51 protein-coding genes, 1 tRNA gene and 1 riboswitch are annotated in these 49,191 nt (G+C 64.5%); of the genes, 32 read left to right on the top strand and 20 right to left on the bottom strand.

Annotated elements, in window-relative coordinates; genetic code table 11:
- Positions 1 to 183 precede the first annotated feature (183 nt).
- Complete coding sequence (locus GSQ89_RS19405) at positions 184 to 813, bottom strand: hypothetical protein (RefSeq protein ID WP_158928224.1); 630 nt, start codon at positions 811 to 813, stop codon at positions 184 to 186.
- 127 nt (positions 814 to 940) lie between these two features.
- The gene (locus tag GSQ89_RS19400) at positions 941 to 1,534 is read right to left on the bottom strand and encodes a hypothetical protein (RefSeq protein WP_158928222.1); all 594 of its coding nucleotides are present in this window, start codon (positions 1,532 to 1,534) and stop codon (positions 941 to 943) included.
- Between the two features lie 286 nt (positions 1,535 to 1,820).
- Between GSQ89_RS19400 and GSQ89_RS19395 the strand changes: the two genes are divergently transcribed.
- The 3 genes from GSQ89_RS19395 to GSQ89_RS19385 all read left to right on the top strand — a co-directional run bounded on the left by GSQ89_RS19395 (position 1,821) and on the right by GSQ89_RS19385 (position 4,618).
- Positions 1,821 to 2,435 carry a TetR/AcrR family transcriptional regulator gene (locus GSQ89_RS19395; RefSeq protein WP_158928220.1) on the top strand — a complete coding sequence of 205 codons (615 nt, stop codon included), beginning with the start codon at positions 1,821 to 1,823 and terminating at the stop codon, positions 2,433 to 2,435.
- On the top strand, positions 2,435 to 3,673 hold the full coding sequence (locus GSQ89_RS19390) for an MFS transporter (protein ID WP_158928218.1): 1,239 nt from the start codon (positions 2,435 to 2,437) through the stop codon (positions 3,671 to 3,673). Before GSQ89_RS19395 ends, GSQ89_RS19390 begins: the two co-directional genes overlap by 1 nt.
- A 99-nt stretch (positions 3,674 to 3,772) precedes the next feature.
- Positions 3,773 to 4,618: a TauD/TfdA family dioxygenase gene (locus GSQ89_RS19385; RefSeq protein WP_158928216.1), complete on the top strand. Its 846-nt coding sequence runs from the start codon at positions 3,773 to 3,775 to the stop codon at positions 4,616 to 4,618.
- A gap of 374 nt (positions 4,619 to 4,992) precedes the next feature.
- Here GSQ89_RS19385 and GSQ89_RS19380 read toward each other — a convergent pair whose 3' ends face one another.
- Complete coding sequence (locus GSQ89_RS19380; protein ID WP_158928214.1) at positions 4,993 to 5,862, bottom strand: SDR family NAD(P)-dependent oxidoreductase; 870 nt, start codon at positions 5,860 to 5,862, stop codon at positions 4,993 to 4,995.
- 212 nt (positions 5,863 to 6,074) lie between these two features.
- Between GSQ89_RS19380 and GSQ89_RS19375 the strand changes: the two genes are divergently transcribed.
- The 3 genes from GSQ89_RS19375 (at position 6,075) to GSQ89_RS19365 (ending at position 8,031) form a co-directional block, all read left to right on the top strand.
- Positions 6,075 to 7,292: a hypothetical protein gene (locus tag GSQ89_RS19375; RefSeq protein ID WP_158928213.1), complete on the top strand. Its 1,218-nt coding sequence runs from the start codon at positions 6,075 to 6,077 to the stop codon at positions 7,290 to 7,292.
- A gap of 113 nt (positions 7,293 to 7,405) precedes the next feature.
- A complete protein-coding gene (locus GSQ89_RS19370; RefSeq protein ID WP_158928212.1) occupies positions 7,406 to 7,573 on the top strand; it encodes a peptide chain release factor 1 in 168 nt (55 codons plus the stop codon).
- Positions 7,574 to 7,761: 188 nt separating this feature from the next.
- Positions 7,762 to 8,031 (top strand): HU family DNA-binding protein, encoded by a 270-nt coding sequence (locus tag GSQ89_RS19365; RefSeq protein WP_158928211.1) that lies wholly within the window; start codon positions 7,762 to 7,764, stop codon positions 8,029 to 8,031.
- 227 nt (positions 8,032 to 8,258) lie between these two features.
- On the opposite strand, the gene GSQ89_RS19360 is transcribed toward GSQ89_RS19365, so the two are convergent.
- The 4 genes from GSQ89_RS19360 to GSQ89_RS19345 form a co-directional block, all read right to left on the bottom strand.
- A complete protein-coding gene (locus GSQ89_RS19360; protein WP_158928724.1) occupies positions 8,259 to 9,011 on the bottom strand; it encodes a TlyA family RNA methyltransferase in 753 nt (250 codons plus the stop codon).
- On the bottom strand, positions 9,008 to 9,241 hold the full coding sequence (gene xseB, locus GSQ89_RS19355; RefSeq protein WP_158928210.1) for an exodeoxyribonuclease VII small subunit: 234 nt from the start codon (positions 9,239 to 9,241) through the stop codon (positions 9,008 to 9,010). Before xseB ends, GSQ89_RS19360 begins: the two co-directional genes overlap by 4 nt.
- Before the next feature lie 250 nt (positions 9,242 to 9,491).
- Complete coding sequence (locus tag GSQ89_RS19350; protein WP_158928209.1) at positions 9,492 to 10,424, bottom strand: histone deacetylase family protein; 933 nt, start codon at positions 10,422 to 10,424, stop codon at positions 9,492 to 9,494.
- Between the two features lies 1 nt (position 10,425).
- Positions 10,426 to 10,677: a sulfurtransferase TusA family protein gene (locus tag GSQ89_RS19345; protein ID WP_158928208.1), complete on the bottom strand. Its 252-nt coding sequence runs from the start codon at positions 10,675 to 10,677 to the stop codon at positions 10,426 to 10,428.
- A gap of 263 nt (positions 10,678 to 10,940) precedes the next feature.
- Here GSQ89_RS19345 and GSQ89_RS19340 point away from each other — a divergent pair, with 263 nt between their 5' ends.
- The 5 genes from GSQ89_RS19340 (at position 10,941) to GSQ89_RS19320 (ending at position 15,099) form a co-directional block, all read left to right on the top strand.
- Complete coding sequence (locus GSQ89_RS19340; RefSeq protein ID WP_158928206.1) at positions 10,941 to 11,840, top strand: ROK family protein; 900 nt, start codon at positions 10,941 to 10,943, stop codon at positions 11,838 to 11,840.
- A gap of 1 nt (position 11,841) precedes the next feature.
- Positions 11,842 to 13,143, top strand: coding sequence for a DNA polymerase IV (locus GSQ89_RS19335; RefSeq protein WP_158928722.1), 1,302 nt, complete (start codon positions 11,842 to 11,844; stop codon positions 13,141 to 13,143).
- Positions 13,144 to 13,721: 578 nt separating this feature from the next.
- Entirely contained in the window at positions 13,722 to 14,129 is a 408-nt protein-coding gene (locus GSQ89_RS19330; RefSeq protein ID WP_158928204.1) for a MarR family transcriptional regulator, read from the top strand.
- Between the two features lie 109 nt (positions 14,130 to 14,238).
- Complete coding sequence (locus GSQ89_RS19325; protein WP_158928202.1) at positions 14,239 to 14,733, top strand: GAF domain-containing protein; 495 nt, start codon at positions 14,239 to 14,241, stop codon at positions 14,731 to 14,733.
- 42 nt (positions 14,734 to 14,775) lie between these two features.
- The gene (locus tag GSQ89_RS19320) at positions 14,776 to 15,099 is read left to right on the top strand and encodes an NIPSNAP family protein (RefSeq protein WP_158928200.1); all 324 of its coding nucleotides are present in this window, start codon (positions 14,776 to 14,778) and stop codon (positions 15,097 to 15,099) included.
- Between the two features lie 50 nt (positions 15,100 to 15,149).
- Here GSQ89_RS19320 and GSQ89_RS19315 read toward each other — a convergent pair whose 3' ends face one another.
- Together GSQ89_RS19315 and GSQ89_RS19310 are read right to left on the bottom strand one after the other, a co-directional pair.
- The gene (locus GSQ89_RS19315) at positions 15,150 to 15,530 is read right to left on the bottom strand and encodes a hypothetical protein (RefSeq protein WP_158928198.1); all 381 of its coding nucleotides are present in this window, start codon (positions 15,528 to 15,530) and stop codon (positions 15,150 to 15,152) included.
- 1 nt (position 15,531) lies between these two features.
- A complete protein-coding gene (locus GSQ89_RS19310; protein WP_158928196.1) occupies positions 15,532 to 16,347 on the bottom strand; it encodes an SDR family oxidoreductase in 816 nt (271 codons plus the stop codon).
- Positions 16,348 to 16,462: 115 nt separating this feature from the next.
- On the opposite strand from GSQ89_RS19310, the gene GSQ89_RS19305 reads away from it, so the two are divergent.
- Together GSQ89_RS19305 and GSQ89_RS19300 are read left to right on the top strand one after the other, a co-directional pair.
- The gene (locus tag GSQ89_RS19305; RefSeq protein WP_158928720.1) at positions 16,463 to 17,407 is read left to right on the top strand and encodes a GlxA family transcriptional regulator; all 945 of its coding nucleotides are present in this window, start codon (positions 16,463 to 16,465) and stop codon (positions 17,405 to 17,407) included.
- A gap of 264 nt (positions 17,408 to 17,671) precedes the next feature.
- Complete coding sequence (locus tag GSQ89_RS19300) at positions 17,672 to 18,910, top strand: DDE-type integrase/transposase/recombinase (protein WP_158928194.1); 1,239 nt, start codon at positions 17,672 to 17,674, stop codon at positions 18,908 to 18,910.
- 345 nt (positions 18,911 to 19,255) lie between these two features.
- On the opposite strand, the gene hemW is transcribed toward GSQ89_RS19300, so the two are convergent.
- Complete coding sequence (gene hemW / locus GSQ89_RS19295; RefSeq protein WP_158928192.1) at positions 19,256 to 20,407, bottom strand: radical SAM family heme chaperone HemW; 1,152 nt, start codon at positions 20,405 to 20,407, stop codon at positions 19,256 to 19,258.
- Positions 20,404 to 20,961, bottom strand: coding sequence for a GNAT family N-acetyltransferase (locus GSQ89_RS19290; protein ID WP_158928190.1), 558 nt, complete (start codon positions 20,959 to 20,961; stop codon positions 20,404 to 20,406). Before GSQ89_RS19290 ends, hemW begins: the two co-directional genes overlap by 4 nt.
- 333 nt (positions 20,962 to 21,294) lie before the next feature.
- On the opposite strand from GSQ89_RS19290, the gene GSQ89_RS19285 reads away from it, so the two are divergent.
- Positions 21,295 to 21,843 (top strand): HdeD family acid-resistance protein, encoded by a 549-nt coding sequence (locus GSQ89_RS19285; RefSeq protein ID WP_216856277.1) that lies wholly within the window; start codon positions 21,295 to 21,297, stop codon positions 21,841 to 21,843.
- A 118-nt stretch (positions 21,844 to 21,961) separates the two neighbouring features.
- On the opposite strand, the gene dksA is transcribed toward GSQ89_RS19285, so the two are convergent.
- On the bottom strand, positions 21,962 to 22,375 hold the full coding sequence (gene dksA, locus GSQ89_RS19280) for an RNA polymerase-binding protein DksA (RefSeq protein ID WP_158928718.1): 414 nt from the start codon (positions 22,373 to 22,375) through the stop codon (positions 21,962 to 21,964).
- A gap of 328 nt (positions 22,376 to 22,703) precedes the next feature.
- Here dksA and GSQ89_RS19275 point away from each other — a divergent pair, with 328 nt between their 5' ends.
- From GSQ89_RS19275 to GSQ89_RS40185, 10 genes are all read left to right on the top strand, one after another.
- Positions 22,704 to 23,795, top strand: coding sequence for a flagellar basal body P-ring protein FlgI (locus GSQ89_RS19275; protein WP_158928716.1), 1,092 nt, complete (start codon positions 22,704 to 22,706; stop codon positions 23,793 to 23,795).
- Positions 23,795 to 24,121: a rod-binding protein gene (locus GSQ89_RS19270; RefSeq protein WP_158928186.1), complete on the top strand. Its 327-nt coding sequence runs from the start codon at positions 23,795 to 23,797 to the stop codon at positions 24,119 to 24,121. The genes GSQ89_RS19275 and GSQ89_RS19270 overlap by 1 nt, the downstream gene beginning before the upstream one ends.
- On the top strand, positions 24,118 to 24,492 hold the full coding sequence (locus GSQ89_RS19265) for a hypothetical protein (RefSeq protein WP_158928184.1): 375 nt from the start codon (positions 24,118 to 24,120) through the stop codon (positions 24,490 to 24,492). The genes GSQ89_RS19270 and GSQ89_RS19265 overlap by 4 nt, the downstream gene beginning before the upstream one ends.
- A 323-nt stretch (positions 24,493 to 24,815) precedes the next feature.
- Positions 24,816 to 25,802, top strand: coding sequence for a flagellar motor switch protein FliG (gene fliG / locus GSQ89_RS19260; protein WP_254073282.1), 987 nt, complete (start codon positions 24,816 to 24,818; stop codon positions 25,800 to 25,802).
- A gap of 36 nt (positions 25,803 to 25,838) precedes the next feature.
- Positions 25,839 to 26,447 carry a hypothetical protein gene (locus GSQ89_RS19255; protein ID WP_158928180.1) on the top strand — a complete coding sequence of 203 codons (609 nt, stop codon included), beginning with the start codon at positions 25,839 to 25,841 and terminating at the stop codon, positions 26,445 to 26,447.
- Positions 26,444 to 26,755 (top strand): flagellar motor switch protein FliN, encoded by a 312-nt coding sequence (gene fliN, locus GSQ89_RS19250; RefSeq protein WP_158928178.1) that lies wholly within the window; start codon positions 26,444 to 26,446, stop codon positions 26,753 to 26,755. Before GSQ89_RS19255 ends, fliN begins: the two co-directional genes overlap by 4 nt.
- Positions 26,752 to 27,858 carry a sigma-54-dependent Fis family transcriptional regulator gene (locus GSQ89_RS19245; RefSeq protein WP_158928176.1) on the top strand — a complete coding sequence of 369 codons (1,107 nt, stop codon included), beginning with the start codon at positions 26,752 to 26,754 and terminating at the stop codon, positions 27,856 to 27,858. The genes fliN and GSQ89_RS19245 overlap by 4 nt, the downstream gene beginning before the upstream one ends.
- Positions 27,859 to 27,870: 12 nt before the next feature.
- The gene (gene flhA, locus GSQ89_RS19240; RefSeq protein ID WP_254073281.1) at positions 27,871 to 29,946 is read left to right on the top strand and encodes a flagellar biosynthesis protein FlhA; all 2,076 of its coding nucleotides are present in this window, start codon (positions 27,871 to 27,873) and stop codon (positions 29,944 to 29,946) included.
- A 37-nt stretch (positions 29,947 to 29,983) separates the two neighbouring features.
- Positions 29,984 to 30,163: a GxxExxY protein gene (locus GSQ89_RS40190; protein ID WP_216856276.1), complete on the top strand. Its 180-nt coding sequence runs from the start codon at positions 29,984 to 29,986 to the stop codon at positions 30,161 to 30,163.
- Entirely contained in the window at positions 30,160 to 30,426 is a 267-nt protein-coding gene (locus GSQ89_RS40185; protein ID WP_216856275.1) for a GxxExxY protein, read from the top strand. Before GSQ89_RS40190 ends, GSQ89_RS40185 begins: the two co-directional genes overlap by 4 nt.
- An 81-nt stretch (positions 30,427 to 30,507) precedes the next feature.
- On the opposite strand, the gene GSQ89_RS19230 is transcribed toward GSQ89_RS40185, so the two are convergent.
- From GSQ89_RS19230 to GSQ89_RS19220, 3 genes are all read right to left on the bottom strand, one after another.
- Positions 30,508 to 31,335 (bottom strand): SirB1 family protein, encoded by an 828-nt coding sequence (locus GSQ89_RS19230; RefSeq protein ID WP_158928174.1) that lies wholly within the window; start codon positions 31,333 to 31,335, stop codon positions 30,508 to 30,510.
- Positions 31,336 to 31,345: 10 nt separating this feature from the next.
- Positions 31,346 to 33,178 carry a phosphomethylpyrimidine synthase ThiC gene (gene thiC / locus GSQ89_RS19225; protein WP_158928172.1) on the bottom strand — a complete coding sequence of 611 codons (1,833 nt, stop codon included), beginning with the start codon at positions 33,176 to 33,178 and terminating at the stop codon, positions 31,346 to 31,348.
- Positions 33,179 to 33,230: 52 nt separating this feature from the next.
- Positions 33,231 to 33,357, bottom strand: a riboswitch (TPP riboswitch).
- Positions 33,358 to 33,396: 39 nt separating this feature from the next.
- Complete coding sequence (locus GSQ89_RS19220; RefSeq protein ID WP_158928170.1) at positions 33,397 to 34,341, bottom strand: SMP-30/gluconolactonase/LRE family protein; 945 nt, start codon at positions 34,339 to 34,341, stop codon at positions 33,397 to 33,399.
- A 184-nt stretch (positions 34,342 to 34,525) separates the two neighbouring features.
- On the opposite strand from GSQ89_RS19220, the gene GSQ89_RS19215 reads away from it, so the two are divergent.
- Positions 34,526 to 35,440 carry an aldo/keto reductase gene (locus tag GSQ89_RS19215; protein ID WP_158928168.1) on the top strand — a complete coding sequence of 305 codons (915 nt, stop codon included), beginning with the start codon at positions 34,526 to 34,528 and terminating at the stop codon, positions 35,438 to 35,440.
- Between the two features lie 7 nt (positions 35,441 to 35,447).
- Here GSQ89_RS19215 and GSQ89_RS19210 read toward each other — a convergent pair.
- Together GSQ89_RS19210 and GSQ89_RS19205 are read right to left on the bottom strand one after the other, a co-directional pair.
- Positions 35,448 to 35,521, bottom strand: a tRNA-Gly gene (locus GSQ89_RS19210).
- 48 nt (positions 35,522 to 35,569) lie between these two features.
- Positions 35,570 to 37,276, bottom strand: coding sequence for a thiamine pyrophosphate-requiring protein (locus GSQ89_RS19205; protein WP_158928166.1), 1,707 nt, complete (start codon positions 37,274 to 37,276; stop codon positions 35,570 to 35,572).
- 104 nt (positions 37,277 to 37,380) lie between these two features.
- Between GSQ89_RS19205 and GSQ89_RS19200 the strand changes: the two genes are divergently transcribed.
- The gene (locus tag GSQ89_RS19200; protein ID WP_158928164.1) at positions 37,381 to 38,316 is read left to right on the top strand and encodes a ketopantoate reductase family protein; all 936 of its coding nucleotides are present in this window, start codon (positions 37,381 to 37,383) and stop codon (positions 38,314 to 38,316) included.
- Between the two features lie 297 nt (positions 38,317 to 38,613).
- Here GSQ89_RS19200 and GSQ89_RS19195 read toward each other — a convergent pair whose 3' ends face one another.
- Both GSQ89_RS19195 and GSQ89_RS19190 read right to left on the bottom strand, forming a co-directional pair.
- Complete coding sequence (locus tag GSQ89_RS19195; protein WP_158928162.1) at positions 38,614 to 39,495, bottom strand: alpha/beta fold hydrolase; 882 nt, start codon at positions 39,493 to 39,495, stop codon at positions 38,614 to 38,616.
- A gap of 402 nt (positions 39,496 to 39,897) precedes the next feature.
- The gene (locus GSQ89_RS19190; protein WP_158928160.1) at positions 39,898 to 41,541 is read right to left on the bottom strand and encodes a hydantoinase B/oxoprolinase family protein; all 1,644 of its coding nucleotides are present in this window, start codon (positions 41,539 to 41,541) and stop codon (positions 39,898 to 39,900) included.
- A gap of 78 nt (positions 41,542 to 41,619) precedes the next feature.
- Here GSQ89_RS19190 and GSQ89_RS19185 point away from each other — a divergent pair, with 78 nt between their 5' ends.
- The 5 genes from GSQ89_RS19185 (at position 41,620) to GSQ89_RS19165 (ending at position 46,326) form a co-directional block, all read left to right on the top strand.
- Positions 41,620 to 42,927, top strand: coding sequence for an FAD-binding oxidoreductase (locus tag GSQ89_RS19185; RefSeq protein WP_158928158.1), 1,308 nt, complete (start codon positions 41,620 to 41,622; stop codon positions 42,925 to 42,927).
- An 88-nt stretch (positions 42,928 to 43,015) separates the two neighbouring features.
- Entirely contained in the window at positions 43,016 to 43,981 is a 966-nt protein-coding gene (locus GSQ89_RS19180) for a DMT family transporter (protein WP_216856274.1), read from the top strand.
- A gap of 29 nt (positions 43,982 to 44,010) precedes the next feature.
- Positions 44,011 to 44,223, top strand: coding sequence for a ribbon-helix-helix domain-containing protein (locus tag GSQ89_RS19175; RefSeq protein WP_158928154.1), 213 nt, complete (start codon positions 44,011 to 44,013; stop codon positions 44,221 to 44,223).
- A gap of 88 nt (positions 44,224 to 44,311) precedes the next feature.
- Positions 44,312 to 45,739 carry an MFS transporter gene (locus GSQ89_RS19170; RefSeq protein ID WP_158928152.1) on the top strand — a complete coding sequence of 476 codons (1,428 nt, stop codon included), beginning with the start codon at positions 44,312 to 44,314 and terminating at the stop codon, positions 45,737 to 45,739.
- Positions 45,685 to 46,326 carry a flavin reductase family protein gene (locus tag GSQ89_RS19165; RefSeq protein WP_158928150.1) on the top strand — a complete coding sequence of 214 codons (642 nt, stop codon included), beginning with the start codon at positions 45,685 to 45,687 and terminating at the stop codon, positions 46,324 to 46,326. Before GSQ89_RS19170 ends, GSQ89_RS19165 begins: the two co-directional genes overlap by 55 nt.
- A 13-nt stretch (positions 46,327 to 46,339) precedes the next feature.
- Here GSQ89_RS19165 and GSQ89_RS19160 read toward each other — a convergent pair whose 3' ends face one another.
- A complete protein-coding gene (locus tag GSQ89_RS19160; RefSeq protein WP_216856273.1) occupies positions 46,340 to 47,659 on the bottom strand; it encodes an MFS transporter in 1,320 nt (439 codons plus the stop codon).
- 265 nt (positions 47,660 to 47,924) lie between these two features.
- Here GSQ89_RS19160 and hisD point away from each other — a divergent pair.
- The coding region (hisD, locus tag GSQ89_RS19155) for a histidinol dehydrogenase (RefSeq protein WP_158928146.1) at positions 47,925 to 49,191 on the top strand (1,267 nt) is incomplete at its 3' end.

Raw genomic sequence — 49,191 nt, 5'->3', positions numbered from 1 at the left:
GGGCCATTTCGACGGTGCCGCGTTCCACCCCGCCGGTGACGAGAGACGGCAGGACCTGTAGCACGATCGGCGAATCGGGGGATGATGGCATCCCCCCATGGTATCATGCCTGGTGGCCCCGCGAACGGGCCGGCGTTCCGTGTCGTGTGCTTCGGTTTGGACCGAAGCAGTGCTTCTGGTGGGTCAGCCGGATTTGGGGCGCGTGTTGGTCGCGAACAGCCGGCCGATGGCGGAGCGAATGCGGTTCGCCGGCGGGGCCGGAGGCGGCGGGCGATGGTAGGTCCAGTGGTCCCGGCCGAGCGCTTGCACCAGGCGGGCATGGATGATCCGCAGGCGTGCCAGCGCGGCGCCTGCCTGCCGTGCCAGTTCCGCCGCTTCGACGGCGTAGCCCCCGGTGCTTGGAGGCGGCCCTTCGGCATCCCACTCGATGAAGCAGGTGACGGCATCCGTGGCGGCGATCAGGATGCGCCAGCCCTGGTCCTGGTCGTCATGCAGCAGGCGGGGCGGGCCGTTTCCGGATTCGGCCAGGATTTCGAGGACCGTTCGGGTTTCGTGGATGTCGTCGTTCCAGGCGAATTCGGTCAGGACCTGATTGCCGGCGACGATCGCGGGTTCGGTGCGGAAATACGGGAACGGTTGCAGCGATGCCGCCTTGCCGTGCTGTTGGGCGGTCTCGACGATCCGGCGGTAGTGGGCGATCAGGGCGTCCTCGTGATCGAGTAACTCCGCCGTGGTCACCTGGTTGGCAAACTGGCGGGGTAGGTCGGGTTGCGGCAGCCTGACGTTCGCCGTTTGCCACTCGTCCGAGGTCATGCCGTTGTCCGGCCCGATATAAAAGCTTGGTTCAATCCGGAACACCGCATCGCAGGTGAATGCGTGAAGATGGCGCGCCTGGGCGATCCAGGCGCAGTACGGGTCGCTGGGGAGTGGGTTTGTGTTGTCAGGCGTCAAGAGCCAGCAGCCCTCTTCGCAGGTTGGCGCGTGCCGCGGCGTCGAGGCGATGGTGGAAGCGTTCGGTGTGAAACAGCCGTTCGCGGATCAGCATGGCGCGCAGGAATGTGGCTCGGCCGGTGCGAAAATTGTCAGGGCCGTGGACCGGGATGTATTCGGCGGCGATCCCCATTTCATAGGCGTCGTAATCGGCGGGGGCAGCACCGAGCACGGCCATGTCGAGATCGAGGAAGGTGGCGGTGTCGTTGCGGAGGGTGTCGGACAGGTCTGGCGGCAGTTCGTGGCTGGCGGTCGCCAGGATCATGTGCCGCGTCGCGCTGATGAGCGAGGGGCAGGCCAGGCCGTGCATCTCGGTGGTCAGAAGGGTGGCGCTGCGGGCTTCGTTGTCGGTGGCGGCGGGGTCGTAGATCGCGTCGTGGTACCAGATGGCGAGTTCGGTGGCGGCCTTGTTCGCGATGTGGCCGCCTTGGTCGGCTAGACCCGCCAGCAGAGCGTCGATGTGAGCCTGGCCGTGATACGCCCGGTGCGGTTCGGCGTAGCGTCGGCGTAGGCCTGCCAGTCGTTCGCTCAGGATCGAGAACATGGGCGAACCCTAGCATCGGCGCGATCCCGGCCAAAGGAACGTGGGTTGCTGGAGGGTGATTTTTCTTGCTTGACACTAGACCGACCAGTTGGTCTAGTGTCGATCGACCGGTAATATCAGCCGCCGTTGACGTTGACACATCAGGCTCGTCTTGGGTCAGCGGCGTCCGGGGTGTCCGACCCAGCATCTTACTGGGGCGGATGCCCGGACTGACGCCGGGCCATGACGAATTCAGGGGCGGCCTCAACGGCGGCCGGTAAGGGGTGATCCGTTGGTCCTGCAAACGATGCCAGACACGAAGACACGACTTCTGGAGGCGGCGGTGCGTGTTATCCGAACGAAGGGTTACGCGGCAACGACGGTGGACGATCTGTGTGCGACGGCCGGTGTCTCCAAGGGTAGCTTCTTTCATTACTTCAAGAGCAAGGATGGTCTCGCGCTGGCGGCGGTCGGGCATTTTTCGACCATGGCCGCCGGACTGTTTGCTGCGGCGCCTTATCACCAGGCCGCGGACCCGCTTGAACGGGTGCTGGGATATGTGGATTTTCGCGTTTCCATCCTGTCCGGCGCGTTGTGGGACTATACTTGTCTGCTGGGCACGTTGGTGCAGGAAACCTATGACACGCACCCGGATATTCGAAACGCCTGCGAGCGTGGCCTGTCCAGCCATATCGGCGAACTGACGCGCGACCTGGCGCTCGCCAGGCAGCTTTATTGCCCGACTGCCGAATGGACCGCCGAGAGTGTCGGCACCTTTATGCAGTCTGTCCTGCAAGGCTCGTTCATTTTTGCGAAGGCGACACAAAGTGCGGCGGTCGCCCGCGACTGCCTGGCGCATTTGCGGCGCTATCTTGAGATGCTGTTCGGTCAATCAAGCACTGTGGAACGGAAGGAAACGTGATGACAACCGCTCCGGAAAAATCCGATGGATACCGTTGGGTCATTGTCGCTGCCGGCGCGTTCATGGGTTGTATCGCGATCGGCTCGATTTTCTCGCTGCCGGTGTTCCTGCAGCCGATGTCCGCCGCGACGGGTTGGTCGCGCACCGCGATTTCGTTGGCGATGACGTTTAATTTCCTCGCGATGGGCGTTGCCAGTTTCGGCTGGGGCATGATGATGGACCGGTTCGGGCCGCGTATCGTTCTGCTGACCGGAAGCTGTGTCCTGGGCCTGGGCCTGGTGCTGGCAAGCCGATCGTCGAGCGTGGAGGAATTCCAGTTTTGCTATGGGGTTCTGGTGGGGGTGGGCGGAGGCGCCATTTTCGCGCCGCTGATGGCGACGGTCACCGGATGGTTCGACCGCCATCGCAGCCTGGCGGTCTCACTGGTGTCGGCCGGTATGGGTGTGGCGCCCATGACGGTGGCGCCGATCGCGGCCATGTTGGTTTCGACGTACGATTGGCGTTTCGCGCAACTGCTGATCGGTATCGCGGTCTGGGTGGCGTTGCTGCCGGCAGCTTTCCTGGTGCGCCGCGCCCCTGCCCTGTCGGGCGCCACGGCACGTCGTGCGGCCGAGTCACCCATGACCGTGCGGGCCGCGTTGACGTCGCCGCAATTCGCCGTGCTTGCCGGGACGTTTTTCCTGTGTTGCGCGACTCACTCCGGTCCTCTGTTCCACACTGTCAGTTATGCGATCACCTGCGGCCTGTCGGTCACCGCGGCGGTGTCTATCTACAGCGTCGAGGGGCTTTCCGGTTTGGCCGGGCGGATCGCGTTCGGTTTGCTGGGCGATCGGTTCGGGGCAAAGCGGACATTCGTCTCCGGGTTGCTGCTGCAAGCGGCGGCGGTCGGCTGCTATTTCTTCGCGCGTGAGCAGCTTGAATTCTATTCGGTCGCGATGGTCTTCGGGTTCGCCTATGCGGGCGTGATGCCGCTGTACGCGGTGCTGATGCGCGAGAATTTCCCGCTGTCGATCATCGGCACCGTCGTCGGCGCGGCGTCCATGGCGTCGAGCCTGGGCATGGCTTTGGGGCCGCTGGCCGGCGGCCTGATTTTCGATCGCTATGGCAGTTACGGACGGCTGTATATTGTTTCCGTCCTGCTCGGGCTTGGGGCCGCGGTGATCATGTTGACGTTCAAGCCCGCGGCACCGCGGGAAATTTCGGGGGGGCCGGATCTTGGTCGCCTCGCCGCGAAGTGAGGGTGCGACGCGGGTTGCCGGAGGGACGTGTCCTCCGGGCCGGGCCGCTTGACCCACCTGTCTGTCAGGGTCAACGTCTCCGCATAGAGGAGATCGCGGATGAGAAACAGTCATATAGAGGTCATGCCGATCGCCGGGGCGCTGGGCGCCGAGATTGGCGGCGTCGATGTCGCGCAGGACCTGGACGATGCGGTGATCGGCGACATTCGCCAGGCCCTGCTGGATTACGGCGTGATCTTCTTTCGCGACCAGACGTTGGACGTCGCGCGGCACAAGGCGTTTACCCGGCGGTTTGGCGAGATTTTCGTCCATCCCAACTACAAGGGGGTCAGCGCCGATCCGGAGATCGTGGATATCAAGCGCGAGCCCGGCGACAAGAAGATCGTTGGGGAGGACTGGCATACCGATACGACGATGTCGGCGGAGCCGCCGATGGGTGCTATTCTGTATGCCATCGAAGTGCCGCCTTATGGCGGGGATACGATGTTCGCCAATCAGTATCTCGCGTATGATACGCTGTCGGACGGATTGAAGCGGACGTTGGACGGTATGCGGGCGGTGCATAGCGACCGCATGGTTGCCGGTCCGCAGGCCGGAATGAATGCTCAACGATCGACCAAGGTGCGGGAGGATGCTGACTGGCGCGAAACGATCAGTGTCCATCCCGTTGTGCGTACGCATCCGGAAACCGGGCGGAAGCTGCTGTTCGTCAACCGTTCCTATACTGTTGGTTTCGAGGGCTGGACGGAGGCGGAGAGCAAACCGCTGCTGGATTATCTGCTGGAACATGGGCATCGGCCGGAACTGACATGCCGGTTCCGCTGGGCGAACGGTTCGATCGCGTTCTGGGACAATCGCTGCACCAAGCATCTGGCGGTGCATGATGCCGGCCCGTTCCGCCGGATCATGCGGCGGACGCAGATTTGCGGTGACGCGGTTGCCTGATGGGGTGGTGTACGTCCACGACTGCATGCGACCCTGTTTTCAGGCGGTGGCCGTCTTCGGTCCGTATGGGACGTCCGGGCTGTCTGACCCAGTAAGGTGTTGGATCGGATGGCCCGGACTTCGCCGGGCCATGACGAATTAACGGACGCCGGGCCATGACGAAGCAAGATACGCCGGGTCATGACGAAGCAAGAGGCGCCGGGTCGTGACGAAGCAAGAGGCGTCGGGTCGTGGCGAAGCAAGAGGCGTCGGGTCGTGACGAAGCAAGAGGCGCCGGGTCGTGGCGAAGCAAAATACGCCGGGTCGTGGCGAAGCAAGAGGCGTCGGGTCGTGATGAAGCAAAAGCTGGTTGCTGACTTCGGGGGCTGTTTCGTTTAGGGCGTGTCGTCGCCGATGCGGTTGATGCCCTCGTCGCGGCGGAATGTTGGGAGGCCGACGCCTACCGCGTCGAAGCCGCCGTCGTTTGCCAGGGACTGGCCGTTCACGTAGCTCGCTTCCTTGCTGCACAGGAAGCCGACCACGTTGGCCATTTCCTCTGGGGTGCCGTAACGACCGAGCGGGATGGCGTCGTAGTAGTCGGAGCGGATGGCGGGGGTGTGGACCAGTTTGGCCATCTCGGTTTCCACCGGGCCGGGGCAGACCGCGTTCACCCGGACGCCGTAATTGCCGAGCTCCGCGGCATATTGTTTCGTCAGGTGGATGATCGCGGCTTTGCTGGTGCCGTAGGCCACGCGCAGGGTGCTGGCGCGCAGGCCGGAGATCGAGGCGATGTTCACGATCGCGCCGCTGCGCTGCGTCTTCATGATCGCGCCAAAGGCCTGGGTGCAGAGGAAGGTGCCGTCGAGGTTGGTGCCGAGGACGTGGCGCCATTCCTCGAACGAGGTTTCCAGGGCCGGCTTGAACACGGCCACACCGGCGTTGTTCACCAGGGCGTCGACCCGGCCCCATTTCGCTATGACCGTTGCGGCGGTGGATTCGACCTCGGCGGGGTTGGACACGTCGCACGGCAGGGTCAGAAGCCGCTCGCGCGGCGTCAGTGCGGACTGGGTGGCGGCAAGCGTGGTTCGGTCGATGTCGAGCAGGGCAACGTTGTAGCCGTGGGCCAGGAACCACTGGACGATGGCGAGGCCGATGCCGCGCGCGGCGCCGGTCACGACGGCAACGCGCGCACCTTCGGTGGCGATCGCAGCGCGCGCACCTTCGGTGGCGACGGCAATCTGATTGAGTTCGCTCGCGTTCGCCATGTCCTGTCCCATAAACCGAATTCTGCCGGGGAACGGCGGTTCCCCGCGTTCCTGGCGGCTGGCAACCGCCGGGCCAGGACGGTGACTCGTGGCCGGCCCGGCAGGGTTCCGAACCTCACGCACCCGTGATGCCGCATTGCGCAATAACCTAGCTTGACGGTCGGGAATAATGAGGCATCAATGCGGGTCTCGTTATCGTGATGCAATCCACAATGTCTCCCCAATCCTCGAACCAGGGTTTTCCCGGACTGGGCCCGTTTCTCGGCCTGGTCGGTGTGCGGCGGTGGCTGGCACGGCTGACGGAAATCCGTGACCTCGCCGCGTCCGGTCCGCGCGCCGGCCAGGCGGTCCGCCAGCGTCATGGCGTGGAACTCAGCCTGGAGAAGCTGCGCAACAACCCCGGTGTCAAACCATCCGCCGCGGAACGGCTGCTGGGGCGCATTGCCGTGGAAATCGCGCGGGTCGGCGCGGACCTGTCGCCCAGAGGGCGTGACCGGTTGGTCGAGCAGCTTCGGTCCGGACTCAGCGGGCAGAACACCCTGATCCCGGTCTTTCACCTGGTGCGCACCGCCTCGCTGCAGCGGTCTCGCGGTTTCACCGTTACGTTTTCCGGGCTGGAGGACGGCACGCCGCACGATCTGCTGTTGCACCGCGATCGGATCGAGGCCGAGGTGGCGTGCGATGTCGTGACCGCCGAGGAAGGCCGTGGGGTGCATCGCGGGGCCTGGTTCCGCCTCGCCGACCGGATCGATCCGGACCTGCAGACCTGGCTTGCCGCCCACCCCGGCCGTTATTTGCTGAAGATGACCTTGCCGCTGGGTTTGCGGGGGGGATTGCATGCCTCCGACCCTGACAGCGAGACCTTGTCCCAACTGCATCTGCGCATCAGGGCGATGCTGAAAACCAGCGCTCGGCATGATCACGACGAGGCGATCGTGTTGCGGCTGGATCCGTTGCTGCTGGCGGGTGCGCAGGCCGAGGACATGGGCCTGATTTCCTCGCTGCGGCGGGAATTCGGGCCGGAGGCGCATTTGTCGGTGACGACGGCCGGCCATGGCATCTTCGTGATGGCCGCCCGAGCGGGCCAGGAGAACGAGGTCGCGGTCGCCATCCGCCGGCGCCTGGCCACGCTGGCCCCGACGCGGTTGACCGGTGAGCGGCCTGGTATCCTGTCGGTTTTCGTCGAGGACACCGACCGGCTGGAGTGGCGCGGCTTGCGGGAGCGTTTGGAGCTGGAGGGCGAGGCTCGCCAGTTCATGACCGACCCCGCGGGCCAGCCGGTGGTGGCGATCAGCTTCGTCTCCCGGCTGGAACTGTTCGGCGTGGCTGAGCCCGATGCCGCCCCCGGCGGTGAGCTGCGCTTCCGCAATCCGAGGCATCCCGCGGCCGGGTTTGCCGCGCTGGCGCCGGCGGTGATGTCGTCAGTGTGATCGGCCGGGCAATACGAAACGCCGAGGTGCCAACTCATATCCACGATCAGGCCACGGCATCGCCATTTTTGCGGGCGAGATGCTGTCGTCGTGTGTTTTGAGGGGATGCGTATATGTCTACCGCGGAATATTGCCATAAACTTGACGAACTTGAGCGGCTGTTGAACGACCCTGACGTGCCGATGCAGCCGGATCGGATATGGTCTTTGCTGGCGGATGTTGCCCGTCAACCGATGCCGGCGGGCGACCGGTCGGCGATGACCGGAGGCGTGAAGCGGTAGGCCGAGCCGTCATTTGTCCCAGCGCTCAGCAGTGGAAATGGTGTGTCCGGATAAAATCCCTTGCGGCCACGCCAACAGATTCATTTCGTGACGTCCAAATTTGTTGACGAACTGTGCGAATCGGTAGCACAAGGCGGTCCTTGGTGGGGTCAACGCATCGATTGATCTCGGAACTCTAAGGAACGTAGATGTCAAAAGCGTTTATTTCAAAGGTCTTGCAGGGCTCGACCGAGGTGACCGGTGCGGCGGCGAATCGCGCGACGAATGATCTGATCGATGCGATCGTCAAGGAGATGAAGAAGTCCGGGAAATTCACGCTTCCCAGCTTTGGCACGTTCACGGTGCGCAAGACGAAGGCCCGCAAGGCGCTTAACCCGCGGACGGGCGAGTCGATCAAGGTTAAGGCGGGGAAGACCGTTCGTTTCAAGGCGTCGCCGGTTCTGAAGAAATCGGTCTGACACCAACGACCGTTGGCATTGGCAGCCTCGCCATGGTTCGGCACTAGTCCGGGCCATCCGTTGCGGTCATGTGCGGGGTCAGATGGCCCGGACTGGCGCCGGGCCATGACGAACAACGAGTGCCGGCGATGACGAATAATGAGTGCCGGCTAGGACGAATAATGAGTGCCGGCTATGACGAATCGAGAGCGTGACAAATCAAGAGGCGGCCGGTACGCCAACTGGTATCAACCGGTATTCTGTGAAGTAAAAGTCGCGCCCAGCAAGAATTCCTTGTTTCCTTCGGGTCCGGTAATGGGGCTTTCGGCTATGCCGGTTACTGTCCAGCCGGGTAGGCTGGACCACCATTGCGTTACTCGGTCGCACACAGCCTGATGCACGGCGGGATCGCGCACCACGCCCTTGCCGCCGACGAAAGCGGCCCCGGCCTCGAACTGCGGCTTGATCAGCACGATCGCCCAGGCGCCGGCGACACATAACGCCAGCGGCGCGGGCAGCACCGTCGCCAATCCGATGAAGCTGGCATCGCAGACCAGCGCGCCGATCGGATCGGGCACCGCCGCGCGGTCCAGATAGCGGGCATTGGTTTTCTCGTGCACCGTGACCCGTTCGTCGCAGCGCAGCTTCCAGGCGAGCTGGCCGTGACCGACATCCACCGCGTGGACTTTTGCCGCGCCGTTCGCCAGCAGCACATCGGTAAAGCCGCCCGTCGAGGCCCCGACATCAAGGCAAATCCGTCCCGCCGGGGAAAACCCGAAATGCGCCAGGCCGTGCGCCAGCTTCAAACCGCCGCGCGAGACCCAGGGATGGTCCTGACCACGCACCTCCAACGGTACACCCTCGGCCAGCATGTCACCGGCCTTGCCAACCCGCCGTTCGCCGGAGAACACCTTCCCAGCCAGAATCAGCGCCTGCGCACGGGTCCGGCTTTCCACCAGTCCCCGCAGCACCAGCATCTGGTCGGCACGCTGCTTCACTATTCCAGCGGCCTGGTTCCCAGCGAGCCGTCGGTGCGCTGCACCAGCGCCTCTACCCTCGCCTCGACCTCGGCCAGCTTGGCCTCGCAGTGGCGGCGCAGCTTGACGCCGCGCTCGAAGGCCTGCACTGCGGCATCCAGCTTCAGCGTGCCGCCCTCTAGCCCCCGCACGATCTGGTCGAGCTCCGCCAACGCATCCTCGAACGACAACTGGGCTACATCGTCTTCCGGCATGGGCACGGGCCTTTGCAGTGTGGGAGAGGAAGGCGAGGGGCGCTGCCCCTCGACCCGGCCAAGGGCCGGCGGCCCTTGGAACCGCTTATAAGGGATTTGGGGGAAAGGGGGCTACTTGGGCGTTGCAATCGGCACGGTCGCCCCCTTTCCCCCAAATCCCTTCCATGAATGGGATCGAAGGGCCAATGGCCCGTCGTGCGCATGCACGCTTCGCATGACGCGGGTCGAGGGCAGAGCCCTCGCCTTCTTCTCACACCCGCATAAGCCCGCGCACGTGCACGGCGGCGGAGGCGGCCAGGGCTTGCAGGTCGTAGCCGCCTTCCAGGACGGAAACCACGCGGCCGCCGCAGTGTTTGTCGGCGACGGCGATCAGTTCGTTGGTGATCCAGGCGAAATCCGTCGTTTCCAGCCGTAGTTGCGCCAGCGGATCGGCGATGTGGGCGTCGAAGCCGGCGGAGATAATCAGCAGGTTCGGCGCGAATGTGTCCAGAGCGGGCAGGATGACGTTCGACCAGGCGGCGCGGAAGGCGGCGCTGCCGTCGCGGGGGTGCAGCGGGGCGTTGACGATGTTGTCGGCCACGCCGTGTTCCCACGATTCGCCGGTGCCGGGGTAGCACGGGCTTTGGTGGGACGATGCGTAGAACAGGTCGGGGTCGTCGGTGAACATCGCCTGCGTGCCGTTGCCGTGGTGGACATCGAAATCGACCACGGCGATGCGCTTGATGCCCCAGCGGACTCGGGCGTGCAGGGCCGCGACGGCCACGTTGTTGAACAGGCAGAAGCCCATCGGGCGGTTCGGTTCGGCGTGGTGGCCGGGCGGCCGGACGGCGGCGAAGGCGGCGCGGGCCCAGCCCTCCATCACCGCGTCCACCGCCATGCAGGCGGCGCCGGCGGCGCGGGCGGCGGCTTCGGCGCTGCCGTTGCTCATGACGGTGTCGCCATCGAGTTGGACCGGCTCCCCCTCCTCCGGACGGATCGCCAGGATCGCGTCGACGTAGGCGCGGGGGTGTACGCGGCTGAGTTGCTCGACGGTGGCCATGGGTGCGGATTCACGCAGCAGGTCGGCGAATTCCGGCGCCTCCAGCGCGGCCAGCACGGCGCGGAGGCGTTCGGAGGTCTCGGGGTGATAGGGGCCGGTGTCGTGCTCCAGGCACGCCGGATGGGTGATCAACGCGGTGGTCACGTCAGCTACCCTTCTTGTCAGGATCGTCGATGCGTCGGCGGATCACGAAGCTGAATACGCCGGCTTCCTCACTCCACGCCAGCAGGGCGTGACCGGTTTCGCGACAGAACGCCTGAAAATCGGCGACCGCGGCGCGATCCGTCGCCAGGACACGCAGGCGCTGGCCGCCCGTCATGCCGCGTAGCGTGCGGTTGGCTTTCAGCACCGGCAGCGGGCAGTTCATGCCTTTGACGTCAAGCAGGGTCTCGCTCATGCCGGCAACATGCGTACGACGGGGCGATTGGGCAAGTGAGGCCGATCCGTGTCGAGGTCGGCACCCACACCGCTTGCCGTTCCAACCAAAGGCATGGATGGCGGGCCTTCGCCCACCATGACGGTGAAAGGCCGGCGTCAACGTGTCAGTCGTTCGGCGGACTGGTATGAGGCTTGAGTCCGGCCCGTGGGCGGCGGCATGATGTCGCCCCGTGATGGTTCGGGCAGGCCCGGCGTGACGGGTGACAGCGTCAGATGGACATCATGAGCCAACACCGAATCGGCATCGACCTGGGTGGCACCAAGATCGAGATAATGGTCCTCGGTCCCGATGGTGCCGCGGTCTTGCGCCAGCGGATTTCGACCCCGTCCGGCTATCAGGAAACCGTGGCAGCGATCGCGGGCCTGGTGCGCGCGTGCGAATCGCGGCTGGGTGTCAGCGCCTCGGTCGGGATTGGCATTCCGGGGGTGATCAGCCCCGCCACCGGACTGGTCAAGAACGCCAATTCCATCGCGCTGAACGGACACCGGTTCGACCATGACATGGGCGTGGCCCTGGACCGTGAGGTGCGGGTCGAAAACGATGCGAACTGTTTCGCCCTCAGCGAGGCCACCGATGGCGCCGGCGCGGGACTCGGGGTGGTGTTCGGGGTGATCCTGGGCACCGGCTGCGGCGGGGGCATCGTGATGCATGGCAAGGTGCATCAGGGACCGCACCGGGTCGCCGGCGAATGGGGCCATACCCCCCTGCCCTGGCCGCGTGGGCTGGAGGTGCCGGGGCATTTGTGCTGGTGCGGCAAGCATGGCTGCCTGGAATCCTATGTCGCGGGGCCGGCGCTGGCGCGCGACTGCGACGGGCCCGGGGCGCATGACGCCAGTGGGTTGCCGGATCGCGCCGCCGGGGGGGACCGAGCGGCGATGGATGCGCTGGAGCGGCATGCCGACCGGCTGGCGCGTGGGCTGGCTGTGGTGATCAACCTGCTCGATCCCGATGCCATCGTCCTGGGCGGCGGACTGTCCAACATGGATCATCTGTATGTGGCGTTGCCGCGGCTGATTCCGGTGCATGCGTTCAGCGACGTGATCGCGACTCCGGTGCTGCGGAACAAGCATGGCGACTCGTCCGGCGTGCGCGGTGCCGCCTGGCTGTGGCCCGCCGCCTGACATGTCCGCCCTGTGCCGCGACTGCTGCCTGGTTGCGGACACGATTTTGCCGCGCGTCGCGGACACGACATCGCCGCGTGTCGCCGACACGACTTCATCCCGCTGTCCGAACTGCGGTGGCGGGCGGCTGGTCCGTCATCCCGCGCTGTTCAGCCTGACCATCGCCCATGTCGATTGCGATGCGTTCTATGCCAGCGTCGAGAAGCGCGACCGGCCGGAGCTTCGGGCACGCCCGGTGATCGTCGGCGGTGGCGTGCGGGGCGTGGTCACCGCCGCCTGCTATGTCGCCCGCATCTACGGCGTGAAAAGCGCCATGCCGATGTTCAAGGCGCTGAAAGCCTGCCCCGATGCGGTCGTCATCAAGCCGGATTTCGCCAAATACAGTGCTGCCTCCCGCCAGGTGCGGGCGTTGATGAATGAACTGACTCCGCTGGTACAGCCTTTGTCGATCGATGAAGCCGTGTTGGACCTGGCGGGTACCCAGGCGCTGCATGGCGCGGCGCCCGCCGTCGTGCTGGCACGCTTCGCCAACGCGGTGGAACAGCAGGTCGGCATCAGTGTTTCGATCGGCCTGGCGGCGAATAGGTTGATGGCGAAGATCGCCGCCGGCCGGGGCAAGCCGCGCGGATTCACGGTGATCGGTTCGGAGGAAGCCGCCGCGCTGCTGGCGCCGGAATCCGTTCGCCTGCTGCCCGGCGTTGGGGCCGCCCTGGCGCGGAAACTGGAAACGCTGGGGATCACCCGTCTGGGGCAGTTGCAGGCACTGCCGGACCGCGATGCGTTACGAAAGCTCGGGGATGACGGACCTGGCCTGGTCCGGCGGGCGCGGGGGGAAGACGCGCGCGTGGTCGATCCGTCGCGGGAAACCAAGTCGATCAGCGCGGAGACCACTTTCGACCGCGATTTGTCGGCCGTCATGGACCTGGAACGCCCCCTGTGGCGGATGTGCGAGAAGCTGGCGCGGCGCCTGAAAGACCACGAACTGGCCGCGGGCGGCGTGGTGCTGAAGCTGAAGACGTCGCGGTTTGCCGTGCGTACGCGCGCGGCCCGGCTGCCCAGCCCCACGGTCCTGCCCGACCGGCTGTTCGATCTGGCCCGCTCCCTGTTGGTGAAGGAGGCCACGGGCGCTGAATTTCGCCTGATCGGGATCGGCGCGAACCCGCTTGTCCCCGCTTCGACCGCGGATCTTGGCGACCTGGCCGATCCCGGCACGCCCAGGCGGGCGGCGGCGCAGGCGGCGATCGATGTGCTGCGCGGGCGTTTCGGCGAAAGTGCGATCGCCCGCGGCCGTTCGCTGCGTTAACTGACCGTTCCGGCTGGCGGATCGGAGTCGCCGAAACGACTCGTGTCATGGGCATTTCAGGCGTGTTTTTACCGGGTCGTGTTCGTGAATACTAAGCCATGATTGCCCGAGCGGCCGCATGGCGTGTCTTAATTGATGAAATTTTCTTCATATCGGCGACACTGGATTACAATTGTAATTTTCCGCTCCCATCACCGCCGGGTTGAACGTGTGTCACGCCATCGGCGATCCGCGTGTCGAGAGACCGATCCCCAGCCGGGTTGGCGTGCGTCAAAATCATCAAAAACACACGGTAAAATCGCCAAAATCGGCACGAGCGACCGCGATCGGGGCCGGCCTCGCGCCGATGCGGGCCACCACGCGGCGCGCGGCCGGCGCGACAGTTACAAAGGTCGATACGAAGTTACATCGCGTCATATATCAGTATTGTTACGGAAATATAATCGACGAAACGGAACAAATCTCGGCGGTACACTACCTCGTTACGCGACACGAACTCGATGACGTGACATCTATCATATGACGGTCATCGCTTCGATCCGGGGTTGGCCGCCTATTGACAGGAAAGGTATAGGATTATGATCACAAACGAAGTTAGCGACGGTCTGGCCGGAATCCTGCGAACCGCGATCGTGGAGCTCGTCCGCCGCGACGGTCCTGATCTGTCCGCCCGACAGCTTGGTGTTTTCCTGACGTGCTATCTGGAAACCGAGGCGCAGACCGTCCGTGGGCTAGCCGGAAAACTGGGCGTGTCGAAGCCGGCGATCACGCGGGCGTTGGATCGCCTGTCGGAGTTCGACCTGGTGCGCCGGAAGACCGATCCGCTGGATCGCCGCAGTGTCCTGGTGCAACGCACCGCGACCGGCATGGCGTTCCTGCGGGAGATGCGGACGATCCTGCGCGACGCCGCGACGACCATGCGGATTTCCGCCGAACCGGCACCAGGCCGGGCACGCGCCGGCGAACCGGCTCGGGCGACGCACTGACATTCGGGCCGCGTCGATTCGCGGCCCGGCCGCCTCTTGCCACGGTGCTTCGGTCCGGGATTATCGTTCCGGTGCGGCGTGCCGGCGACCGTGACAGAGGGGGGCGAGGATGAACGATTTTCCATCACATGATGGCAAGGCTGGGTTGTACGACGACCTGGCCAGTCAGATCGACGGATTGCTGGCGGGTGAGAGCGATTTCACCGCCAATTTGGCCAATGCCGCGGCGGCGATCTATCATGGCCTGCCCTCGCTGAACTGGGCGGGTTTTTATCTGTTGCGCGGGCGGGAACTGGTCCTGGGGCCGTTCCAGGGCAAGCCGGCGTGTGTTCGCATTGCCATGGGCAAAGGCGTCTGCGGCACATCCGCAGAACGGCGCCAGTCAGTGCTGGTGCCCGATGTGCATGAATTTCCCGGTCATATTGCCTGCGATTCGGTCTCGCGTTCCGAACTGGTGGTGCCGCTGATGCGCGGCGACACCCTGATTGGCGTACTGGACCTGGACAGCCCGCTGCCGGCGCGCTTCGATGCGCTCGATCAGGCCGGTTGCGAGGCATTGGTGGCGATCATCGTTCGTCACCTGGGCTCCGTTCGGCCTGTTTGATCGCGTCGCGAGTCCGCGGCGCGCCCACAGGGGAGAGAACCTATGCTCATCGATCATCGCACCTACACCGTGAAGCCGGGCACCATGGCCAAGCAGGCGGCGCTGTATCAGGAATTCGGCCTGAAGGCGCAGACCCGGCACCTGGGCCAACCGCTGGCCTGGCTGATCACGGAGTCGGGTGAAGTAAACACCTATGTCCACATCTGGGTTTACAAGGATGCCGCCGACCGGGCCACCAAGCGGGCCGCGATGGCCGCCGATCCGGAGTGGCAGGCGTACGTGCAGAAGAACGGCGAGGCTGGGTATCTGATCGCCCAGAAGAACAGCCTGATGACACCGGCGGCGTTCGCGCCGATCAACCGGTAGTTTCCGGAGGGAGGAGATCGGGACACGATCTCCTCCTCACCGGATAGCGGTCAACTCGAGGGGTTGGGGACCAGCGCTGCCTCGACCTTGTCACCGCGGCGGCGGATACGCAGCACCTGTTGCTGCTGGCCGACGGCAAAGGGGACCGAGACGAATTGCGATTGGCCTGGCAGCAGCAGTGAGGCGAAACGCACCACGGCATGCTTTTCCGTATCGCCCCCCTGCCCTGTCACCGAGTCCACCGTGGTCACCACGTGCCAACCATCGGCCTGACTGACCCAATAGGTGACGGCCGAGGTGGTGGCGCTCAGTTCAGTCACCACGGCCTGGCCTTCGCGCACCGTCCGGTCGGGCTGCGTGGCGGATGCAGCCGGGGCAACGGCCGCCAGGACCGCTGCCAGGATGCCGGCTGCCGTCGTAGCGTTCGTCATGTCACGCCTCGGCTGGTTGGCGAACGTTGTACCGGGCGGCCGGGGCGGCGTTCGATAGCCGGCCGGACATTGCCCGCCGAGCGGCCTCGAACGTGTCCCATTCGGTTTGGTCGGGCAGCGCCGGGATTGTAACGACCTCACCCTGTTCCAGCCCGGCCAGGGCGGCGTCGACCATGTCTTCGGCGGACATCACCCAGGCGGTGGGAAGGTTGTGGACCGGCAGGCCGGCGATGTCCCAGAACTCGGTGGCGGTCGCCCCGGGCAGGACCGCCTGGATGCGCACACCCTTGTCGGCGAGCTCATGTTGCAGCGACTGGCTGAGGGCGAGCACGAAGGCTTTGCTGGCACCATAGACGCCGTTGAGTATTTCAGGCGCGATCGCGACGACGGAGGCGATGTTGATGATCGTCCCGCGGCCGCGGGCGACGAACGCGGGGGCCACGGCGTAGGTCAGACGGGTCAGCGCACCGACGTTGAGCGCGATCATCTCATCCATCTTGTCGATGTCCGACTGCAGCAGCGGCGCGGTGGCGCCGACGCCGGCGTTGTTGACCAGCATGGTGATGCTGGCGTCGGTGCGCAGGACGGTCTCGACGCGGGCGACGTCGGCTTTGTTGTTCAGGTCCGCGGTGACGATTTCGATGGAGCGGCCGGTTTCGGTGGTCAGCCGGTCGGCCAGTTGACGCAGCCGATCCCGGTTGCGGGCGACCAGGATCAGGTCGTAGCCCTGATGCGCGAGGCGGTTGGCGTAGACGGCGCCGATGCCCGATGAGGCGCCGGTGACCAGGGCGGTGCCCTTGTTTTCGATGGAAGCCATGATGCTGTCTCCTGGCGGACGGGATGCCCGCGGTGTTGGGGAGACAATTAGTCAGCCTCGACATTGACCGAAATGTCGTATAAGCGACGTTTTAGGACATCGTAGGGGGATGACCATGCAGCGGGTCGGATTTCTCATTTCGCCCGGCTTCCAGATCATGGACTTTGCCGCGGTCTCGGTTTTCGAGTTTGCCAACCTGGAGGCGGATGACACGGTTTACGACGTGCATCTGCTGTCCGAAGCGGGCGGTCCGGTGCGTTCCTCGGTGGGGATTGTGGTCGAAACGACGGTGCCTGATGAGGCGGCGTTCGACACGTTGATCGTGTTCGGCAGCACGATGGTCGCGCCATCGACGCCCGGTCTTCTTGCTTTCCTGCGCGAGACGGCGCCGGTATCCCGACGGGTCGGGTCGATCTGCACCGGTGCGTTCATTCTCGCCGAGGCTGGCCTGCTCGACGACCGGCGCGCGACCACACATTGGTTCCACGCGCGGGACCTGCAGGCGCGTTTCCCCGATGTCAGGGTGGAGGAAGACCGGATTTTCATCATCGACGGCCCGGTCTGGACGTCGGCGGGGATGAGCGCGGGCATCGACCTGGCGCTGGCGATGGTCGAGAAGGATCTGGGTTCGGACGTGGCTCGGTCCGTCGCGAAGAAGCTGGTGGTCTACCATCGGCGCGCGGGTGGGCAGTCGCAGTATTCGGCGCTGCTGGAACTGGAACCCAAATCCGATCGGATTCAGAGCGCGCTGGCTTATGCGAAGAAGAACCTGCGGACGCCGCTTTCCGTCGAGGAACTGGCGAAGGCCGCGCATCTGAGTCCGCGGCAGTTCAGCCGGGCGTTCCATGCTGAAACCGGGCAGTCGCCCGCCAAGGCGGTGGAGAACCTGCGCGTCGAGGCCGCGCGGCTGATGATGGAACAGGGGCGTCATCCGATCGACGTCGTTGCGCGTGAAACCGGGTTTGCCGATCGGGATCGCATGCGTCGTGCGTTCCTGCGTGCGTTCGGTCAACCGCCGCAGGTGATTCGCCGCAACGCGCGTGCCGAGGCGATGGTCTGAGGGGCTGTGGTTGGTGGGGTGATTGGGCGTTCTATCGCGGCGGTGGTCCGGCGTAGGGTTGAGGGGCTTCGTTGACCAGCGTTGTCTTGGGCCAGCGGCGTCCGAGCCGTTTGGGCTGGCGCCCTTACTGGGGCAGATGGCCCGGACTGACACCGGGCCATGACGGGTCAAGAGGCAGCCTCAACGGTTTTTACGTGCGAAAACAAAGGCGTAGATGGTGGGTGGTACAGACCGGCTACATTGGTAACACTTTAGACCGGGCACATGGGTAACACTCTGGATTTTGGTCTGGAGGAGCGAGCCATGGGGTGGGCGGTGGAGAGTGTGATGAACCAGCGTCTGTGCTTTATTGCGGCGTGCCTGCGTGCCGAAGAACCCATGAGCGCGCTGTGCCTGCGGTTCGCGATCAGCCGCAAGACCGGCTACAAATGGCTTCACCGCTACGGCGCGCTGGGGGTGGCTGGGCTGGCGGACCGAAGTTCTGCACGTCACACCATGTCGCCGATGATGGAGGTGGATGTCTCTGACGCACTGCTGGCGTTGCGTCAGGTGCGCCCGACCTGGGGCCCTCGTAAGCTTTTGGCGCGTCTGGAACGGGATAAACCGGGGATCAAGTGGCCGGCTGCCAGCACAGTGGGCGACCTTCTCAAACGTGAGGGACTTTCGGAGCTGCGGCTTCGACGATCACACGAACCTTCGCGAGCCCGGCCGCAGATCGAGCCGACGGCGCCCAACGAGAGCTGGGCGGCGGATTTCAAGGGTTGGTTCCGCACCGGCAATGGGGTGCGCTGTGAGCCTTTCACCGTGACTGATGGCTACAGCCGCTATCTTCTGGCGTGCCGGGCCGTGCCAAGAACCACGGCGGCGGAAGTAAAAGCCATCCTGACGGAGTTGTTCATCAGCCATGGTTTGCCGCGCGCGCTGCGCACCGACAATGGCTCACCGTTTGCCAGTCGCACTGGGCTGGGTGGGCTGACGGGTTTCTCGGTCTGGCTGTTGAAGCTGGACATCTGGCCCGACCGGATCGCGCCAGGGCGACCGGACCAGAACGGACGGCACGAGCGGATGCACCGCACGCTGGGTGAGGATACGGCGCACCCGCCAGCCAAGACGGTTGTGGCGCAGCAGGCGAAATTCGATATTTGGCGGAATGACTTCAACGCCAACCGGCCGCATGAGGCGTTGGCACAGCGGTGCCCGGCGGAGCTGTATCAGTCTTCGGCCCGGCGCTATCCTGAGACGATCCGGGTGTGGGACTATCCGGCGGACCATCATGTCCGGCCGGTTGGCAGTTCTGGCAACATCAGGTGGCGGGACGAAGCCGTTTATGTTTCGGAGGCCTTGCGTGGGGAGATGATTGGTTTGGCCCGGCGCGATGACGGCCATTGGGCGATCCGGTTCCGTAACTTCGATCTTGCGACGCTGGATGCCGAGACGAACAAGATCAGACGGTCCGGATTGATCCGGCTGACGCCGGTCGCGAGCACCGAAACCGCGGCGTGAGGCAGAACCCAACCTGGCCGAGCCTGGCACAGGGTTCGCCGCCCTCAAGGACGCTACGCGCCGCCGAGGCGGTGGCTTGAAAGCCATCCTTGACCGCGGTGAACCCTGTGCCGGCGGGACATTAGGCCGGGACGAAGAAACGGCCCGCTTCAGCCGAACCAAGAAACCGGATGCGCGACAATTGGTGCAAACAAATCAGGAAACCTGTTACCCATGTGCCCGGTCTGAAGTGTTACCAAGGTGCCCGGTTGTAGAGGCCTGCGCCCACCATGACGGTGGCACGGCAATGGCCGAAGGGTCAACATCAACAGCCGCCGGTATTAGTTCGCCCTCAGAGATCCCCCCTTAAGCCACCAGCGCCGCCAGCAGCGAATCCAGCCGTATCCGCCCTTCCCGGGTCGCCACCAGCCGCTCCGGCGTCAGCGTCAGATAGCCTTCCTCGATGCACCGGCCCAGCACCCCAACATCCACCGATTGCGCCAGCGTCCGGCCCGTTCGCGTCTCGAACCGGCCCAGTTCGATCCCCTCCGCCAGCCGCAACCCCATCAGCAGACCCTCCCGCGCGCGCTCCTCGGCTGGGACCGGCTCATCCGTCGTCAGTCCGGTCCCGGTCCGCTCCACCCGTTCGGCCCAAGGCTCCGGCGCCCGGTGCCGCCGGGTCGCGAGCAACACCCCGCCCACCGTAACCCGCCCATGCGCCCCCGGTCCGATGCCCGCGTAATCGAGATACCGCCAGTACGCCAGATTATGCCGGCTCTCCTGCCCCGGCCGGGCGTAGTTGGAGATTTCATACGCCAGCAATCCAGCCCGAACGCATTCCTCCTCGGTGGCGTCATACAGCGCCGCGGCGGTATCCTCATCCGGCAACACGATCTTCCCCTGCCGGTGCAACGCCTCGAACGGCGTCGCCGGCTCGATCGTCAGTTGGTACAGCGACAGGTGATCCGCCGCGATCGTCAGCGCCGCCCGCAATTCAGCCCGCCAACTCGCCATATCCTGGCCCGGCCGAGCATAGATCAGGTCGAACGACACACGCGGAAACAGCCGCCGGGCCAGCGCCAGCGCCGCGACCGCTTCCCCGGCCGAGTGCTGCCGCCCGAGCGTGCGCAAAGCGGTCTCGTCAAGGCTTTGGATGCCGATCGACACCCGATTGACCCCAGCCGAACGATAATCCACCAGTCGCCCGGCCTCGATGCTGGTCGGGTTCGCCTCCAGCGTGATCTCCAGGTCATCCACAGGATCGAAATACCGAACCGCGTCGTCCAGCAGCGTCGCGACCGTGGACGGGTCCATCAGACTGGGCGTGCCCCCGCCGAAGAACACCGACGTCAGCCGCCGCCGCCCCAGCCGTTCCGCCTCGGTGGCCAGTTCCCGCCGCAGCGCCGCCGCGAAGCGGGTCTGGTCAATCCGCTCCCGCACATGGGAGTTAAAGTCGCAATACGGGCATTTGGCCAAACAGAATGGCCAATGGACGTACAGCGCGAGGTCTTCGGTCAAAGCTTCAGTCGGGTTGGAATGCGCATATTCAGATAGTTGGGTACCGCCCACGTCTCCCGCACCTGCCGCACGACATGGAATCCCGCTCGGATATAATTCGGCAACGCCCGAGGATGATCCGCCGTGCAGGTGTTGACCGTCATGCCCCGGGCGCCATGCCGCCAAACCTCATCCACCGCGGCGCGCAGGAAGGCGAATCCCGTGCCATGACCGATCGCACCGGGCATCAGGCCGAAATAGCTCAGGTTCACATCCGGCCAGGGACGCGCATCCAGCTCGAAAAACCCGGCCGGCTCCCCCTTCGCGTATAATGTATAGATCGCCACCGCCTTGTCGCGCAGCAGGGCCGCGAGTTCGTCGTCCGGCGTCGTGCGGCGCAGCCACCACAAATAATCCGCGCCCACGGTATTGTAGAGATAGCGATAGAACGGCACCGAAGGTTCCAGGGCGCGGACGATCTGAAATCCCGCCGCCAAACCCGGTGCCTTGTCCCGAGGCGCCTGATCCATCCGCAGGAATGTCACCGTGACGCCGACCCGCGTGACCGGACCCATCTGCCTTCCCTTATGACCGCAGTACGAAATCTTTATCCCCAAAATCCCAACCATGCCACCTCGGGCAAGGCTTTTTCGCACATATCCTATCCTGCCAATGACACGAACGGGAAAAATCCCGCCGTTTACAGGTGCGATCGACCTGTCACGTGCCGGTATTCCCGGACGAACTGCTCGACAACTGCCTGCATGCGGTTACACTGCCGGAACCGATGGACCGTTCAGCCGCCTTGTGCCGCGCCGGTCCCTGATCCACTCACGCGGGAGGACAGCATGGCTGGCGACACATCATTCGGGACCGGACCCCTCTCATCGTGGCCGAACCGGGATGCGATGAGCGCCACGCTGGCCCGTCATTGGTGGGCGATCATGCTGCGCGGCGTGATCGCGGTGCTGTTCGGCATCATCGCCTTGGCCGCACCCGGCGCGGTGCTGCTGTCCCTCGCTTTCCTGTTCGGCATCTATTTGATGATCGACGGCATCATCGGCCTGATCGGGTCGATACGCGCGGTCGCCGCCCACGGCCATTGGGGCCCGCTGCTGGCGGAGGCAGTGCTGAACATGCTGATGGGACTGATCGCGTTGTTCATGCCGGCGGCCGCGGTCCTTGCATTCGTGCTGCTGATGGCGGCATGGGCGTTGATCAGTGGCGGGTTGATGCTGGCCGCCGCGATGAAGCTGCATACCAGCCACGGACGCTGGTGGCTTGGGCTGGGCGGCATGGCATCGCTGATCTGGGGCGTATTGCTGGTGATCGCGCCGCTGGAGGGCGCGGTAGTGCTGACCTGGTGGCTGGGCCTCTACGCGATCGTCTTCGGCGTCGCCCTGCTCGGGTGCGGCTGGCGGCTGCGCGGTCGGCACCAGGGCTACCAAGGGGCGTAGGTCATGTCTGATCGCGAGGTTCACGCCTTCCGGCCCCCGGCCTCAGGCGATCACGGCCTTTGTCTGATCGCGTGATTCGCGCCTTCCGGCCTTCCGGCCTCAGGCGATCACGCTCAAGTCAGTCGTCCCGGTGAACCCGCTCCATCTTCTCGTGCCGCTCCTGCGCCTCGATCGACATCGTGGCGATGGGACGAGCCTGAAGACGCTTGATGCCGATCGGCTCATCGGTCTCCTCGCAGTAGCCGTAGGTGCCGACCTCGATCCGCACCAGCGCCTGGTCGATCTTGGCGATCAGCTTGCGGGCCCGGTCACGGGTTCGCAATTCCAGCGCCCGATCCGTCTCCACGCTGGCTCGGTCGGTGATGTCGGCCTCGTGGATACCGCCTTCAGACAGGCTGGCCAGGGTGCCATCGGCTTCCCGCAGCAGATCGGCCCGCCAGCGCAGCAGCTTCTGGCGGAAATACTCGACCTGCAGCGGATTCATGAACTCTTCGTCCTCGGAGGGGCGATAATCGGGCGGCAAACTCACCATCATGCGCATTCGATCCTGCCTATCCGCCCGCCCGCTGCCACCGGCTGGAAGCCGAGGTCTCAGGCGCCCGGCCCATTCCGGGTAGGGAACGCGCGGACGTATAGCCGCCTGTCCGGCGGACGCCAAGAGCGTGTTCCAAAACGTCACGGCGGTGCCATGGCGCCGGAGGTCAATCGGCATTTGCCGCCGCCCCGATGTGCCGATCGGCAGGATTTGCCGCCCTTTTGCCCCCGCGAGACCGCCCGATTGCCGACTTTTCGGTCCGGCACGGAAGTTGCTGTGACGGAGGTGTAGCCTTCTTCAGGATGAACCCTTGGGCAAATTGCGTATGGTCGCCGCCCTGCTGCTTGGCCTGATCCCGTATACGGGGATATCGGCCTGGGCAGACGTGCGGATCAAGGACATCGTCGACGTCGAGGGCGTGCGTGAGAACCAGTTGATCGGCTACGGGCTGGTCGTCGGCCTGAACGGCACCGGCGACAAGCTCAACAACAACGTCTTTACCCGTGAATCGCTGGTCGGGATGCTCGAACGCCTCGGCGTCAACACCAGGGACCAGGTCTCGGTCCTGTCCACCAAGGATGTCGCTGCCGTCATGGTGACAGCCGAACTGCCCGCCTTCGCCCGCGGCGGCAGCCGGATCGACATCTCGGTCTCCGCCCTGGGCGATGCCACCAACCTGACCGGGGGCACCTTGCTGGTGACGCCGCTGCTCGGTGCCGACGGGGAGGTGTATGCGGTCGGCCAAGGCACCCTGACCACCGGCGCGATTGCCGCCCGTGGCGCCGCCGCATCGGTCACCAAGGGCGTGCCCACATCCGCGCGGATGATCAACGGCGCGACGGTCGAAAAGGACATCCCGTACGACCTCGATAAAAACAACGGCCTGTGGCTGGGCCTGCGCAACCCGGACCTGACCACGGCCGAACGCATCGCCGCCGTCATCAACAGGACCCTCGGCATCATCGCCAAGGTCACCGACCCGCGGACGGTGCGCATCGACCTGACCGGCCGCGATGCGGTCGACACGCTGGCCCGGATCGAGGATCTGCGGGTCGAACCGGACAATGCCGCCATCGTGGTGATCGATGAAGCCAGCGGCACCATCGTGATGGGCGCGAACGTACGCATCAGCACCGTGGCGATCGCGCAGGGCAACCTGACCATCCGGGTGACGGAGACACCACAGGTCAGCCAGCCCGGTCCACGCTCCAACGGTACCACCGTGACGGTCCCGCGGACCCGGATCGACATCGACGACCAGCATGACAAGAAGCTGGGCATCCTGACTTCCGGCGTGACTTTGCGCGACCTGGTGGCCAGCCTGAACGCGCTGGGCGTCGGACCGCGCGACCTGATCAGCATCCTGCAATCGATCAAGGCAGCCGGTGCTCTGCAAGCGGATTTGGAGGTACGCTGATGACAACGCCGTCGTCCATGCCGTCGCTGGTGCTTCCGGTCGCGAGCCAGCCTACCGCCGTGCGTCCGACGCAAAGCCCCGATCCGGCGAAAATCGCCAAATCGGCGCATGAATTCGAGGCCATGGCGATCGGCCAGCTTCTGGAGCCGATGTTCGACACCGTGGACAGCGCCCACGACGCGTTCGGCGGCGGTGCGGGCGAGGAAGCCTGGAAGCCGATGCTGGTGCAGGCGTTCGCCAAGCAGATCGAGGCGCATGGCGGCTTGGGACTGGCCAAGCCGATCTATGACGCGATGTTGCGCGCGCAGGAAGCAGGGTCGAAATGAGCACCGGCCTTCTGGACGCCGCCCAACGGCTGGTGGACCTGCTGACGCAGGAGAACGACGCGCTCAAGCGCATGGATTTCCCCGCCGCCGTCGCACTGGTGGCCGCCAAGGAAGAGGCCCTCGCCGATCTGACGAAACACCCGGCGATGCGCCCGATCCCGCCATCGCTGGCTACGCTGGGGCAACGCCTGGGCACCCTGGCGGCCGAGAACCAGACGCTTCTGGAACGTGCCATCGCGGTGCAGACGCGTATCGTGCGGATCGTCGCCCGTGCCGGGGCGCCGCCGCCCGCGGCCACGCGGTATGGCGGCCATAGCAACCGGATTCCATCGAACCGGGCGGCCGCGCTCGCGCTTTCCACCAGCGCCTGATCGCGACGGGCTCCGCACCGACCGCGTCATGGCGCGGCGACAGTCTGTACACGCCAGTCCGGGCCATTTGCTACGATCATGTGCCGGATCGGATGGCTGCACCGACGCCGGCCATGTCGAACCGAGAATCGGCCTCAACACGCGCTGGTATTACCCGGCATACGCTGGTCTGTGCGGTGGAATAACGTCGCAGGCACCTTGCGCCCATTAACGGATTGGTAAGTTTTACCGTTTAGCCCTGTGTCCCGAACCTTCCGGTACCATGATGACCAGGGCGTCCAGACACGATGGCTAAGGCAGCGCGCAACACCTCGGACGGGGAGATGTCCGGCCTTCACAAAGCATCGATCCTGATGCTCGCGCTGGGTGAGGAGCACGCCGGCAAGCTGTTCGCCATGATGCATGAGGATGAGATCAAGGCGATCTCCGCCACCATGGCGCAATTGGGCGTCATCCACGCCGACACCGTCGAATCCTTGTGTGGCGACTTCGTGGAGAACTTCGGTGCCACCGGCGGCATCATGGGCAGCTACGAAAGCACCGAAAACCTGCTGATGAAGGCCCTGCCCAAGGACCGCGTCACCCAGATCATGGAAGAAATCCGTGGTCCTGCCGGCCGCACCATGTGGGACAAGCTGGGCAACGTCAGTGAGGAGATCCTGGCCAGCTACCTCAAGAACGAGTACCCGCAGACCGTCGCCGTGGTGCTGTCGATGGTCAAGGCCGACCATTCCGCCCGCGTCCTGACACTGCTGCCCGACTCCTTCGCGATGGAGGTCGTCATGCGCATGCTGCGCATGGAATCCATCCAGAAGGACGTCCTGGAACGGGTGGAACGCATCCTGCGGGCCGAATTCATGTCCAACCTGGCCCGGGCATCGCGGCAGGATTCGCACCAGTTGATCGCGGAAATATTCAACAACTTCGACCGCAAGGCGGAAACCCGGTTCCTCGCCGGGCTGGAGGAAAGAAACCGGGAATCGGCGGAAAAGGTGAAGTCGCAGATGTTCACCTTCGCCGATCTGGTCCGCATCACCTCCGCCGGCCTGCAGGTGCTGCTGCGTCAGATCGACAAGGAAAAACTGCCGATCGCGCTGAAGGGCGCCAGCGAAACGATCCGCACCCTGTTTCTGTCGCAACTATCCGAACGCGCGGCGAAAATGTTGCGTGAGGATATCGCTGCCCTCGGCCCGGTCAAATTGAAGGATGTCGAGGATGCCCAGGCCAACATCGCAAACCTGGCCAAGGAACTGGCGGCCAGCGGCGAAATCGAAATCAGCACCGGCAGCGACGACAGGATGATCGAATAGACCGAGATCGCCTCCATCCACCAAGGGGTTGGCAAAATGACGACCGATACGACATTCGCCGTTTTCGAAGACTTCAACGAGCCAAGGGAAACGCCTGACCCGCCACCGGTCGAAGACACACCTTCTCCGTTCGACGAACTGGGTGAGATCCGCGAAGAAGCATGGACCGACGGCTACCTGACCGGACGTCAGGAACGCGACGCCCACGCCAACGACCGAAACCATGCGGCTCGGCTGCTGACATCGGTGCATGAACTGGACGCCAAAGCCGCGGAGGCCGTGGAGGCGGCGTCCCTCGTGGTGGCGGACCTGCTGGTCAACACCGTTATCGCCGTCACGGCCGACAACTGGTCCGCCCGGTTGCTGGATCGGGTGCGCGCGGTCGCCGACCGGATCAAGCCCGCGTTGACCGTCGCCCCCGAGTTCGTGCTGCGCGACGACAACGGGACCGCACAGTGCTTCGGCGACATATCCGCCTTATCGCACGCGCTGGATGCCGGCAACACCGGTGAGGCCGTAACGATCCGCTGGCACCGTGGCGAGGCCATCATCAGCCGCACCGCCTTGCTGGCGGATCTGCGAGACGCGATCATTCCGCTGTCAGCAAGCCAGCCAAACGGCCAAACCGCTAGGAATCCACTATGAGCGACCAGAATCCCACACCGGCTCCTGACCTGCGTGAGACGGCCGAGGTTGGTACCGCCAAAGACCTGGAGGCTGTCTACGACATCTCGGTCACCGTCAGCGCCGTTCTCGGCAAGGCGACCATGCAGGTTTCTCAGTTGCTCAAACTCGGCCGTGGCGCGGTCGTCGAACTCGATCGCCGGCTCGGCGAGGCAATCGACATCTACGTCAACAACCGCCTGATCGCGCGCGGGGAGGTCGTGATGGTCGACAACACCCGCCTCGGCGTGACCATGACGGAAATCGTCAAATCGGACCGTTCCCAATGACCGTCTATTCGGCGCCCGGCTTCCTGGTTCCCGACGACCTGGAAAGCGTCTTCCCGCCGGATCAGGATAGCCCCGATCGGATCGCCGCCTTCCCGCCGTCCCGTCAAAGGCCGCCGGCGGGCGACGGGCTGGTCTATCGCGATCCCACCATGTTCGCGGTGGTGCAACGCGCGCAGCGCATCGCCCGATCGGATGCCTCGGTGCTGGTCGGCGGTGAATCCGGCACCGGCAAGGAGGTCATCGCCCGTTACATCCATCGGAACTCGCCGCGCGCCGCGGGCCCGTTCGTCGCCGTCAACTGTGCCGCGATCCCGGAGCAACTGCTGGAATCGGAGTTGTTCGGCCACGAGCGTGGCGCGTTTTCCGGCGCCCTCGGGCAGCGGATCGGCAAGCTTGAAGCGGCGCAGAACGGCACAATCCTGCTGGACGAAATCAGCGAGATGGATCGCCGCCTGCAAGCCAAGCTGCTGCGCGCGCTGCAGGAGCGGGAGATCGACCGCATCGGCGGCCGGACGCCGATCCGGCTGAACGTCCGCATCATCGCGACGACCAACCGCGACCTGGAGCAGGAGGTCGCGCGGCAGACGTTCCGCGAAGACCTGTATTTTCGATTGAATGTCGTCGCGATCCATATTCCCAGCCTGCGGGATCGGCCAAAGGACATCCCCGCGCTGGTGGACCATTTCATCGAGAAATATCGCTGGGAGAGCGGCCGAACTCCTCGCCAGCTATCCGCCGCGGCGCTGAACGCCCTGATGGTTCACGATTGGCCCGGCAATGTGCGCGAACTGGAAAACACCATCCATCGTGCGCTGGTGCTGACGGCGGATACTATCATCGGCGCCAAGGCGCTGGAGGTCGGGCCGCCCTCGACCTGCGCGCCGGCGCTGGAGGCCGGTGACTATGCCGCCGGGTTCGTCGGCCGGCCGCTGCATCTGATGGAACGCGATGTCATCATCGGCACGCTGCGGCTGACCAGCGGAAACCGCACCAGGACCGCGTCCATGCTGGGTCTCTCGATACGCGCGTTGCGCAATAAGATCAGCCTGTATGCCGCGCAGGGCATCGAGGTCCCCCCGAGCGTCGCCGCGAGGACGCCCTGAAGGAACGAACGGGTGGGCCAGCTCTGGAACTCCCTGCTCAACACGCTGGGGCCTTACAGGCGGATGGTTCCCGGTGGCGACATCGGGCTGGCCCTGTGCGTGCTGTTCCAGCTTTCGATCCTGATCATGCCCATTCCGACGTTCCTGTTGGACATGGCGCTTGCCCTGTCGTTCATCGCATCGATCCTGATCCTGCTGATCTCGCTGTCGCTGGAACGGCCGCTCGATTTCTCCAGCCTGCCGACATTGCTGCTGCTCACGACGATCCTCCGCCTGTCCCTCAACGTCGCCACCGCTCGGCTGATCTTGTCGCATGGCAGCGACGGCCCCTATGCGGCCGGTCACGTCGTGGCGGCATTCGGCGGCTTCCTGATGGGTGGCGACCTGGTGGTCGGCGCCATCATCTTCTCCATGCTGCTGATGGTGAACTTCGTCGTTATCACCAAGGGATCGAGCCGCATCGCCGAAGTCGCCGCGCGCTTCTACCTGGATGCCATGCCGGGCAAGCAGATGGCGATCGATGCCGATCTGTCGTCGGGGATCATCGACGAACCGACCGCCCGCAAGCGCCGCGGCGAACTGTCCGAGGAAGCCGGTTTCTACGGTGCGATGGACGGTGCCAGCAAGTTCGTGCGCGGCGACGCGATCTCTGCGCTGGTCATCACGCTGATCAACATTTTCGGCGGGCTGGCGATGGGTCTTGTCCGCGCGCATATGTCGGTCGAGAGCGCGCTTGCGACTTATAGCACCCTGACGATCGGCGACGGTCTGGTTTCGCAGATCCCCGCTCTACTGGTGTCCACCGCCGCCGGTATCGTGGTGTCCAAGGGTGCGATCGAGGGCAAGATGCATGGCAAACTGGCCATGCAACTGGGATCGCACGTCAATCCGCTGATGATCGCCGCCGCCGCCTCGGGGGTCCTGGCGCTGCTTCCGGGTCTGCCGACCATGCCGTTCCTCGCAGTCTCCGTGCTGGCTGGTGCCGCGGCCTGGCACCGTTTCAACACACGCAATGTCGCGCTGGCCGCGGCGGTGCCGATCGTTCAACCGCCCGATACCAGCGTAACCGGAATATCCGTGCTGGATGTCGTGCGGGTCGAGTTGGGTTACGGCCTGCTGGAGCTGGCCAGCGGAATGGGGCATCAGATTCCGGAACAGATCAAGCGGTTGCGCCGGGCGCTCGCGACCGATCTGGGATTCGTGCTGCCCTCGGTGCGTATTCAGGACAATGTAGAGCTCGAACCGTACAACTACGTCTTCGCGCTGAAGGAAATTTCCGCCGGGAACGGGGAACTTCGCCCGCTGATGATGCTGGCGATCAGCCCGGGGGAGCAGGCGGCGGAACTGCCCGGCGAACGGACGGTGGAGCCGACATTCGGTCTGCCGGCCTGTTGGATCGCGCCGGCGCTGGCGGACCAGGCGCGTTCGGCGAACTGGACCGTGGTCGATCCGGCCACGGTGCTGACAACCCATCTGGCCGAGGTGGTGAAGGAGAACATCGCCGAATTCTTGTCCTACACCGAGACCCAGAAGATCCTGTCCGGCCTGCCGCAGGAGCAGCAGAAGCTGGTCGCCGACCTGATCCCGTCCACCATTACGGTCGGCGGATTGCAGCGCGTGCTGCAGATGCTGCTGGCCGAACGGATTTCGATCCGCGACATGCCCACGATCCTCGAGGCGGTCCAGGAGGCGTGCGCCGGCAATCTGAAATCCGTCAGCTCGATCGTTGCCCATGTGCGGACACGGCTGTCCAGGCAGATCAGCGACAGCCTGATCGGACTGGCCGGGTATGTGCCGGTGGTGGTTCTGTCGCCGGAATGGGAGGATACGCTGGCCGGCTCCATGGTCGGACCGCCGGACGATCGCCAATTGGCGCTGGGGCCGGAAAAGCTGCGCGAATTCCTCGACCGGATCAGGGTAGTCGTCGACGGCGCCGTCAACGCTGGCGAAAAGCCGGTGCTGTTGACCAGCATGCAGGTCCGGTATCACGTGCATTCCATCGTGGACCGTATCCGGATCAATGTGCCGGTTGTGGCACAGGCGGAGATCCATCGGCGAGCGCGGGTTAAGGTTGTGGGGACGATTTGAGTTTTGTGCGTGTGGACGGAAGAATTTTTAACCCCGGATGAACGCAGATAAATTCAATGGTATTTCGGAAATTATCATTGGTCGGGCGTTTGTTGTTTCGAATACGTTGGGTTCGGGCTTTCTGGAGAAAGTATATGAAAATGCGTTGGTCCGTGAATTGTATGAAGCTGGGCTTTTAGAGCATGATCGCGCTGGGCGGAACGTCCAGAGCGCGTGAATCATGCGATCAAACAAAACGCTCTAGTGAAACAGCAGTATGAAATCGGAGTGTATTATCGGAACGCGATCTTCGGCGTCTATACTCCCGATCTATTGGTGGAAAATGGCGTTTTGGTCGAACTGAAGGCCATGAGGGCATTGGACACAGTCCATGAGGCCCAATGCATGAATTATTTGAAAGCAACCCACTTATCACTGTGCCTACTATTGAATTTTGGCCGTCCACGTGTGGAAATCAAACGATTGGTAAATGGCTTATAATCAGACACCGCTTATCTGCGTTCATCTGCGGTTCCAAATTGCAGTCGGAACGACCACACGACGACGCTGAATGTCCGCCCCTCAGTTCAGCATGGACTTCAAAATATCCAGTTGCACCCGAACGCCATTGGCAACCCGCCCCTCCGGCACCAGCACGAGAAACCGCTGATAGCAATCCCTGGCCGCCGCCACTTGTTCCAGTTTCTGGTTCATCGCGCCGGCCTGCCGCCAAAGCTCCGCCTGATCGGGGGCGATCAGCAGCATGTCCTCCATGCACCGCAGTCCGCCGCGCAGGTCACCCGCGTCCAACCGCCGGGTCATGATGTTGTTCTGCAAGCGCAGCAGCACCCGCCGCGTGCTCATCGGTTGCAGCAATCCGGGCCGCAACTCGGCGTCTTCCCCTTCCACGCGTTTCAACAACGCCCGCAGTTCGCGCGCCGTCATCACCTGGCCGCCGTTGAAGACGTCAACGACCACCTGGGTCTTGCGTCCCTCCAAAGCCACCAGGAAATGCGCCGGAAAATCCACGCCGTGGCTCTCCCAGCCGGCCGCCTTGGCCGCGTGCAGCCAGATCACGCCCAACGCCACCGGCAGCCCGCGCCGCCGTTCGGTGACCCGGATCAGGTTGGCGTTAGCCGGGTCGTCATATGTTTCCATATCACCCGCATAGCCGAACGCCCCCGCCAGCAACGCCGCCAACGCCGCGGCCCTGGCCGGCAGATCCTCCTTCTCCATCGCAACAGCCTGTTTTACTGCCGCCTGTGCCAAATCGGACAAATGACGCGCCGCCGCCTGCCAGTCGGCGTCCGGCGCGTCCACACGGGCGAGTTGCAGGGCGGCGTTACCGATATCGATCTCGGCATCCGCCAATTGACCGATCGCCGACAATGCCGCCCTGGCGTCCGTCATCGTTCGCGCGCTACTCCGCCGCGGCCTGCGGCAGGTAGATTTCCTTGCCGGCCTCGGCGAATTCCGCGCTTTTTGCTTCCATCCCGGCCATCCGTTCGGCGTCCACCCGCAGATCCTGCGAGATCTTCATGGAACAGAATTTTGGACCGCACATGGAACAGAAATGCGCCACCTTGTGCGCTTCCTTCGGCAGCGTCTCGTCATGGAAAGACCGAGCGGTATCGGGATCCAGGGCCAGGTTGAACTGATCCTCCCACCGGAACTCGAACCTGGCACGACTGACCGCATCATCCCGCAACTTCGCCGCCGGATGCCCCTTCGCCAGGTCGGCCGCATGCGCCGCGATCCGGTACGTAATGACGCCCGTCTTCACATCATCCCGGTTCGGAAGCCCCAGATGCTCCTTCGGCGTCACATAGCAAAGCATCGCCGTCCCGAACCACCCGATCATCGCCGCCCCAATAGCGGACGTAATATGATCGTAGCCCGGCGCGATATCGGTCGTCAGCGGCCCAAGCGTATAGAACGGAGCCTCGCCGCACTCCTTCAACTGCTTGTCCATGTTGACCTTGATCTTGTGCATCGGCACATGACCGGGCCCTTCGATCATCACCTGGCAGCCCTTGTCCCACGCCACCTTGGTCAACTCACCCAGCGTCTCCAACTCGCCGAACTGCGCCGCGTCGTTGGCATCCGCGTTCGACCCCGGCCGCAGCCCGTCGCCCAACGAGAACGACACGTCATACTTCCGCATGATGTCGCAGATCTCGTCGAACCGCTCATACAGGAACGATTCCTTGTGCCTGGACAGGCACCACTTCGCCATGATCGAACCGCCACGCGACACGATCCCGGTCACCCGCTTCGCCGTCAGCGGCACATATTGCAGCCGTACGCCGGCGTGGATGGTGAAGTAATCGACGCCCTGTTCGGCCTGCTCGATCAGTGTGTCCTTGAACACTTCCCAATCCAGCTTGGTCGGGTCGCCGTCGACCTTCTCCAGCGCCTGATAGATCGGCACCGTGCCGATCGGCACCGCCGAGTTCCGCATGATCCAGCTACGGATGTTGTGGATATTGCGCCCGGTGGACAGGTCCATCACCGTGTCGCCGCCCCAGCGGGTCGCCCAAACCAGCTTCTCGACCTCTTCCGCCACACCCGACGTCACCGCCGAGTTGCCGATATTGGCGTTGATCTTCACCAGGAAGTTGCGGCCGATAATAACCGGCTCCAGCTCCGGATGATTGATGTTCGCCGGAATGATCGCCCGCCCCCGAGCGATCTCGCTGCGCACGAATTCCGGCGTGATGAACGCCGGGATTTCCGCGCCGAAGCTTTCGCCGTCGGCCACGCGCTCCTCGGCGCCCGGGATCATCTTGGTGCGGCCCATGTTCTCGCGATGGGCGACGTAGATCATCTCCTCGGTGATGATGCCGGCGCGCGCGAATTCATACTGCGTAACCATCTGCCCCGGCTTGGCGCCATAGATCGGTAGTTCGGCCGGGCACAGCGGCACCAGCTTGTCGCCACTGATGTTGCCGTTGTCCTCCGGCCGCACCGCGCGCGGGGTGATCCGGTCGAACCCGCGCTTGGCAATCCAGTCGCGGCGGATCGGCGGCAGGCCGGCTTCCAGGTCGATGGTCACCGACGGGTCGGTGTAGACGCCGGAGCAGTCATACGCCCAGTACGGCTCTTCCTTCGCGCTGGGGTCCAGCACGATTTCCCGGAACGGCACGCGGATATCGGGCCGGCCCTCGGGGCTGGTGTAGATTTTGCGAGACCCGATGATCGGACCGGTGGTCACCGAACTCGGGCGGGTGGTGGACTTCGACTGGACCGTCATGGACCTCTCCTTAAGCGTCACAGGCGGGCGTCTGCCGACGGTGGAATCAGGGTCCTGTGGCACCGACCCGTCCCTCCGCCGGCATGACCCGGATCAGGTTCAAGGGTCATCGCACCCCCGGTTGCACCGGCTTGCCGCGATATCTCAGCCCCGCTGGTGGGGCACCCCTGGGTAATAGGCAAGGATGCGGCGGGTTGGGGCGTGTGTCAAATGCACCCTCACGGTTCGGGTAGCGGCACCGCGGTCGCGCCGAACGGGCCAGGATCCTTGCCCTTCAGCGCCGGGTCATTGCGATATGCGAATTTCGCCTCCAACGCCCAGGCCGTCCCACCCACGATGGTTACCGCGGTCGGGGTGAATTTGAAGCCGTCCCTGATCGTCCGGATCTTCGCAGCATCGCCGGCAACGTCCACGATATCGATCTTGCCCGCGCGATTCTCGGCGAGAATGATGTGCCCGTCCCGCATCGCCCGCATGCCGTCGGGGCCATCGATCGGCTGCGAAAGGGCCAATTGAGTGGCAGCGCCGGCTGTCCCGTCAGGCTTCATGTCAACCCGGACCAACTGATTCGCCCGCACGTTGTTGAACAGGATCGCCCCGGAGGACAGCAGTGCGATACCATCGATACCGACCCATTTCGGGTCCCCCGCCCATACCGCCAGCGCGGTGCTGCCGGGCTTCAGTGCCAGGATGCGCCCGCCCTTTGTGTCCGTCACGTAGGTCGTGCCGTCGCGCGCCACCGCGATATCGTTGCAGAGCCCACCGCCCGGGAATGGATAATCGCCCTTCGCCGTCGCCGTTTTCAGATCGAACGCCTTCAATTCGGCCGAGGTGCTCGTCGGGTCGATATCATTTGTACACACCCACAATGTGTTCGTGTCTTCGTTGGCGAAGACCCCCAGGACGCGGCCAAGATGATTGGGTCCGGCAGCGATCCAGGGCATTGCCTTCGCGGCGCCAGGGGCGACCTGATAAATCGTCCCATGATCCAGGCTGCCGATAATGATCGTGCCGTCAGCCGTCGAGGTCAGGCTCTCCGGAAACACCCGCGTATCGTCGATGACGATCTGGGTTCGCTGTGCATGCGCCGCAAAGCTGGCGACCATGAAAATCGGTATTGCAACGCGACAGATACGGTTCAGTAGCCTGGCATGTCCCTGCATGGATGCGTCCTCCAAAGGCAGCCTGATCGACCTCTCTCTTTGAATCGCATGCTAGCACGTGATACGACGAATCGGAAAACACCGAGTCCACAACATAACCATACAACAATGAAACCGCTGGCAAAACTTGCGTGCCGACCGCTATGGGCGGAATACTGACGCTGAAAATATCGAGGAAAATTCCATGACCGATCTACCAAAGCGGGAACTCGGGCGCACCGGCCTGCAAGTCACCATGCTGGGCTACGGCGCGATGGAACTGCGTGGCGCCCCCCGAGCCCGCGACACCACCGAGGAACAGGCCGAGACCATCCTCAACGCCGTGCTCGACGCCGGCATCAACTACATCGACACCTCCATCGACTACGGTGTCAGTGAGGAGCGGATCGGCCGCTACATCTCCCACCGCCGCTCCGAATACTACCTCGCCAGCAAATGCGGTTGCCTGGTCGGCGCTCCCGCCATTCGCGGCCAAACCAGCCCGCATGTGTTCACCCGAGACAACATCCTGACCGGCGTCGAACAAAGCCTGGTGCGGATGAAGACCGACTATCTGGACCTCGTCCAGTTCCATATCTCCCCATCGAAACAAACTTTGGAGGAAAACGGCGCCCTCGACGCCGTGATGGAGCTGAAAGCAGCCGGCAAAGTGCGGTTCATCGGCATGTCCGGCACCCTGCCTCATCTGCACGACCACATCGCCATGGGCGTGTTCGACGTCTTCCAAATCCCCTATTCGGCGATGGAACGCGAGCACGAGGCGATCATCGCTACCGCCGCCAAGGCCGGATCCGGTATCGTCATCCGCGGCGGCGCCGCAAAGGGCGCACCAACCGAGGGCAAACAGGCCGGTCTGCAATGGCAACGCTGGCAGGCAGCCAAGCTGGACGATCTGCTGGGCGACATGACTCCCATGGAGTTCATCCTGCGCTTCACCTTCACCAACCCCGACCTGGACACCACCATCGTCGGCACGGTGAACCCGGCGCACCTGCAAGCCAACGTGGAGATTCTGAAACAAGGTCCCCTGCCGCCGGACCTCTACACCGAGGCTAAACGCCGCCTGGCCGCCGCCGGTTCGGCGCCTCAAGCGACATAGGGAGGTTTGGAGCGGGTGGAGGGAATCGAACCCTCGTAGCCAGCTTGGAAGGCTGGGACTCTACCATTGAGCTACACCCGCGGCGCGCGGGAACTTAACGGCACCACCGCCGATGTGCAATCACCCGGATCACGCTGGCGCCACCCTGATTTCCACCAGCGCCTGGGTCCGGGTCGTCGTCACATGAGCGATCGCCGCCGCCAGCACCCCCGGCAAATCCGCCGCCACGTCCACCGACGCCGTCCACGCCCTGCTTGCCGCCGCCACCTTGGTAAAATCAGGCGTCGGCTCCAGCGAGACCAGCGGCATCTGATTGACCCGGGACGCATACCCATCAGGGTACGTCCCCAGCACCGACATCCGCACCGCCCCCCATTCCCGGTTGTTCAGCACCAGCAGCAGCACCGGCAGTCCCAACGCCTCGGCGATCTGATGGCATGCCACCGGGTTGGCGAACATGTAGGACCCATCGCCCACCGTCGCGATCACCAGCCGCTCCGGCTGCGCCAGTTGCATCCCCAGTGCACACGGCACCGACCAGCCCAACCCCCCGGAATGCGGCTCCTGATACCAACTCCCCGCCGTCCGCAACGTCAGCGGCTCCAACGGACAACCCAACTCGGACAGCACGGTCGCGTCCAGCCCCTCGATCGCCCGCGACAGGCACAAACTGACCCAGGCCTTGGTCATCAGTTCACCCTCGCTGCCCTTCTCGGCGCCAGCCCGAACCGCCGCCCGAATACCATCCGCCTTGTCAGCCACCGCGGCCCGTCGCACCGCACGAACATCGGACCGACCCGCCAGATGCGGCTGCATCGCCCGCGCCAGCCCCAGGATGATGTCCGCCGTCTCCCCCGCCAGTGACACATCCGCCTGAAAATGCCGCACCGGAAACCGGCTGTACAACGGATCAGGCCCCGCCTGAATCACCTTGCACCCCGGCGCCAACTTGTGAACCGCCGGAGACCACGGCGCCAAACAATCCAGCACCAAAACGACATCCGCCTCGGACAGCCACGGCTCCGGGTTAGTCCCCACCGCCATTGGATGATCCGTCGCGATCGCCAACTGGATCGCCCAGTACTGCACCACCGGAATGCCCCAGTCATCCGCCAGCGCCGCAAGTTCGGAAAACCCCTCAACCGTCCCCGCCCCCCGCTGCGCCACGATCACCGGCCGTTCGGCTCCCGCCAGCAGCGCCGCCGCCTGCTCCAGCGCCGCGGCCGTCGGCCCAACCACCACCGGTGCGATACGGCTAGGTTCGTCCAGCCCGGCGGCAGGGCAGGGGCCACACAGCACCTCCCGCGGCAGGCTGACATAAACCGGCCCCGGCGGCGTCGAGCACGCCACTGCATACGCCCGGTCCACCACGTCCGGCACCTGTTCGGGGAACCGCAATTCGTAGTCCCACTTCACCGCCTCGCGCACCAGCGCCGTCTGGTCGCGCATCTCCTGCCCCCAGCCGATCGGCACGGTCCGAGCCCCCAGCCGCCCTTGTTCCAACGTCGGCGTCCGGCCGGAGAACAGCAGCACCGGCACATGCTCTGTCGCCATGTTGATGGCCCCGATCGCGCAGTTCGCCAGCCCCACATTGGTATGCGCCATCACCACCTGAGGCCGTCCCGTCGCCAGGTAATACCCATGCGCCATCCCCATCGCCGCATGCTCATGCGGAATGACAATCGCCCGAGGCAGCGGGATATCCTTGGCCGCAGCCTCCGCCAGCCCCTCGATGATCGGCGGAAAATCCGTGCCCGAGTTGGCAAAGATGTAATCCACGCCGACCACCTTCAAACGAGCCAGCAAGGCCCCGCCAGCCGTGATGGTTCCAGACATGTCTGCCTCCCTTCGCCGCTGTGGCGACGCTACCGCCGATAGCGTTAATTCGGCGACAAATCACCCCCTCAGGCCGTATGGAACAAACCGAATCGGGGAACGACATGGATATCGTCATCATCGGCTCGGGTGCGATGGTTGGATTGTTCGGCGGACTGCTGGCCGAAAGCGGGCAGGTAGTGCGATTGATCGACGTGCCCGGCCCGCATCTGAGCGCCCTGATCCAGCACGGCCTGCGTCTGCAAACCGATAGCGGCGATCGCACCATCGGCGTCCGTGCCGGTCCGGCCGACAGCTTCGCCGGTCCCTGCGATCTCGCCATCGTATTCACCAAGGGGCCCCACACCGAGGCAGCCGTGTGTGCGGCGTCGCACCTGATCGGGCCGGCAACCTGGGTTCTCACCGTCCAGAACGGCCTCGGCAACGAAGCCGCCATCCGAGCCGCTGTGCCGCACGCCCGCGTAGCGACCGGTATGACAAGCTGGCCCGCCGACCTCGCCGGCCCCGGCCACGTCGTCTCCCACGGCCACGGAACCGTCCGCATCTGGTCGTCCGAACCGCAACCCGACGCCGCCATGCACCAGATCGCCGCCGTCCTGACTACGGCCGGCCTGGATTGCACCGCCGATCCCCAGGTGGAGGTCGCGGTCTGGGAAAAAGTCGCCTTCAACGCCGGAATGAACTCCGTCGCCGCCGTCACGCGGCTGCCGGTCGGGCCGATCGCCGATCATCCCGCCGGGCGTGCCCTGGTGTCCGCCATCGTCACCGAGACTTTGGCCGTCGCTACGGCGCGCGGATTGGCGGTGGATGCGGACCGCGTGTGGCGGACGCTGGAGATGGCGTTCGCGGACCATCGTAGCCATCAGCCGTCGATGCTGCAGGACGTGCTGGCTGGGCGGCAGACCGAGATCGAAAATATCAACGGCGCCATCGTCGCCTACGCAACGGAGCTCGGCATCGACACGCCGGTCACCAAAAGCATGCGCGACCTGGTTCGCCTGATCGCCCACGCCCACGCCAACGCCGCGAAGCTGGGCTGAACGCAATCACCCGGCGCCGGACAGAAAGTAAGAAAGCAAGGGCCTAACGCAGATAAAAAGAAGATGGACACGAAGCACGCAGATGCGATGGGTCACAGGTCGCTGCCCACGCATTTGATGCCCAGTTGTGGCTAGCCAAGTAACGCACAGCCAATGACACGCCCCGCTCTTCATCTGCGTGTTCGGCGTGCATCGGATTTCTTATCTGCGTTAGGTGCTTCCTTTGCGATGCCACCAGGAAATCGTTGCCGAAAACCTAACAGGCACTGATCCAAACCGGAACGAAAACCCACCCCGCTACTTCATCCCGGTAATAGACGTCACCATCGCCCGAGGATCACGCACCGGCCAACGCCCGGCATCGACCTGAACGATGAAATCCCCCACCAGCCGATTGAACTGATCCGGATCCTCCAGGTTGATCGTGTGCCCACAATTCGGCATCACCGACAGCGCCGCCGTCGGGATCGTCTGCTTCATCAGCAGCGCCGGTTGCAGGCACGGCCAGTCCTCATCCCCCGTCAGGATCAGCACCGGCACCGTCAGCGCCTTCATCTGCTCCACCAGGTCGTACAACGACGGCCGCTCCCCCTGCACCCCGAGCTGCGTATTTCGCGCCCCCACCGCCGAGTGCTCCGCCAACTGCTGCTTGAACTCCTCAAACCCCCGAGGGTCCTTGTTCTCGAACTGCACCCGCGTCGGTCCATAGGCATACTTGGCCGCAAACGCCTCGATCCCATTCTCGTCCAGGAACACCGCCACCGCCGCGACCTCCGACTTGAACTTGTCCCGCTGCCCCTTCTCCGCGCCATACCCGCAACCGGCAACGCACAGCGACAACGCCCGCGCCGCGTGACGGAACCCGAAATGCAGCGTCGCGAACCCGCCCATCGACAGCCCGACCACATGCGCCTTGGCGATCCCCAAATGATCCAGCACCGCCGCGATATCGTCCGCCGCCCGAGCCTGCGAATAAGCCGTGACATCCGCCGGCACATCCGACGGCGGATACCCCCGAGCCGCATAAGTGATCGCCCGATACCGCTGCCCGAAATGCCGCATCTGCGTTTCCCACGCTCGGTGATCGCCGGCGAATTCATGCACGAAGATCACCGGCACGCCGGAGCCGGACTCTTCATAGTGCAGGCGAACTCCGTCATCGGTGGTGGCGAACGGCATCACGTATCTCCTGGATTGGCACCCCTATTCTAACCTCATCACGAGACCCTGACCAACAACTCCAGCCCGCAAAAAATACCGACCGCTCGCCGTACCGAGTCGGGCCGCTGATCGCGATCGGATGATATCGGGTTCGCGAGTCATGCTTTCCATGTCGTTCTGGTAGAGACAAAGCAATCAAACGCACACAGAGTTGCACGGAGTTTGCACAGAGTTTCACAGAGAAAAGTTTATTGCGCTGCGCGCGTGGCGTTGGGGCAGGTGCGCCGGATCAGTGGCGCGAAGCGCCTAATCTTCTTCTCGGTGAAACTCTGTGCAAACTCCGTGCAACTCTGTGTGCGCTTGATTACTTTGCCAAAACACAGACCAAACGTAAACCGTCCGGCACAGCCGCCACCTTACTCAAGCTCTCAACACCACAGGCCCATACACCTCCCGCGCCGCCACCGCATCGATCCGTCCCTCCGCCAGATCCCGCGCCACCGCCGCCCGATCCCGATCCCCAGGCACCCCAAACCCACCCGACCCACCCGTAACGACCTCGATCAGATCGCCTCGCCGCAGCATCCCCGACCCACGATCCAACGGCACCGACGCCGAGATCGACGCCAACCCGCCGGCCAACCCGCCCTCCAACCCCCAAGGCGCCGACAAAATCCGAGCCCCATCGACCCGCACATGGCAATCATGATCGGCGCGATACACCCGCCGTATCGCCATCCCCCCGCGATACTGACCCGCACCTCCTGACCCATCCACCAACTCATACCGCATCAGCGTCAGCGGATATTCCACCTCCAGCGCCTCCACCGGCAGGTTGGAGGTGTTGGTCATATGCACATGCACCCCATCCAGCCCGTCCTTGTTGAACCGAGCCCCCGACCCGCCGCCAATCGTTTCCAGATAAACCCAAAGCGCATTGTCCGCCGGCTGATGACCCGCGAACGTAATGGAAAAACACGCCCCGTTCGACGCCGCCGTCACCTGCCGAGGCACCGCCGGCGCTAACGCCCCAAAAATCAGGTCAACCACCCGCTGGCACAACGACAACCGCCCATTCACCGCCGCCGGATGAACGCAATTGACGATCGTCCCCTCGGGAGCCGTCACGCTCAACGCCCGAGCCAACCCCGCATTCGGCAAAATCGAAGGGTCGACAATCGCTTTCACCGCGTAATAAACCGTCGACAGCAGCGCCGTCATCGTCATGTTCAACCCAGCTCGCACCTGCGGCGGCGCATCGAAATGAAGGTGCATCGAATCCCCATCCACGGTGATCGCGCACGCCAAATCCAGCTCCCCCACCACCTCCGGACAATCATACCGATCGCGGAACCGGTAAACCCCGTCCGGCAGCGCCGCGATCCCCGCCCGCATCTTCCGCTCGGCATAATCCTGCAACGCCGAACCGGCCTGCAGTACCGTGTCCCGCCCATACTTCGCACACAGCCCCTGCAACCGCTGCACCCCCAGCCGGTTCGCCGCCATCTGCGCCCGAAAATCCGAAATCCGCTCCCGAGGCACCTGGCAGTTCAGCAAGATCAGCGCCTGCACGTCCTCTTGCAGCACCCCCGCGCGATACAGCCGTATCGGTGGAATCCGCAGCCCCTCCTGATAAATATGCGCATGCCCGCGATCGGCGAAATCCGCGTGATGCGCCAGGTTCACCGCCCAGGCGATCATCGCCCCGTCCACGAACACCGGCTCCGCCAGCACGATGTCCGGCAGATGCGTCCCGCCGCCCTCATACGCATCGTTGCCGCAGAACACGTCCCCCGGCCGCATGTCCGCCACCGGGTGTCGCTTCATGATATGCGAGATCAGATCGAGGAAACTGCCTAGGTGCATCGGAATATGCTCTGCCTGGCACAGCGTCCGCCCCTCCAGGTCGAACAGCGCCGTCGAGCAATCCCGCCGCTCCTTGATATTCGTCGAATACGACGCTCGGATCAGCGCCTCACCCATCTCCTCGACGATCGACGACAGCGCGCTGCCGATCACCTCCACCGTGATCGGATCGATCGAGCCATCATCACGCGAAGTCATCCAGCAAATCCTCATAAATCTAGCCAGCCACGGAATACCCATCCTAAGCTGCACGCCGCGCACAGACCAAGGTCCAGCATGTCGCCCCCTGTCGAACCGGTCGCATCCGATCCGACGCTGCCCAAGCGAACCGACGTGGTGATCGTCGGCGGCGGCATCATCGGCGTCACCACCGCCCTGTTCCTGGCCGAAAAGGGCATCGCCGTCGCCCTGTGCGAGAAAGGCCGCATCGCCGGCGAGCAATCATCCCGCAACTGGGGCTGGTGCCGCACCATGGGCCGAGACCCGTCGGAAATTCCCCTGGCAATGGAAAGCCTGAGGCTGTGGCGCGACATGAACCGCCGCACCAACCGAGAAACCGGCTTCCGCCAGTCCGGCATCATGTACCTGCTGCAAAACGAATCCGAAATCGCCGCCCAGACCGCCTGGTCCGACCAGGCCCGCCAATACCAGGTCGATGCCCGCCTGCTGCGCGGCCCCGCCCTGGACCGCGCCATGCCCGGCGCCACCAACGGCTTCATCGCCGGCCTCCACACCCCAACCGACGGCAAGGCCGAACCGGCGCTTGCCGCCCCCGCCATCGCCGAAGCCGCCCGCGACCAGGGCGCCGAGATCTTCACCAACACCGCCGTCCGTGGCATCGACATCACCGCCGGCCGCGTCTCCGGCGTGGTCACCGAACGCGGCCGCATCGCCTGCCAGTCCGTCGTCCTGGCCGGCGGCGCCTGGTCCCGCCTGTTCGCCGGCAACGCCGGCCTCGACCTGCCGCAACTCAAAGTCCTGGGCTCGGTCTTTCGCACCAAACCCCTGAGCGGGCCCGAAATCTCCGCCGGCGGCTCCGTCTTCGCCTTCCGCAAGCGCATGGACGGCGGCTATTCCATCGCCCGCCGCAACGCCAACACCGCCGAGATCACCCCCGACCATTTCCGCCTGATCACGGATTTCATCCCCCGCCTGATCCACAGCCGCAAGGAAATCCGCCTGCGCATCGGTGGCCGCTTCTGGGAAGAACTCCGCACCGCCCGAAGCTGGACCCTGGACCAGCCCACCCCGTTCGAGGCCGTCCGCGTCCTCGATCCCAAACCCAAACAAACCATCCTCGCCGAGGCCCGCACTGTCCTCTCAAAAGCCTTCCCCGCCTTCGCCAACATGCAGGTCGAGGAAAGCTGGGCAGGCTGGATGGATGTCACCCCCGACGCCGTTCCAGTCATCGATCAGGTCGGCCATATCCCCGGTTTCTACATCGCCACCGGCTTCTCCGGTCACGGTTTCGGCATCGGTCCCGGCGCCGGCCGCCTGACAGCCGATCTGGTCGCCGGGGACACCCCCGTGGTCGACCCCACCCCGTTCCGCCTCGCCCGCTTCCGCCGCACGCAGGCCGCCTGACGCATACGCGCCATGCCGCTTCGGCGCGGCAGTGACTCCGCCGGATGCGCTACCGTTCCGGTCCGCCAGGAGCACGCCCACAACCCCCATGAACAGCTCGTCCACCGCATCGCAGCGCGCGATGTTCGTTTTTATCTGCTTTGTCTGGGGCACCACCTGGCTGGCGATGAAGGTCGGTATCGCCACCGTCTCCCCCGGCATTTTCGCCGGTCTGCGCTGGACCATCGCCGGTGCCATCATCCTGGCGTTCCGCCGCGCCCGAGGCCAACGCGTGATGCCGCCGCCCCGCCTGATCCCGCGCCTGATCTTCGTTTCGGTGATCCTGATCACCCTCAACCAGGTGATCCAACTGTACGGGCTCAAATATATCACCGCCGGCCTGGCCGCGGTGATCAGTTCGGCACTGACACCCATCGCCCTGCTGGTCTTCGCCGTCGTCGCGGGCCAGGAGCGCTTCACTGCGCGCCAACTCGGTGCCATCGGCGTCGGTGTGGTCGGCGTGCTGACCCTGTTCGGTCCCGCCGCCATCGCCGGCACGCTGGACGTATGGCAGGTGATCGGCGCCAGTTTGGTCACGATCGGCGTGGTTTGCTACACCGCCGGTTCCGTCATGACCCGCCCGATGATGCGCACGCTGGAGCCGGTGCAACTCGCCGGCCTGACCGACCTGATCGGCGGCGTGGTGCTGCTGGTGTCATCCCTGGCGATCGAGCCCGGGTCCTGGGAATCGATGCACCTCCACTGGGGCTGGCCCGCCTTCCTGGGCTGGCTGTATCTGCTGGTGCCCGGCGCGCTGATGTCCACGACGATGTATTTCCTGCTGGTCCGCGACTGGGGCGCCAGCCGTCCCGGCACCTACGCCTTCATCTCCCCGGTCATCGCCGTCGTCATCGGCTGTTCATTCTTTGGTGAGAACCTCGACTGGGGCGACGCCATCGGCATGATATTGATGCTGGGCGCCGCCGGACTGGCCCTGCGGCCCGCCGGAGCAAGCCGGGTAACGCCGATTTCGACTCCACCCCGTTTGACGCGCGGAACCAGCCTTACAATATAACGGGTTACCACCGGCACGGAGGTGACTCCTTGAGCGGCCTGATCAAACGCAGCTTCTCCCTGGCTGGCCATCGCACCAGCGTTGCCCTGGAGGAGGAATTCTGGGCAGCACTACTGCGCCTGGCGCAGGCACGCGGGCAAAGCCTGTCGGCCCTCGTCGCCGCCACGGACGCCGGCCGCGGTCCGGACCGCCCGCTGGCCTCGGCGCTTAGGGTGATGGCGCTGGAGTCCTTCGCGAAGTAACCGCTGGTTCGGTATTCCGCCAACCACTACGGCCCATACCGAACCGATCCCGCGAGACTCCACCGACCGGCACGCCCAAATCCCGGGCATGGAAAACCATCGCTTCGGCCTCACCATACTCGCGACCAGCATCGGTTTCGTCCTGGTCCAACTTGACGTGTCGATCATCAACGTCGCTCTCGCCAGCATCGGCGCCGGCCTGCACACCGGCACCACCGGCCTGCAATGGGTCGTCGACGCCTACGTCCTGACCTTCGCTGCCCTGCTGCTGTCCACCGCCGCATTGGGAGACCGCATCGGCCCCCGCCGGATGTTCATCGCGGGCCTCGCCACCTTCACCGCCGCATCCGTCCTGTGCGGCCTCGCCCCAACCCCCGCCACCCTGATCGTCGCCCGCATCCTGCAAGGCGCCGGCGCCGCCGCGCTCGTCCCCTGCAGCCTCGCCTTGCTCAGCCGCACCTGCGGCAACGACCTCGCCCTTCGAGCATGGGGCGTCGGCTGGTGGACCGCCGCCGGCAGCGTCGGCCTCGCCGCCGGCCCCCTGCTGGGAGGCCTCATGGTCGACACCATCGGCTGGCGAGGCATCTTCCTCGTCAACCTCCCCATCGGCCTGGCCGGCATCCTCCTGACCCGCCGCGCCGTCACCCCCATCCCGGGCACCGAGACTAAACTCGACTGGCCAGGCCAAATCCTGGCGATTACCTCCCTGCTGCCCCTGACCGCCGCGGTCATCGAGGCCAGCACCTGGTCCTACCTCCTGATCCTCATCGCCACACTCTCCCTGACCGCCTTCATCGCCACCGAACGCCGCCACGCCCACCCGATGCTGCCGCTGGACTTCTTCCGCCAGCGCACCTTCTCCGGCGCCACCGCTGTCGGCTTCCTGCTGAACATGACCCTCTACGGCTGCATCTTCGTCCTGAGCCTCTACTTCCAACAAACCCGCCACTGGTCCGCCGCCGCCAGCGGGATCGCCTTCCTGCCGCTACCCATAACCCTCGGCATCGCCAACATCCTCGCCAACCGCATCGGCACGAAACTCGGCACCCCAGCCGCGATGACCACGGGGCTTCTGCTCGCCGCCATCGGCACCGCCTCCCTGGTCGGCCTCGACGCCACCACGCCCTACGCCTGGATCATCCCCGGCCTGACCCTGATCCCCGCCGGCATCGGCATCACCGTCCCGCTGATGACCGCCGCGCTCCTCGGCAGCGTCCCCCAACCCCAATCCGGAGTCGCATCCGGCGTCCTCAACGCCGTCCGCCAGGCCGGCGGCGCCATCGGCGTCGCCCTGTTCGGCAGCCTCGCCCTGCAACACACATTCGTCCTGGCCGCCACCCTCCTGACCACCGCCGCAGTCATTGCCGCGGCCCTGATCCGCACCGCCAAGCCAGCGCAACAACCGGCAGGCAAACCGACCTGGCCACACCCTATCTCCCGCCCACACAAGGAGATCCCGCCATGCACCAGGTCACCCAACCCGCCATCCTATACTTCGGCACGCCCGTCGTATTGATCAGCACCGTCAACGAAGACGGCACCTTCAACCTCGCCCCCATGTCGTCCGCCTGGTGGCTCGGCCAGCGCTGCGTCCTCGGCCTGGCCGCCGCCTCCAAGACCACCCAGAACCTCATCCGCACCGGCCAGTGCGTCCTCAACCTGCCGTCGTCCGACATGGCCGCCTACGTGGACCGTATCGCCCGCACCACCGGCAGCAATCCCGTTCCCGCCGGCAAACTCGCCCGAGGCTATCGCCACCTCGCCGAAAAGTTCGAGACCGCCGGCCTGACCCCCATCCCCTCGCTCACCGTCAAAGCGCCACGAGCGATGGAATGCCCCGTCCAACTCGAAGCCGAACTGGAGGAAGCCCACCCCGTCGCCGCCAAAGACCCCGTCTGGAAAGGTCGCCAACTCGCCCTGCACGTCAAAATCAACAAAGTCCACGCCGATACCGACATCCTGGCCGACGGCGAGCCCGACCGCATCGACCCCGACAAATGGCGCCCGCTGATCTTCAGCTTCCAGCACTTCTACGGCCTGACCGACGGCAAGGTGCACGGCTCCGAACTGGCGAAAATCCCCGAAGCCGCCTATCGCCCCTGACCGCCGCGCGGCGTTACTCGGCCGCCGCGCGTGTGGCCACCTTCGCGTTCAGCCCACTGAAATCCATGCTCTCGTTCTTCACCAGCAGCAGATAGCTCAACGCCGACACCAGTGCGATGCCACCGCCCAACAATAGCGCCGCTTTGAAACTACCCGTTGTCTGCACGATCACGCCCGTCACCGCCGGCGTGATCGCCCCGCCGATATACGACCCGAAATTCGCCAGGCTCCCTGCCGATGCCGTACAATTCGAAGGCGCAATGGCACTGGCGAGCGCCCAGTAAAGGCCGGAGCATACCGCCCCGGAAACCATCGCGAGGGTCACACAAGTGACAGCCATCGTGTTGCTACTGACTTCCGCCGCGCCGATCGTAAAGACCGCGACGCCGATCATGCCGAAGACCAGGGGCACTTTGCGGCTGTTCACCGGCGAGACACCCCGCCGTACCAGACGATCGGCCAGCAGCCCGCCGCCGGCTGCTCCCAGCACCGCCAAGGCAAATGGTATCGACGCGACATAGCCCGTGGCGCGTATGCTCATATGCCGCTCGATCTCCAGGTATCCGGGCAGCCACGTGCCGTACAGCCAGGTGCAATAGCCAAGCCCGAAGCACCCCCCGATCAGCCCCCAGGTCGAGCGGAACGCAAACAAATGCCGCCATTGTGCGAACGTAATGGGTGCGGTGACTTGCGGAGGATCGCCCTCGGTCAAATAGGCGCGTTCCTCAGGCTCCAACGCCAGCTTGCGCGGTTCACGAAACAAAGCCACCCAGACAACGGCGACCGCCATCCCGGCGCCCCCCATAACGATGAACATCCAGCGCCAGCCAAAACCCAGCATCATCGCGGTCAACAGCGGCGGCGCGATCGCCTGCCCGATAAACGGCGAGGTATTCACCAGGCCGATACCGAACGCCCGCTCCCGCACGTTGAACCAATCCCGCACGACCCGGACACCACTGGTGAACTGAGGCGACTCCCCCATACCCAGGAAAACACGCGCGATCGCGAACTGCCCGATATTGCTGACCGTACCAGCGACAATCTGGGCGCCGGACCAAACCATCAAGCCGATACCCAGCAGCCATCTTGGGCCGACGCGATCCACCAAGGCACCGGCCGGAAGCTGGGAGAATGCGTAAGCCCACAGAAACGCCGATAGCAAAATGCCCATCTGCGCCACATTAAGCCCCAAATCCTCTCGAATAAGAGGGTTCGCAACCGACAAAGTCGCTCGGTCCAGATAGTTGACGATGCCACTGGCGATCAGGATCGACAACGCTGTTCGTTGCGACTTGATAATTCTTCTTGTCGCGAGACTGGATATACTCACATCTCTCTCCCGTATTATCATTGGGAGAAAGCCTGTACCGGCGTCATACGGATGTCCAGCTTTGCTCGGAAGGCTGTTTCCTTCACAACGAAACATTAGATTAAATTTACAATTTACGATATTGCAATAAAATACATGTCGTTCCATATGTAGAAACGATTTCTAGTCCTCAACGCCCCTCACACCCGGACAAGCCGCCCCGCACCGGCCTTGCGAAAATCCTCCGGCCCGCCTATCGCCCCTGACCAAAGCAGAGGGCCGACCCATGATCCGCACACTGAAACCAGGCGCCACCGAAGCCGAGAAGACCGAGGCCGACCGCAAAGTCCGCCAAACCGTGGAATCCATCCTCGAGGACATCGGCGCCAGGGGCGACGCCGCCGTCCGCGACCTCTCGAAAAAATTCGACAACTGGGAACCGCCCGCCTTCCGCCTCCGCCCCGACGAAATCCAGTCCCTGATGAACAGCCTGCCCGACCAGGTCATCACCGACATCAAATTCGCCCAAACCCAGATCCGCCGCTTCGCCCAGGCGCAAAAAGACGCCCTGCGCGACATCGAGGTCGAAACCCTCCCCGGCATCCGCCTCGGCCACAAGAACATCCCGGTCAATAGCGTCGGCTGCTACGTCCCCGGCGGTCGCTACCCGATGGTCGCCTCCGCCCACATGTCCGTGCTGACCGCCAAAGTCGCCGGAGTTCCCCGTGTTGCCGCCTGCACCCCACCGCTGAACGGCGTCCCCCCCGCCGCCACCGTTGCCGCCATGTCCCTGGGCGGCGCCGACGAGATCTACCTGTTGGGCGGCATCCAGGCCGTCGCCGCCATGGGCCTGGGCACTGCAACCATTCCCCAGGTCGACATGTTGGTCGGTCCCGGCAACGCCTTCGTCGCCGAAGCCAAACGCCAGTTGTTCGGCCGCGTCGGCATCGACCTGCTCGCCGGCCCCACCGAGACCCTGATCATCGCCGACGACACCGCCGACGCCGAGATGTGCGCCACCGACCTGCTGGGCCAGGCCGAACACGGCCCCACATCCCCCGCGATCCTGCTGACCACCTCAAAAAAGATCGCCGAAACCATCCAAGCCGAGATCGACCGCCAACTGACCGTCCTGCCCACCGCCGACATCGCCTCTGTCGCCTGGCGCGACTACGGCCAAATCATCCTCTGCGACACCGACGAAGAACTCGTCTCCGAAGCCGACCGCATCGCCTCCGAACACGTCCAGGTCCTGACCGCGAACCCGCGCTGGTTCCTCGACCGCATGACCAACTACGGCGCCCTGTTCCTCGGCAAGGAGACCAACGTCGCGTACGGCGACAAAGTCATCGGCACCAACCACACCCTGCCCACCAAACGCGCCGCCCGCTACACCGGCGGCCTATGGGTCGGCAAATTCCTGAAAACCGTGACCTATCAACAGGTCAGCCCCGAGGCGACAGCGATGATCGGCGAATACTGCTCCCGCCTGTGCGCCATCGAGAACTTCGCCGGCCACAAGGAACAAGCCGACCTACGCGTCCGCCGCTACG

It is taken from the genome of Acidisphaera sp. S103, from assembly GCF_009765975.1.
Classification (GTDB): Bacteria; Pseudomonadota; Alphaproteobacteria; order Acetobacterales; family Acetobacteraceae; genus Rhodopila.
The sequence above is the reverse complement of the archived record's forward strand: the minus strand, read 5'-3'. Positions and strand labels throughout refer to the sequence as shown.

Coding starts and splice junctions, on each gene's coding strand:
- GSQ89_RS19405 (WP_158928224.1), bottom strand. CDS start 813: ATGACCTCGGACGAGTGGCAAACGGCGAACGTCAGGCTGCCGCAACCC.
- GSQ89_RS19400 (WP_158928222.1), bottom strand. CDS start 1,534: ATGTTCTCGATCCTGAGCGAACGACTGGCAGGCCTACGCCGACGCTAC.
- GSQ89_RS19395 (WP_158928220.1), top strand. CDS start 1,821: ATGCCAGACACGAAGACACGACTTCTGGAGGCGGCGGTGCGTGTTATC.
- GSQ89_RS19390 (WP_158928218.1), top strand. CDS start 2,435: ATGACAACCGCTCCGGAAAAATCCGATGGATACCGTTGGGTCATTGTC.
- GSQ89_RS19385 (WP_158928216.1), top strand. CDS start 3,773: ATGAGAAACAGTCATATAGAGGTCATGCCGATCGCCGGGGCGCTGGGC.
- GSQ89_RS19380 (WP_158928214.1), bottom strand. CDS start 5,862: ATGGCGAACGCGAGCGAACTCAATCAGATTGCCGTCGCCACCGAAGGT.
- GSQ89_RS19375 (WP_158928213.1), top strand. CDS start 6,075: ATGTCTCCCCAATCCTCGAACCAGGGTTTTCCCGGACTGGGCCCGTTT.
- GSQ89_RS19370 (WP_158928212.1), top strand. CDS start 7,406: ATGTCTACCGCGGAATATTGCCATAAACTTGACGAACTTGAGCGGCTG.
- GSQ89_RS19365 (WP_158928211.1), top strand. CDS start 7,762: ATGTCAAAAGCGTTTATTTCAAAGGTCTTGCAGGGCTCGACCGAGGTG.
- xseB (WP_158928210.1), bottom strand. CDS start 9,241: ATGCCGGAAGACGATGTAGCCCAGTTGTCGTTCGAGGATGCGTTGGCG.
- GSQ89_RS19345 (WP_158928208.1), bottom strand. CDS start 10,677: ATGAGCGAGACCCTGCTTGACGTCAAAGGCATGAACTGCCCGCTGCCG.
- GSQ89_RS19340 (WP_158928206.1), top strand. CDS start 10,941: ATGAGCCAACACCGAATCGGCATCGACCTGGGTGGCACCAAGATCGAG.
- GSQ89_RS19335 (WP_158928722.1), top strand. CDS start 11,842: ATGTCCGCCCTGTGCCGCGACTGCTGCCTGGTTGCGGACACGATTTTG.
- GSQ89_RS19330 (WP_158928204.1), top strand. CDS start 13,722: ATGATCACAAACGAAGTTAGCGACGGTCTGGCCGGAATCCTGCGAACC.
- GSQ89_RS19325 (WP_158928202.1), top strand. CDS start 14,239: ATGAACGATTTTCCATCACATGATGGCAAGGCTGGGTTGTACGACGAC.
- GSQ89_RS19320 (WP_158928200.1), top strand. CDS start 14,776: ATGCTCATCGATCATCGCACCTACACCGTGAAGCCGGGCACCATGGCC.
- GSQ89_RS19315 (WP_158928198.1), bottom strand. CDS start 15,530: ATGACGAACGCTACGACGGCAGCCGGCATCCTGGCAGCGGTCCTGGCG.
- GSQ89_RS19310 (WP_158928196.1), bottom strand. CDS start 16,347: ATGGCTTCCATCGAAAACAAGGGCACCGCCCTGGTCACCGGCGCCTCA.
- GSQ89_RS19305 (WP_158928720.1), top strand. CDS start 16,463: ATGCAGCGGGTCGGATTTCTCATTTCGCCCGGCTTCCAGATCATGGAC.
- GSQ89_RS19300 (WP_158928194.1), top strand. CDS start 17,672: ATGGGTAACACTCTGGATTTTGGTCTGGAGGAGCGAGCCATGGGGTGG.
- GSQ89_RS19290 (WP_158928190.1), bottom strand. CDS start 20,961: ATGGGTCCGGTCACGCGGGTCGGCGTCACGGTGACATTCCTGCGGATG.
- GSQ89_RS19285 (WP_216856277.1), top strand. CDS start 21,295: ATGAGCGCCACGCTGGCCCGTCATTGGTGGGCGATCATGCTGCGCGGC.
- dksA (WP_158928718.1), bottom strand. CDS start 22,375: ATGGTGAGTTTGCCGCCCGATTATCGCCCCTCCGAGGACGAAGAGTTC.
- GSQ89_RS19275 (WP_158928716.1), top strand. CDS start 22,704: ATGGTCGCCGCCCTGCTGCTTGGCCTGATCCCGTATACGGGGATATCG.
- GSQ89_RS19270 (WP_158928186.1), top strand. CDS start 23,795: ATGACAACGCCGTCGTCCATGCCGTCGCTGGTGCTTCCGGTCGCGAGC.
- GSQ89_RS19265 (WP_158928184.1), top strand. CDS start 24,118: ATGAGCACCGGCCTTCTGGACGCCGCCCAACGGCTGGTGGACCTGCTG.
- fliG (WP_254073282.1), top strand. CDS start 24,816: ATGTCCGGCCTTCACAAAGCATCGATCCTGATGCTCGCGCTGGGTGAG.
- GSQ89_RS19255 (WP_158928180.1), top strand. CDS start 25,839: ATGACGACCGATACGACATTCGCCGTTTTCGAAGACTTCAACGAGCCA.
- fliN (WP_158928178.1), top strand. CDS start 26,444: ATGAGCGACCAGAATCCCACACCGGCTCCTGACCTGCGTGAGACGGCC.
- GSQ89_RS19245 (WP_158928176.1), top strand. CDS start 26,752: ATGACCGTCTATTCGGCGCCCGGCTTCCTGGTTCCCGACGACCTGGAA.
- GSQ89_RS40190 (WP_216856276.1), top strand. CDS start 29,984: ATGAACGCAGATAAATTCAATGGTATTTCGGAAATTATCATTGGTCGG.
- GSQ89_RS19230 (WP_158928174.1), bottom strand. CDS start 31,335: ATGACGGACGCCAGGGCGGCATTGTCGGCGATCGGTCAATTGGCGGAT.
- thiC (WP_158928172.1), bottom strand. CDS start 33,178: ATGACGGTCCAGTCGAAGTCCACCACCCGCCCGAGTTCGGTGACCACC.
- GSQ89_RS19220 (WP_158928170.1), bottom strand. CDS start 34,341: ATGCAGGGACATGCCAGGCTACTGAACCGTATCTGTCGCGTTGCAATA.
- GSQ89_RS19215 (WP_158928168.1), top strand. CDS start 34,526: ATGACCGATCTACCAAAGCGGGAACTCGGGCGCACCGGCCTGCAAGTC.
- GSQ89_RS19205 (WP_158928166.1), bottom strand. CDS start 37,276: ATGTCTGGAACCATCACGGCTGGCGGGGCCTTGCTGGCTCGTTTGAAG.
- GSQ89_RS19200 (WP_158928164.1), top strand. CDS start 37,381: ATGGATATCGTCATCATCGGCTCGGGTGCGATGGTTGGATTGTTCGGC.
- GSQ89_RS19195 (WP_158928162.1), bottom strand. CDS start 39,495: ATGCCGTTCGCCACCACCGATGACGGAGTTCGCCTGCACTATGAAGAG.
- GSQ89_RS19190 (WP_158928160.1), bottom strand. CDS start 41,541: ATGACTTCGCGTGATGATGGCTCGATCGATCCGATCACGGTGGAGGTG.
- GSQ89_RS19185 (WP_158928158.1), top strand. CDS start 41,620: ATGTCGCCCCCTGTCGAACCGGTCGCATCCGATCCGACGCTGCCCAAG.
- GSQ89_RS19180 (WP_216856274.1), top strand. CDS start 43,016: ATGAACAGCTCGTCCACCGCATCGCAGCGCGCGATGTTCGTTTTTATC.
- GSQ89_RS19170 (WP_158928152.1), top strand. CDS start 44,312: ATGGAAAACCATCGCTTCGGCCTCACCATACTCGCGACCAGCATCGGT.
- GSQ89_RS19165 (WP_158928150.1), top strand. CDS start 45,685: ATGCACCAGGTCACCCAACCCGCCATCCTATACTTCGGCACGCCCGTC.